We start from the raw sequence: 57,671 nt of genomic DNA, 5'->3' as shown, positions 1-57,671 counted from the left end.
TTTCGCCGCAGTATTATTACCCATGGTGTTTTTGCCAAAACGCTTGCAAATAAGCAGAGCCAAAGGCTTTGTTTTAGTGTTGGGTTACGGTGTGTTTATGTTTTTAGTGTTTACACTCAAGTAAATTTCAAGTTTGAAAGCCAGAAAGGTTTAGTTTTTTTGAATTTGTTGTTATTTTAGACAGAATTATAGAAACGCTTTAAACGGTACAGTAAATTATAGAGAATGTTTAAAAAAGACCCGCTTCAAATTATTGCGTTTCAAACTTATAGTAGTTTCAATCGTTTATATTTAAGGGGAAGAGCGTTAGAGGATGAAAACATAGACCTCGAAAAGAAAGGAGCGTTTAAATTGCTACTGAATGCGTGGAAAAGATTTGAAACCGATGAAATAAAGAACGCCAAAATTAGGGTAAAGCTCGGCGACGATAAATTTTTCTATACCAAAACAAACCACCGAGGCTATTTTCTTTTGGATGAACGCGTAGAAAACTTAAAAGATTATATAAATGCTGAAGGTTGGGTGAAGTTAGAGTTTTCGTTTGAAGCCCAAAAATTAAAACGAACCATACAGTCCGACAACCGTTTTCCGGGTGAAATGCTTATACCATCCCAAAATAGTTCCTTTGGAGTTATCAGTGATATTGACGATACCATTTTGCATACCGGATTAGTGTCCATTTTAAAATGGCGGGTACTAATCAATACGTTTTTAACATCGGCGGGAAGACGATTGGCTTTAGAGGGTACACCCGAATTTTATCATCTGTTGCACCGCGGAAAAACGGGACGGGAAGCCAACCCCATATTTTATGTAAGTCACAGCCCGTGGAATTTATACCGATATTTGGAATATTTTCTGAAGAAGAATAATTTTCCCAAAGGCCCCATTATTTTGAGAAGTTTTCCGAAGCCCTTTTCAAAAAAGGTAAAAGGGGAGAAGCCCCAAAAACAAAAGGAAATTCTAAATCTTTTAAAAACCTATCCGAAGCTAAAATTCATCTTGATTGGCGATAGCGGCGAGCACGACCCCGATATTTATATGGAAATTGCCAATGCATATACAGAAAATGTCATGGCTATTTATTTACGTACTGTAAACCACAAGTCTAAAATGCAGCGCGTAAAATCATTGTATAAAAACTATACTGTTTCTCCCGTCCTCTTGGTGGAAAATAGTGAGGAAGCCATAGCGCATGCTAAAAAGCATGGTTTTATTGCACCTTAAAAGAGGCCGTTAATTTCGGCATCAATGGTGTTGATTACATATCCTAAATCTTCAGGATTATCAACAAAATTCAAATTATCCACATCAATAATCAGCAGTTTGCCTTTGTCGTAACCATGAATCCATGCCTCGTAGCGTTCGTTTAAACGGCTTAAATAATCAATGCTAATGGAGTTTTCGTAATCACGGCCACGTTTATGGATTTGTGAAACCAAGTTAGGAATGGAGCTACGCAGATAAATCAATACATCTGGCCCCTGAACCAACGATTGCATCAAATCGAAGAGCGAAGAATAGTTTTCAAAATCGCGGTTGGTCATTAACCCCATGGCATGCAGGTTTGGTGCGAAAATATGGGCATCTTCATAAATGGTTCGGTCTTGAATAATGTCCTTGCCACTTTGTCTAATCTGCAATACTTGCCTAAATCGGCTGTTAAGGAAATACACCTGTAAATTAAAACTCCACCGTGCCATTTGGTTGTAAAAATCGTCCAAGTAAGGGTTGTCTACAACGTCTTCCAATTGGGCCTCCCAATTGTAGTGTTTGGCGAGTAGTTTGGTTAGAGTGGTTTTTCCAGCGCCAATGTTTCCGGCAACAGCAATATGCATGGCTTTAAAGGGTTTTTAATTGCAATTTGTAAAGTATTTCGCTGTCGTAAATATACAAGGTTTCGTTGGTTAGTGAAAACCCCTTTATCGATAAATGCGGAATTTTTATTTTCTGTGGGGTAGTACCGTTAGCTTTTAAAAAGAATAGTGTATTATTTTGTTTAAATAATAGATTTTCTCCCGAAATGTCTATGGAAGTGAAATCGGTATTTTCAATTTTTTTGACCAACGAACCAAAATAATTGTAAACGTAAAGGTAGTTTTGGGTAAGCAGCCAACAATAATTGTAATTACTTTTTAAATCTAAAACCTGACTTTGTACGGGTGCCGTTTGGGCTCGGGTGGTTTTGGTTTTATAATCAAAAAGTTCCAGTTTTTGCAGATCTTGATTGAAAATCCAAATGGAATTATCAAAACCCGTAGACACATGACTTATATTTTTATAAGGTGAAATGGAGTTAAAGTCTATTTTGAAAATTTCTGCCAATCGGTTATCCAAAATAATGACTGTGTTGAAGTCTTTATAAAATAGATTGATTTTTAAAGGGTTAAATGCATCGGCAGAGTAAAGTTGCCCCAATTGAAGATTATTGTAAGTTAGGTTTTGTTCAGGTGTTTTTTTGAGAAACACATCTTTTTTTGTGTAATAAATGGTGCCAAAATTATCGACGGTTATTAAACTATCTAATTTAATATCAGTAGATTCTATCAGATTGGCTTCCATGTTTTCCTGGGAAAAGCTGAAAAAAGGCAAAAGGAATATAAAATAAATAAAGTGTTTCATGAACCTCAAAATTACAAAAACCAAGCCGCTGAAGTGCTTACACTAAAATTTATAAAAATAGTATCTTTTTTGTTTGCAGAATAAATAAACAATAATATATTTGCGCTCGGTTTTGGGGAGATACTCAAGCGGCCAACGAGGACAGACTGTAAATCTGTTGTTTTTTAACTTCGCAGGTTCGAATCCTGCTCTCCCCACAAAAGCAAGTTCATTTTGAACTTGCTTTTTTTGTTTGTTCGTATTTTAAGTTTTTGAAAAACAGTGCTTTTGTGTGTTTTATGGCGTGCCAAATACCGTCATGAAATGTTGTTAACAACTCCTCTTTAAATAACTAAAAAACATTTCGGCATTAACTGTTTTAATTTTGTAAATTTGCCTGCGTTTATAAGCGCATCATGACAAGTACAGCAAAATACATCTTCGTAACCGGCGGGGTTACGTCATCACTAGGAAAAGGTATTATAGCCGCATCGTTGGCAAAACTATTACAGGCCCAAGGTTACCGAGTAACCATTCAAAAATTAGACCCTTATATTAATGTCGATCCGGGTACACTTAATCCTTATGAGCATGGCGAATGTTATGTAACGGAAGATGGTGCCGAAACCGATTTGGATTTAGGCCATTACGAGCGCTTTCTTAATCGCCCAACTAGCCAGGCCAATAACGTAACTACAGGGCGTATTTACCAAAGCGTTATCCAAAAAGAGCGTCGAGGCGAGTTCTTAGGAAAAACGGTGCAAGTTGTACCTCATATTACTGATGAAATTAAAGAACGTATCCAAATCCTCGGAAAGTCTGGTAAATACGATATCGTAATTACTGAAATAGGCGGAACCGTAGGTGATATTGAATCGTTACCGTACGTTGAGGCCGTGCGCCAATTGCGTTGGGATTTGGGTGATAATAACGGTGTAGTGATTCATCTTACTTTAGTGCCGTATCTTTCGGCTGCGGGTGAATTAAAAACCAAACCCACTCAACATAGTGTGAAAACCTTGATGGAAAGTGGAGTACAGGCCGATGTTTTGGTATGTAGAACTGAGCATGATTTACCTTCAGATTTAAGAAGAAAATTGGCATTGTTCTGTAACGTAAAGGAAGATGCCGTTATTCAGTCTATCGATGCCTCAACCATTTACGATGTACCTAACTTAATGTTGGAAGAAGGGCTTGATAAAGTGGTGTTAAGAAAGCTGAATTTAGACTGTTCAAAACCAGATATCGCTCAGTGGAACCAGTTTTTAAAGCGTCATAAAAACCCGAAAGACGAAATCACCATAGGGTTGATTGGGAAATATGTAGAGTTGCAGGATTCCTATAAATCGATTTTGGAAGCCTTTATTCACGCGGGTGCTGAAAATGAGGTGAAGGTTAATATTGAGTCGGTACATTCAGAATATATCAATCAAGACAACGCCGAATTAAAACTAGGACATTTAGATGCCGTTTTGGTTGCTCCCGGTTTTGGTGAGCGTGGTATTGAAGGTAAAATTGATGCGGTGAGATATGTACGCGAAAATAATGTGCCGTTTTTAGGTATTTGTTTGGGTATGCAAATGGCCGTTATCGAATTTGCCAGAAACGTATTGGGGATTGAAGGCGCCGATTCGGTTGAAATTAATGCAGAAACCGAAAACCCAGTAATTGCCCTCATGGAAGACCAAAAAACCGTAAAGGATAAAGGAGGCACCATGCGTTTGGGAGCTTGGGCTTGCGATTTAAAAATAGGCAGTAAAGTACGCGACATTTATAAAGCAGAAAGTATTGCCGAGCGCCACAGGCACCGTTACGAATTCAATGGCGATTACAAAGAGCAGTTTGAAGCCGCTGGTATGAAAGCCACTGGATTAAATCCAGATACTGGCTTGGTGGAAATTGTAGAACTGCAGGACCACCCTTGGTTTGTGGGGGTTCAATACCACCCAGAATATAAAAGTACCGTGGCCAACCCACATCCACTTTTTGTGGCTTTTGTAAAGGCTGCCCTTAGTAGCAAGAAAAAAAAGAATGCCACAGTGTCACAAAACAAATAAATGGTTAGTTTTTTGATTTAACACAACGATATTAAAAAAGGCCTGACTGGTTTTCTTAACTGGTCAGGTCTAAACATTAAACAATGGAAGAAAAAAAGTTAGATATCAATTCGATTGTTGGGTTTATCCTAATTTTTGGAATATTAGCCTATATGCTTTGGCAAAACCAACCTACTCCAGAAGAGTTGGAGGCCCAAGAAAAAGCCAAGCAAGAACAAGTTGAAGCGGAGAAAAAGGCCAAAGAACAGCAACAAAATGTAGCAAATACGAATACCGATTTCGTAGTAGGTTCTGGATTGGATTCACTTCAGCAAGTACAGTTACAGAATAAATTGGGCGCTTTTGCTTATTCTGCGATGCAGTCGTCAGAAGGTGAAACTCTGGTTGAAACCGATTTGTTAGCTCTAAAATTTAGTCATAAAGGTGGAGCACTTTCAGAAGTAAAGCTGAAGAAGTTTGTCGATTTCAATGCTGATCCTATTTATTTGGTAAAAGATAACAATGCGGCATTCAATATTAATTTCGGAACGACGGACAGCCGTGTGTTGAATACACAAGATTTACCTTTTGTGCCTTCGGTTACCAAAAATGGTGATTTGACCGTGGTTTCCATGAAATTGAAAGTTTCAGAAACTAAGTTTTTGGAGTACCGTTATGAGCTAAAAGATAACGATTATATGATGGGCTTTACGGTGCGTTCGCAGGGCCTTTCGGATGTTATTAACAGTTCGCAGCAAATTGATTTAGACTGGAAACTGAAAGGTTACCGTCATGCCAAAAGTATTTCGTATGAAAACCGATATACCGATATCCACTATGAATACGAAGATGGTAAGGATGATTATACCGGTGCCCGCGATGCCGATGAAACTATTGAAGAGGTATCATGGATTGGCTACAAACAGCACTTCTTTACTTCTGTTTTATTAACCGATTCGCCTTTTAAGCGTGCGCATTTAACCTCGCAAAATTTGGTGGAGGACGAAGCCATCGATACGGTATATACCAAATTGTTCACTTCAAAAATTCCATTGGAATTGCAGGGTGGTGAGATTAGCCAAAGTATGGATTGGTACTATGGCCCCAGTGATTTTAAAGTGCTGAATGCCTACGATAGAAATTTGGATGAAATTGTGCCATTTGGTTGGGGCATTTTCGGGTGGATAAACCGTTATGTGTTTATGCCATTATTTGCCTTTTTAGGTGGTTTTATGCCTTACGGAATCGCTATTGTGGTGATGACTATTTTGGTAAAAATTTGCCTGTCGTTCGTTCAGTACAAGCAGTTTTTATCCCAGGCCAAGATGAAAATTTTGAAGCCGGAATTGGATGAGATTCGCGAAAAGTACAAAAACAACAAAATGAAGGCGCAACAGGAAACCTTGGCCTTACAAACCAAAGCGGGAGCGAGCCCTATGGCGGGTTGTTTGCCAGCGCTTATTCAGTTGCCGGTGTTTTATGCGCTGTTTCAGTTTTTCCCTTCGGCCTTCGATTTGAGACAAAAAAGTTTCCTTTGGGCAGACGATTTATCATCTTATGATGTTATTGCCAACCTGCCGTTCAATATTCCGTTTTATGGAAACCACGTGAGTTTGTTCCCTATTTTGGCATCCATCGCTATTTTCTTTTATATGCGATTGACCACTGGACAGAATATGCAAACGCAACCACAACAGGAAGGTATGCCCGATATGGCAAAAATGATGAAATACATGATGTACTTCTCGCCAATAATGATGCTGTTCTTCTTTAACAACTATGCTTCAGGTTTGAGTTTGTACTATTTCATTTCAAACTTGATTAGTATCGGAATCATCTTGGTCATCAAGAACTTTATTTTGGATGAGGATAAGATCCATGCTCAAATCCAAGAGAAAAAGAAACAACCTAAAAAACAAAACCGTTTCCAGAAGAAAATGGCTGAAATGATGGAGCAGGCTGAGCAACAAAAGCAGATGCAAAATAAACGGAAATAGTTTTTTATTTAAATTTAAACTGAAAAGCTGTCATAACTTTATATTGGCAGCTTTTTTGTTATATGAAAGTTTCAAATTACACGTTAATAATCTAAAATAAAATCCAGATGAAAGTTATATATACTTTATTAATATCTATAGTTTTTACAGGTATTGCCGTAGCACAAAGTTTCAATCAGTTTGATGACAACGGAAAGCGGCACGGTAAATGGCAAAAAAAGTATGAAGGGACGGATGTACTAAGGTACGAGGGCGAGTTTTTCCACGGAAAGGAAATCGGTTTGTTCAAGTTTTATAAAAATTACAGGAATAAAGCGGTTTTATCGGCTACAAAACAGTTTAATCCAGAAAACGAATTAGCTGAAGTAAAGTTTTTTACTTCTAGTGGGAAATTGGTGAGTGAAGGAAAAATGGATGGGAAAACTTATGTCGGCACTTGGAAATATTATCAAAAAAATAATGAGAACCTTTTAACGTTGGAGCATTATAATGATAAAGGGCAACTGGATGGAGAACGTTTTGTGTATTATCCAAATGAACAAGTGGCCGAAAAACAAAATTATGTAGCGGGAAAACTTCATGGTGAGTCGGTGTGGTATTCTGAAAACAATGTTATTGTAAAATCGTATCACTACGAAAATGGAGAGTTGCACGGACCTGCAAAATTTTTCAATAAAAAGGGCGAGTTGATTTGTGAAGGCAACTACAAAAATTCTGAAAAACATGGGGTTTGGAAATATTACGAAAATGGTAATTTGGCCAAACAAGAAACGTTTTGAACTAAAAAAACTCCTTAAATAATTAAGGAGTTTTTCATTCATAGCACTTTTTTTAACTAACCAACCAAAAATTTTAAAGTGGAGGCAATATAACCTTGTCTATAACATGTACAACGCCATTTGAGGCTTGAATATCAACTAACGATGTAACGATGTTGCTTGTTCTTCCATTAGCATCGGTTAAAGTAAAGGCACTTGCGTCTGCTTGTATATCGCCTCCTAATGTTGTTACGGTTCCTGTGGCTAACTGTGATGATTGTACGTTAGCATTGACAATATGGTGTAGCAAAACTGAATTGACAGTAGAAGTAGGGATGTCTGTAAGAGCACTCACTTCAAGTTCTGTTAGTAAACTTGCAAAGGCATCGTTGGTTGGTGCAAATACGGTAAACGGTCCAGCTTCAGGATTTGACACCGTTTCAATATAAGGTACGGTTGGGGTGCCTGTGTCGGCATAAGCTAATGCATCTACAAGAATCGATAAAGCAGCATTACTAGTAGCAAACGTTGCAATGGTTGGTAAGTCGATAACTTTATCTACAATATGAACAACACCATTTGAAGTCGATACATCTGCCGTGGTTACCGTGGCGCTGCCGTTAAACATTACTCCAGCACTTCCGTCGAAATATATACTTAATTTAGAATTATTTGGTCCGCCGGCCATGGTGTTGGTGTATCCCATAGCTCCGGCTAAATCAGACGACATAATATTGGCATCTGGAATAACATGGTTTAATAAAATTTGAGTTAAAACATCATTTGGTACATCTGCCAAAGAATTAAATCCTTTTTCATTCAAAAAAGCAGTAAAGGCAGCGTTGGTTGGAGCTAATACGGTTCTGTTTCCTTCGGCAGAAAGTGCACCAACTAAATTAGCTTTAACAACGGCATCCACTAAAATGCTTAAATCGGCAACCGATTGGGCAGTTTCTACAATATTCGGCTCTTCGGCTTCTGGTAAAATAACTTTATCGATAACGTGAACGACACCGTTAGTTCCTTGTATATCTACTAAAGAGGTCACAATATTGCTCATTCTTCCATTAGCATCGGTTAAGGTGAATGCATTGGCATCGGCAGTGATGTCTCCGCCTAAGGTAGAAACGGTACCGGAAGTCAACATACTCGATTGAACGTTCGCATTTACAATATGATTTAGTAGTACAGCATCAACGGTTTCGGTGTCAATATCCGTAAGGGCAGAAACATTAAGCTCGGCCAATAAAGACGCGAAAGCATCGTTGGTGGGAGCGAATACAGTAAAAGGTCCCGCTTCTCCGTCAGAAACGGTGTTAATGTATGGCACTGTTGGGTTACCTGTGTCGGCGTAGGCTAAAGCATCAACTAAAATGGATAAGTTTGAATTTGTGGTGGCGAATGTGGCAATAGTAGGTAAATCTATAACTTTATCTACAACGTGTACCACTCCATTTGAGGTTTCAATATCGGCAATTTGTACAGATGACATACCGTTAAAGGTCACACCTGAAGAGCCATCAAAATACAAACTTAGATTGCTGTTATTAGGACCTTCGGCCATAGTATTGGTATAGCCAGAGGTATTGACCAACGAAGCTGAATAGATGTTAGTGTCGGCGATAACGTGATTTAATAAAATTTGAGTTAAAACGTCGTTAGGTACATCAGATAAAGAGTTAAAGCCTTTATCCTGTAAAAACGCTGTAAAAGCGGCATTGGTCGGAGCCAAAACGGTTTTGTTCCCTGAAGCAGAAAGGGCATCTACCAAACCTGCTTGCACTACAGCATCTACTAAAATGCTTAACTGGCTTGAGGTTTGTGCTGTTTGAACAATGTTCAAACTAGGTTGCATGTTGTTGTTGTCGTCGTCATCATTACACGATGTCATGAAGAACATAATCATCACGAAAGATGCGATTTTTGAGATTGTTTTTAAAGTGTTCATAGCTCTTAAATTTTTTTTGTTTAGCAAATATATAAAAAAATTAAACAAAAATATATATTCTGTTTATGTTTTTTTAAAATAAAATAAACATTTTTCCTTTTTAACCCTCCAATCGCCAGCTTTTAATACGTAATAAATAATAGATTTATATGTATCTTTGCAGCTTAAAATTTTGCATATGAAACGGGTAATTATAGGGCTTTCAGGTGGTGTAGATTCTAGTGTGGCGGCATATTTACTTAAAGAACAAGGTTACGAAGTCATTGGGCTGTTTATGAAGAATTGGCACGACGATTCGGTAACTATTTCGAATGAATGCCCTTGGTTAGACGATAGCAACGATGCGATGCTTGTAGCAGAGAAGTTAGGCATCCCCTTCCAAACGGTCGATTTAAGTGAACAATATAAAGAACGTATTGTTGATTATATGTTCCAAGAATATGAAAAGGGAAGAACGCCCAACCCAGATGTGCTTTGCAACCGTGAGATCAAATTCGACGTGTTTATGGATATTGCTCTGGAATTGGGGGCCGATTACGTGGCTACTGGCCACTATTGCAGAAAGGGAACTATTGAAAAAGATGGCCAGAAAACCTATCAGCTTTTAGCTGGGATTGATGGGAATAAAGATCAATCATACTTTTTGTGCCAACTTTCGCAGGAGCAATTAAGTAAATCGTTGTTCCCGATAGGCGAACTCACCAAAACGGAAGTGCGCGAAATCGCTTCGAAATTAGATTTGGTTACCGCTGAAAAGAAAGATTCTCAAGGTCTTTGTTTTATAGGAAAGGTGAAATTGCCCGATTTTCTTCAGCAGCAATTAAAGCCTAAAGAGGGTGTTATTGTTGAAATTCCGAAGGAGCAGGAATTGTATAATGATGTAGAAAGAACCTTTATTTCTGAAGAAGACAAACTGAATTACCTGTCGCGTAAACTGCAGTATAAAAGAGATTACGGAAAAGTGGTGGGTAAACACCAGGGCGCACATTATTTTACTAAAGGGCAACGAAAGGGATTGGCCGTTGGGGGTACGCCCGAGCCTTTGTTTGTGATTGATACCGATGTTGAGGAAAATATTATTTACACGGGGCAAGGTAAAAACCATCCGGGTTTGCTTAAAAAAGCATTGTTTGTAACTAACGAAGAACTGCACTGGGTTCGTGAAGACTTAGCACTTAAAGTTGGTGAAACCATGCAGGTAAAAGCGCGCATACGTTACCGGCAACCATTGGAAGAGGCGACGTTGCACAAGGTTGAAAGCGGACTGTATGTAGAATTTGAAAATTTTCAATCGGCGATTACCGAAGGCCAGTTTGTAGCATGGTATATTGAAGATGAATTAGTTGGGTCGGGAGTTATTTCGTAAATTGTCATCAAAAATACTATGACAAAGGGCCTGATTGTTTTTAGTCTTCTCTTGTTCCAGCTTGTGGCTATGGCTCAAGAGGATGCTTGGGTGTATTTAATCGATAAGGAAAATATAGCCCAAGCTTTAGCAAATCCAGCTTCCATTCTTTCAGAAAAGGCCATCGACCGTAAAAACAGGCACGGCATTGCTATTGATGAACGCGATGTGCCGGTTAATGAAAATTATATTTCCCAAATAAAAGCGGCGCCGGGTATTGCGGTTTTAGCCAAATCGAAATGGATGAATGCGCTGCACGTTCGGGGCAGCCAATCTGATATTGAAAATTTGCAGGATAATTTTTCCTTTGTTGAATCCATAGAGTTTGCCGATAGAAATAAAAATGCTTCCAAAGGTGAAGAGGTTAAGCAAAAGCGTAAAACAGAAACCGTTTTAACGGCGTTTAATTATGGTAAGGCACTCAATCAAATTGAAATGATTAATGGCGACCAGTTGCATCTTTCAGATTACACTGGTACGGGGGTAACCATTGCTGTTCTCGATGGCGGCTTTCCGAATGTAAATACCATGGCGGCTTTACAACGCTTAAGGGACGCAGGTAATCTTAAAGGAGCTTATGATTTTGTAAACAGAGATGATGATGTATATACCAACACAGCCGGTAATCATGGTACTTTGGTACTCAGCACGATGGCTGCATATCTCGAGGGGCAATATGTGGGAACGGCACCTGACGCATCTTATTATTTGTTTACAACCGAGGATGGTACAAGTGAAAATCCCGTTGAAGAAAGTTACTGGGTAGAAGCGGCTGAGCGTGCCGATAGTTTAGGGGTAGATGTGATAAACTCATCACTTGGTTACGGCAAAACCTATGACAATCCGAATTATGCCTACTCACCGTCAGATTTTAACGGAAACACCACTTTTGTTTCACGAGGTGCTAACATCGCTTTTGAAAAAGGTTTGCTGATAGTAAATTCTGCTGGAAATTCAGGAAATAATGGTGTTGGGGCTCCAGCAGATTCTCCTGGCGTATTATCCATTGGGGCGGTAGATGCCAATGGCAATTACGCTTCGTTCAGTTCGGTGGGCAATTCCTTTCAACCTTCTCAAAAACCAGATGTGGTGGCCCAGGGGCAAAACAGTGTTGTTATAAACGAAAACGATGCAATTGGTCCGGCTAACGGCACCTCGTTCAGTTCGCCCATATTGGCTGGTGGTATTGCCTGTTTATGGCAAGCCTTGCCCAACAAAACCAATGTTGAGCTTATGCAATTGATTCGTGAGTCGGCATCACAATTTGAAAATCCGGATAACTTTTTGGGCTACGGTATTCCCAATTTAGAGGTGGCTTTAAGTTCAGCTTTAGAAATAACAGGGCTTTCAAATGAAACGCCCATAAAAATGTTTCCCAACCCGGCTACTAATGAATTGTTTTTCAGCTTCAATAAAAATGCTACTTTTTACGTAGATGTTTTTGATGTGTACGGGAAGCATGTTTTAGCGTTTATATTAACCGATTCAAAATTTAAAGTGAATATTGCGTCATTAACAAATGGTGTTTATTTTGTAAACCTTCAATCATCAAACGAATCAAGAACCTTCAAACTTATAAAAAGGTAAATGCCGAATAAAATAACGGAACTTTTCAATATTAAATATCCCATTGTTCAAGCGGGGATGGTGTGGAACAGTGGTTGGCGGTTGGCTTCGGCGTCGAGCAACTCTGGTATTTTAGGATTAATTGGAGCTGGTTCGATGTATCCGGAAGTGCTGCGCGAACATATTCAAAAATGTAAAAAAGCTACCGATAAACCTTTCGGCGTAAACGTACCCATGCTATATCCAGACATTGAAAAAATTATGGATATCATTGTTGAAGAAGGCGTGAAGATTGTATTTACTTCGGCGGGAAATCCGAAAACTTGGACGGCTTGGCTGCAGGAACGCGGTGTTACAGTGGTGCATGTTGTGAGCAGTGTGAAGTTTGCTCTAAAAGCTCAGCAAGCTGGGGTAGATGCCATTGTAGCTGAAGGTTTTGAAGCTGGCGGGCACAATGGTCGGGACGAAACTACCACATTAACTTTAATTCCCATGGTAAGGGAGCAAGTGGATATTCCATTGATTGCAGCTGGAGGAATTGCGACCGGAAAGGCCATGTTGGCGACAATGGTTTTAGGGGCAGATGGGGTGCAAATAGGAAGTCGGTTTGCTGCTAGCGAAGAGAGTTCGGCGCATATCAACTTCAAACAAGCAGTGGTAAACGCCAAGGAAGGCGACACGCAGCTTACATTAAAAGAGTTGGCGCCTGTTCGGTTAATAAAGAATAAATTTTATAACGATGTTCAGGAGCTATATAAACTATCGCCAACAGTTGAGCAGTTAAAAGCATTGCTGGGGCGAGGGCGAGCCAAAAAGGGCATGTTTGAAGGCAATCTGGAAGAAGGCGAGTTGGAAATTGGCCAAATTTCAGGTCTTATTCACAATATAAAACCGGTGCATCAAATTGTTAAAGAGATTGTAAAGGAGTTTGAGGAGGCCAAGCAAAACGTTGCTCAATTATAATTTTTAATAGGGTGTTAAAGTATTCGTTTCTTCCATTAACTCTTAATAGATTTGTTGGGACTTAAATAGCCTCCATTGAGCGATCAAATTCTAACATACAATAAAATTACTTCGGTTAGCGATATAAAAATCGAACCTTTTGATGTTGCCAAACGTTATACCAAACCCCATAAACATAACAAGTATTTAGAGTTGGTATTTTTTACAAAAGGAAGTGGGTTTCATTATTTAGATGCCCAACCTTTTGAAATAAAACCACCAATTGCTTTTTTAATACATAATGACCAAGTGCATCATTGGAACATAGATTCGGTGCCAGAGGGTTTTGTAATTATTATTAAAGAATCGTTTTTAGAGCGTATAACCGATAATGCTGTTGGTTTTCAATTAAGTCTTCTGAAAGATTTAGAGCTCATTAATATTGATGAAAAAGACCAAGCCCTACCGTTGCTTTTTGAAGCCTTATGCTTTGAAATGAAACAGGATCAAGTAAATCAGGAATTTTTAGAAAGTGCACTAAAGGCGGTATTGTCGAAACTAATAAGTTACTCCAAACACAAAATATCCATAAATAAAACAAGCGTAGAGCATATGTTTTTAGAGTTATTGTCACAAAAACTAAAAAATAATGTGACCTTTTATGCCGAACAATTGCATACCACATCACAAAACTTAAATGCCACCTGCCAAAAATCATTTCAAAAGTCGGCATCCGATGTTATTGCAGAGTTTATTATCAAAGAAGTTAAACGTCAATTGCTCTATACCACAAAAAATATTAGTGATATAGCTTTCGATTTAGGGTTTAAAGACACCTCAAACTTTACCAAATTTTTCAAAAGACATACCGGAATGACACCGTTAAATTTTAAGAAAAACGAATAAACACTAATTACCATTTATTTTTCAAATACACCAAAATAGTTATAAAAGCTATGCTATCTTGCGCTGCAAATAAAAGAAGATAAAAGACAAAAACTATGATTAAAACCAAGTACATTTTATTATTAGCCCTACTATTACATGTCCTTTATTCCTACGGGCAAATAAAAGGTAAAATTGTTGATGAAACCGGTGCAGCTTTAGAGTATGCTACTGCCGCCATTTATAACCAAAAGAAGAGCGCGTTGGTAACTGGGGTGGTAACCGATTTAAACGGAAATTTTACCTTTGAAAACCTTAAAAAAGGCACCTATTACATTGAAGCCTCTTTTATTGGCTATGAGGCGCAAACGGTTAAGGATATTATCATTACAAATACAAACGAAACCATCGATTTGGGTACCTTGCAACTCACTTTAGGTAATGCCCTAAATGAAGTGGTTGTAAATGGAGAGCGTGCTACAGTAGTAAATAAAATTGACCGTCAGGTTTTTGATGCTGAAAAGTTTAAAAGTGCCCAAGGTGGATCGGGCATTGATGTCATTAAAAATTTACCTTCCGTAACCCTTGATGGCCAAGGCGAAATTAGTGTTCGGGGTAGCTCGGGTTTTGTGGTGCTACTCAATAATAAACCGGTGCAAGGTAATGCCAGTTCTTTAATAGCCCAATTGCCAGCTAATGTTATTGAACGGGTTGAGGTCATTACGGCGCCTTCTGCTAAATACGATCCCGAAGGAAAAGCAGGTATTTTAAACATTATAACTAAAAGAGGAGCCGTAAATGGGGCATTCGGACAAATAAATGTTAAAGGCGGTTTACCATCCATTGAAACTTATAACAACGATAAAGCCCATCAACGTTACGGTATCGACGCTACTTACAACATGCGAAATGATAAATGGAACATATCCTTAGGGGCTAGTTATCAGCGTAACGATCTTGGCGGTCGTAGGGAAGGAGATGTTTATACAATTATTGATGATATTAAAACACAATTTCCGTCAACGGGAGAGCGTAGTTTTGATGAAACTAATTATAGCGGACGTTTTACAGTAGATTTTACGCCCGATACCACCAATGTGTTTTCATTAGGGTTTTTCGCTGGAAAACGAAGCAAAGAACGACTGGCAGATATTGTGTATTATGATAACCATGCCGTAGATTTGAATAATGAAAACGACCGATTGTACACGTTTCAATATTTTAATCACAATTTAAGAGAACGAAAAAGTGACTTTGCATTGGGTAGTTTCGATTACGCACACACTTTTAAAAACTCCTCTAAATTATCAACTTCTTTGCTATACGAATACACACTTTTGGGAGGGCCAACCGTTAACCAAAATTTAGGCCATCCAGACAATAGTATTTTGTATCAAGATGAATATAATACCAACGATAATCCGTTGCACGGTGTTAGGCTTCAGGTCGATTACAGCTTTAAGCCATTTAAAGCTGGTGTGCTGGAAGCGGGCTATCAATACAGAAATTTAGATCACACCGGAGATTTTGTATATGAAAGGCGAACCGATTTTAATGACGATTTTACTTTAGTACCCGAGTTTTCAAGTGAAGTGAATTTACAACGTAGTATTCACTCGGTGTATGGTCAGTTTACAGGACATGCAGGAAAGTGGGATTATGCTGCAGGGGCTAGGGTTGAAGCTATGGACAGAACCTTGGAACTTAAAGACAAGGCGGGAGATATAGATGAAACTTATAATTACGACTTTGTAAAGTTATATCCTTCGGCATCTCTTCAATATGCCATAAACGATAAAACAGCTGTGAAAGCAGCCTTTAGTAAGCGTGTAGAGCGTACTACCACTTTTAAGATGAATCCATTTCCAGAGCGAGAGCATTCTGAAACCTTAGAGCAAGGTGATCCAAACCTGAGGCCAGAATTTATCGATTTGTTTGAACTTGGCGTTACTAAAAAGATAAAAGGAGGAAATTCCATTTTTGCGACGGGATATTTTAGAAACGTAAAAAACTTGGTAAACCGAGTAAATACAGTTTATAACGATACTATTTTAAACAGAATATACTCCAATGTTGGTTCGGCGAAAGCTATTGGTGCAGAGTTTGGAGCGCAAATAAAACCAACAAAAAACTGGAGCAACTTTATTGGTGCAAATATTTACAATTATGCTATTGATGGCGAGTTTGATAATCAACCAGTAGATTCAGATGCCACCATTTATTCCATAAATTTAAACTCTACTTACAATTTTTGGGAAAATGCTTCAATTCAATTTACGTTTAATTATTTGTCTGATAGGGTAACTGCTCAAGGTGAAGATTCCAGATATTACTCACCAAATCTAACTTTTCAAAAATCATTCTTAAACGATAGGCTTACCGCAACCCTGCAGTGGCAAAACATCGATATGGGGATGTTGAATACTAATGAACAGCGGATAACTACATTTAGGCCAAACGACTTTTATACGACAACCAATTACATTTACGAAGTAGACATAGTAATGCTTAACCTGTCGTACACCTTTAAAAACGGGAAAAACAAATCGAAATTTATTGATAGTGAATTTGGAAAAAGAGAGTTTTAAATAAAAATCTAGAAATTACAGGGAGGAATTTGTGTTCCTCCCTGTAGTTTCTGAAACCTTAAGCTTTACTTTAAATCCCTAAAAATTAAACTTAACTGTCTCGTATATTGCTATTTAATTAGCTAAAGGACAATGTGAATTTACAAAAAAAAGACGGCATAATAGGCATTCGTGGGCATAAAAATTAACATTTGTTAATTTTTATGCCCACGAATGTGTTAAGTAAAGGAGGTAAAACCGAAGCTTAACTGTTACATTTGCTGCATGAAAATATCAAAATACACCAAAGAATTCAAATACAACTGGCAATTGGCCGCCCCTGTTATGTTGGGGATGTTGGGCCATACGTTTGTTAGTTTTGTTGACAATATAATGGTTGGGCAGTTGGGGACCGCTGAGTTGGCTGCTGTGTCGTTGGGCAATAGTTTTATGTTCATAGCGATGTCTTTAGGTATTGGGTTCTCTACGGCTATTACTCCACTTATTGCGGAGGCCGATGCAGAACAGAATTTTTTAAACGGGAAATCATCTTTTAAGCACGGACTCTTTTTATGTACAGTTTTGGGGATTTTACTGTTTTTAATGGTGTTTTTTTCGAAACCCGTGATGTACTTGATGAAACAGCCTCTTGAGGTGGTCGAACTAGCTATTCCGTATTTGGATTTGGTTGCGGTGTCATTAATTCCGTTGATTATTTTTCAGGCGTTTAAGCAATTTAGCGACGGACTTTCAATGACAAAATACCCCATGTACGCTACTATTTTAGCCAATATCATCAATGTGATTTTGAATTATGTTTTCATCTTCGGAAAATTGGGCATGCCGGAAATGGGCATAGTGGGGGCGGCTTACGGCACTTTAATTTCCAGATTGGTTATGGTAGCACACATCTGGTATCTGTTGGCCAAAAATGATAAATCGAAAAACTATGTTACAAAAATCAAGTTTTTCATTTTAGATAAACTGATGCTGAAAAAAATAACCGATTTGGGCATGCCCAGTGCCATGCAAATGTTTTTTGAAGTGGCCATTTTTACGGCGGCCATTTGGTTGAGTGGGCTTTTGGGTAAAAACCCACAGGCAGCCAACCAAATAGCCTTAAATTTAAGTTCCATGACGTTTATGGTGGCTACTGGTTTAAGCGTTGCTGCCATGGTGCGAGTAGGAAATCAAAAAGGATTAAAAAATTATTTGGAACTCCGCCGCATTGCCCATTCTATTTTTTTGCTTGGTATTATTTTGGCCACGGTGTTTGCTATTTTGTTTTTAGTGTTTCATACCCAATTGCCCAAACTGTATTTAGATTATAACGATGTTGAAAACGCTATCGATAACCGGGAAGTAATGCAAATTGCATCAAAGTTATTGCTCGTTGCCGCCGTTTTTCAAATAAGCGATAGTATTCAAGTGTTGGTTTTAGGGGCGCTCCGCGGACTGCAAGATGTAAAAGTACCTATGGTGCTCGTGTTTGTTTCCTATTGGGTGGTGGGGTTTCCCATTTCGTGGTTTTTAGGAAAAGACAAGGCTTTTGCCAGCATTGGCATTTGGTTTGGACTTCTGGCGGGATTGACCGTGGCAGCAATTTTGTTGTATATTCGGTTTCATTTTCTAACTAAAAAGCTAATTTTGTCCAATAACTAATTTCAAATTATGTCGTTACCCAAGTTCATTTTAGGTGATAATTCCGATTATCCTTCAGCTATTTTTGTTATCCATACCGAATTTCCTAGATTTATCATCAATCTTGAAAATGATGAAGTGGAGTGGTTTGAGGATTTTGATGCCGAAGACCAGAAAGAATTGCAAACCGAAACTGAAAATGCCATTAAGTTGGCTACCGAGTTTTATGATGCTGAAATCGCAAAATACGAAGAGTAGTTTATGATAGAACAACTGATAGAACTTGATAAAGAACTATTCATTTATTTAAACGGACTGGGGGCTGAAAGGTGGGATGACTTTTGGATGTTCTACACCACTAAATTCAATTGGATTCCGTTTTATGTCGTTTTGGTGTATTTGATGTATAAACGATTAAATACTAAAATGTTCGTGCTGACTTTGGTGGTCGTGGCCTTGATGATTTTGTTTACCGATCAAGTTTCCAATCTTTTTAAAGGGTATTTTTTTCAACGCTTAAGGCCCTGCCATGACGAAACGGTGATGTACCTTATGCGATTGGTAAAACCTTATTGTGGTGGGCGTTTTGGGTATTTCTCGGGGCACGCTTCAAACTCTATGGCCGTGGCTGTTTTTACCAGTTTTATGCTAAAATCGAAATACAAATACCTTCCGTATTTAATGGTCGTTTGGGCTTTGGCCATGGGCTACAGCAGAATTTACATTGGCGTACACTTTCCATTGGATGTGATTTCCGGAGCTACTTTTGGTTTGTTTTCGGGTTACATATTTTACAGATTGGATAAGTATTTGCAAAGCAGATTTCAGTTGAAGGAAGAGTAAATGTTTATTCCAAACCGAGTAAATACTCGGCAGCAGCAAATGCCGTAGTTTTGTTTTCTGAAATCAGTTTTAATTGTTTGTCGAGTTCCGTTTTTATGTTCGGTCTTTGGAAAAAACGGGAGTTCAATTGGTTTTCAATCGTTTGTATGAGCCAATATTCGCTTTGCTTGTTTCGTTTTTCTTCGAAATAGCCATTTTTCGTGGTAACTTTTTCATACTCTAAAATCATTTGCCAAATCGCATCGATGCCTTCCCCGTTTATGGCACTGCAAAGTAAAACTTGCGGTTGCCACTGGGAGTCTTTTTCGGGGTAAAGGTTAAGGGCGCGTTTAAATTCGGTTTGGGCCAGTTTTGCAGGTTTTAGGTTGTCGCCATCGGCTTTGTTTATGGCAATGGCATCGGCCATTTCAATAATGCCGCGTTTTATACCCTGAAGTTCGTCACCAGCACCAGAGAGTTTCAATAGCAAAAAGAAATCGACCATACTATGTACGGCAATTTCACTTTGGCCCACGCCAACGGTTTCAATAAGAATAACATCAAAACCAGCGGCTTCGCATAAAATAATGGTTTCGCGGGTAGTTCTGGCCACACCGCCTAAAGATTCGCCAGAGGCTGATGGACGAATAAAGGCATTGTCATTTTTTGCCAATTGTTCCATTCGGGTTTTATCGCCCAAAATACTGCCTTTTGAAATGCTGCTGCTTGGGTCTATGGCCAAAACGGCCACCCGTTTACCGAGGTCGGTGAGGTGTTTTCCCAAGGCTTCAATAAAGGTGCTTTTCCCAACGCCCGGCACGCCCGTAATCCCGATTCGAATCGATTTATTCGCATGGGGCAAACACCCTTGTATAAGGGTTTTAGCTTGGTTGGCGTGTTTTTGGTTTTTGCTCTCAATTAAAGTAATGGCGCGGCCAAGAGCGGTAATATCTTTTTTTAAAATACCCTCAATTAATGTGTCTGAGGCAATTTCGGTTTTGCGATTTTCTTTGTATGATTTTATGGAATTGGCGTTGGTGGTTCCGGAAACTGAAACTCCTTTTTTTTCACTTAAAGCCGATTTGTTTTTTTTTGCCACGAATTATCGAATGTACTCCTAAATTACAAATTTATTTTGATTGAAAAAGTGCGGAGCATGAAGCATGAAGACCGAAAATCTCTTTCAGCGGCTTGGAATTTGGAATTTATGTTTGACCGCAAACTGCGACTGAATGCTGCAAACTTACTTCAACGGTACAGCAACCTTAACATCGTCCCACGCCATGGTTAACGATAAATTGTCGGTAGAATTATCGAAGGCAATGGTAAACTGTTCCACGGAATGATCTAATTCTTGAACGGGCACTTCAACATTCAGTACATCATAGTTGGGGTCCCACATGGGTTGCATTTGCGCGTTTACACCCCACGAATACTGTTTGGAATTGAACATGACCGACCAAGTAGAATCTTTTGGAACCGTCCATAACGTATATTTTCCAGCAGGCAGTTCCATCCCTTTTATCTCTAAAGCCTGGTTGGTCTCAAAGGTGGTCGCTTCGTTGGCTCCTGTTCGCCATACTTGGTTAAAAGGTACCAATCCGCCAAAAATTTCCCGTTCCTTTTTGTAGGGTCGGTTGTAAAACACCTTCATTTTTAAATCGTTCAGTTTAAACTCTACCGTGTCCTTCGGGCTCAATCTGCTATCAAAAATATTTTCAACAAAAGCGGAGTATAAAAATAAACCTAAAGCAATGATAGATAGTAGGATTAACAGGCGTTTTAAAAAGGTGTTCATATAGAGCAAATTAAAGAGGCACAAATATAATTTAAAAGGGATAACTACTAAAATGCAAACGTATATTTATTTAGCTTTGTTATGCACCCTCGAAAAAAATATGGGTTTTTTGCAACACCTTGTTTTTTTTATCGTCTTTAAAGTGAACTAACCGAAACCAGAAGCTCGACAAGCATGTTTCAAGTTGACATTATAGAACAATGTAAACAGAACAACCGTAAAGCACAATTGCAGTTATACAACCAGTACTGCAACGGGATGTATATTGTGGCCAAACGGTTTTTGAAAGATGCCGCCGACGCTGAAGATGCGGTACAGGAAGCCTTCATCAAAGCTTTTGAAAAACTGCACCAATTTGAGGCCGAAGTTACTTTTGGTGCTTGGTTGAAACGCATTGTGGTTAATAAATGTATCGACGTATTAAAATCGAAAAAACATCAACTTGTTGAGTTGAACGAGGTGCACCTTAAAGTAGTCGACACAGCAAAAAACGACAAATGGTTGGTTGAGGATACAGTAACCTTAAACGATGTAAAGGTGGCCATTGGCAAACTGCCCGATAAATACCAGTATGTAGTGATGCTGTATTTAATTGAAGGCTACGACCATCAGGAAATTTCAGAGGTTCTCGGGATTTCTGAAGTGGCGTCGCGAACGCAATTATCGAGAGGCAAAACCAAATTACAAACCCTATTAACACCCCAAAAAAATGGCACAAGATATTAGAGAATTATTCAAAAACGATGCGGTTTCGGGCGAAAGCATGCCAAAAAAGCACCAAGCACGGTTTTTGGAAAAGTTGGACAAAGCCATGCCCGTATCCAAAAAGAAACCCTTTAGCTGGTGGCAACTGGCGGCAAGTATTGTAGTGCTTTTAGGTTTGGGGTTCGGTGCGGTTAAGTTTTTTGAAACCCCTCCCATTCAAAGCGATAATAGTGTGGCAACAACACCAGTAACTGAAACCAAAACATTGGGCGATATTTCACCCGGATTAAAAAAGGTGGAAGATTATTACCTAGCCAGTATCAATTTGGAACTTTCTAAAATTGAATACTCGCCAGAAACGAAGGAACTTTTTGATGGCTATTTATCGCAATTAAATGAATTGGACAAAGAGTACAAACGCCTATCGGTGGAGCTGACCGAATCTGGCCCAAGCGAACTCACTGTTAATGCTCTAATCGATAACCTAAAACTCCGTTTAAATTTACTGTACCGTCTCCGTAATCAAATCAAATCATTAAAAAATTCAAACACCAACGACGTGGTACAATCCATCTAAAACAATCAAAAAAATGAACAGTAAAATCATAAAAATGAACCTTTTTGCCCTGTGCTTCCTTGCAATGGGAAACCTGTGGGCACAAAACAAATTGACCAAAGTGTCGCAGTCCATTAAAGTGGATAAAAATGTGGTCATCGATTTGAATTCGAGCCATTGCAATATTGTGTTCGATACTTGGAACAAAGATGTAGTGGAAATAGAAGCCTACTTAGAAGGCGAAAAACTGAGCGATGAAGCATTGCAAAAAGCCCTTAAATCGTGGAAGGTGGATGTTGATGCCACGCAAAACCAAGTATCAATAAATGCTGCCGGGGGCGGTTCGCCGCACTGGGTGATGCATGCTGATGACGATGTAAAAGTGATTTTAAAGGAACTGAAGTACGAGTTGGCCGAAATGCCCGAAATGGATTTCGACGTGCATGTTGTTGAAGTTCCTGAGATTCCAGAATTGCCCGAAGTACCAGAAATGCCTGAATTACCAGAGTTGCCCGAAGGCATCCACAGTTTTCATTTTGACTATGAAGCCTATAAAAAGGACGGTGAAAAGTATTTGAAAAAATACACCGAACAGTTTGAATCGAAATTCGGAAAGGATTTTGAAGAAAAGATGCAGGCTTGGGGCGAAAAGTTTGGAAAGGAATGGGGCGAGCGCTATGCAGAGCGTATGGAAAGACATGCCGAGCGCATGGAGGCCCAGGCCGAAAGGCACGCCGAACATGCCGAGCGTATAGCAGAAGCTCATCAAGCCAGAATGGAAGCCCATAAAGAACGTGCCAAGGAACACGCCAAAGAGCGGGATAAAAAAGTAATCAAAATTATTGAAGAGAAGTCGAGCATTGACGCCAAGAAAACCATTAAAATTAAAATGCCGAAAAAGGCCAAGTTGAAAGTGAACGTTAGGTACGGCGAAATAGAATTTGCCGCCAATGTTGATAATTTGAAGGCCAATGTATCGCATGCCAAGTTTAAAGCACAACGCATTGATGGGAGTTTAACTTCCATCAATGCTTCCTATTCGCCGGTTTTTGTGTCGCATTGGAATTTAGGTGAACTTAATTTAAATTATGTAAAGCGTGCCGATTTGGAGCATGTAAACCATTTGGTTTTAAATGCGGTGTCTTCAAACGCAGATGTAGGCAAACTTTCGGGCAGTGCGGTAATTGATGGTAATATTGGCGATTTATCTATTGCGGCAATTGATGATACTTTCTATAATTTAAACGTGATTTTACAAAATAGTAATGCGATAATTGCGCTTCCAAAAGTGGAGTGTAATGTGACCTACAAAGGCACACATTCGCAGTTTTCGCACCCTAAAAATAAAACCAAGGGCAGTACTTCTAATTTTTCATCCACGAGTTTAAACAGCGGAAAAAGTATTGTGGTGAATGCCAAGTACAGCGATGTGGTTATGAAATAACATATTGTTATCTGTCATGCCGAACTTGTTTCTGCATCGTTTCCATATTTTTTAATGTACCACTTATTATAATTTTCAACAGTATTCAAACTTCAATTGATATCCTCTCAAAAGTTTTTTTATCAGAACAATCATAACTTAACGGAGCACTTAATTTGATAACTCTTCTTCAGCGTAAATTCTTTCATTAATTGCATCAATAATATATTCAGAAGGAGTTAAATAATCAAACCACAACGTATCTTCATTTTTTCTAAACCACGTTAGTTGTCGTTTGGCAAAGCGTCTAGTATTTTTCTTGATTTCAGAAATGGCAAAATCCAAGCTCCATTGGCCTTCAAAATAATTGAACAGTTCTTTGTAGCCTACGGTGTTCATTGCGTTGAGGTGCCTCTGCGGAAAGAGTGATTTGGCTTCCTCCAATAAACCGTCGTCCATCATCATATCCACACGTTTTTCAATGCGGCTGTAAATGGTTGGCCTTTCGGCGGAAAGTCCAATAGTTATGGTTTTAAAGTTGCGCTTATCTTTTTCTTTGTTCAAAAATGAAGAATAGGGTTGGCCGGTACCGATACAAATCTCCAAAGCACGGATAACACGATGCGGATTGTCAATAGCAATGGTGTTATAAGAAATGGGATCCAAAACTTTTAGTTGTTCCTGTAAATGGGAGAGGCTTTTTTTGTCTAAATCGGTATTCAATGTGTCTCGGATACTCCCGTCAACATCCGGAAAATCATCCAGCCCGTTAACCACTGCATCAACATATAAGCCCGAACCGCCTACCATTACCACTAGGTTGTGTTTTTCGAATAACGCATCCAAACGGGTTATGGCGTCGCGCTCGAAAGCCCCAACGCTATACTGGTCGTGAATGGATTTATGATGGATAAAATGATGCTTGGCGGCACTGAGTTCTTCTGGGGTTGGAGCGGCGGTGCCGATTTGCATTTCCTTGAAAAACTGGCGCGAATCGGCCGATATGATTTCAGTATTAAAATGCTGAGCCAATTTAATACTCAATGCCGTTTTGCCTATGGCCGTAGGGCCAGTAATCGAAATTAAATAGTTACTCATCGTTTAATTTATGGCCACACTTTCTGCAGTATGAAGCGTCTTCCATTATAATATCAGATCCGCAGTTTGCACAAGAGCTGTTTTCCTTGTTGGGCGATTTTCCCCTTGTTGAAGCGTATTCGGCCGAAACGATTCCGGTGGGCACAGCAATTATGCCGTAACCAATAATCATAATAATGGTTGCCAATATTTGCCCAACGGCAGTTTGCGGGGTAATATCGCCAAAACCAACCGTAGTCAGGGTGACGATACACCAATAAATACTTTGTGGAATGCTTTTAAAGCCATTGTCAGGGCCTTCAATTAAATACATCACCGTACCCAGAATGATGGAAATTATAAATACAAAGAATATAAAAATGAAAATTTTAGACCGACTGTTTCTTAAGGCTCTAATAAGTTTATTCGATTCGCCAACATATCGAATTAATTTTAAAATCCTAAATATTCTTAGCAAACGCAAGGCTCTGAAAACAGCTAAAAACTGGGTGTCTAAAATAAAGAATGAAATATATTTTGGAAGGGTTGACAGTAAATCAACGATGCCGTAAAAACTTAAAATGTATTTTTTTGGTTTCTTTACACTTACAATTCTTAAAATGTACTCAATGGTGAACAAAATGGTGATGACCCATTCTGAAATGTTGAAAAAATTATGGTATTTATTATCGAAAGACTCAACACTTTCCAGCATCACGATAATGATACTGTAAATGATGGCCATGAGTAAAACAATGTCGAACAACTTTCCGGTACGGGTATGGGTGCCATATATCACTTCGTGGATTTTGGCTCTCCATTTGCTAAAGTTGCTCGATTTCTCCATAGTGCGCAAAAATACTAAAAGATTTAATTTTCGTTTAAGTGAATAACTTTTAAACGCTTATTTTTTCTGAGGTAACTTTGGATGATGTGCTGCACGTCCCTATTGTTCTGCATTGGGGTGATGATGGATTCCAAAACATCAATATTGTTGATTTGGTAATTCAGGTTGAAATAACCAACACCTTGAAAAACACCGTCTTTAATTAATATGGCGCTGCGTTCGTCCACATCCCGGCCACGGTCAATGATTACCATATTTTTGTTAGAATAGCTGTTTTTGTCAATAAGTTGTTTTACCCTTTGGTTATACGATTCTGGGGATTCTTTTTGTATGCAAGCCCCTTGGCATTCCTTAATATCGTAATTGAAACAACTGGATTTTGTTTTGTACAATCCGGTGAGTTTTTGGCATAGATTAAACTCCTCGACCGCTTTGGTAATAAAGCTTTTTCCGCTTTGTCTGGTGCTAAAGGTGGTGATGGGTTTTTTGCGTCCATCGGCAATATCGATTTTTAAGTTGATATAACCGTTTTCGTCAAGAAAACTATAGAGTGCATGGGTGAAAATGGAACGCCTTAACGCCCGATTGTAAATGGGTCTGTTCTTTTTTATTTCTTCGCTTTCCTTTAAAAGCGCTACCAGTTCGCTGCCTGTAGACTCATAAGTTACCGCCGATACTTTAGATTGAATTTTTTTTGATTTGGCATGTGTGCCCGTAAAATGTTGGTTGATGCGCTTTTTTATGTTGTTGCTCTTCCCGATATAGATGATTTCTCCATCAGCTTTATGAATGTAATACACCCCCGTAGTTGATGGTAAATTTTCAATAATATCGATATGTCGCGGTTCCAGCTGATGTTTTGGGTTCGATTTGATGGATTGCTTAACAATATCTTTTTCGGTGTCTTTGTTCAGAAGCACTTTAAAGAGTTTAACAGTGGCTAGTGCATCGCCCGAAGCTCTATGGCGGTCGGTCACCGGAATGCCCAAAGAGCGGACCAATTTACCCAAACTGTACGAGGGTTGCCCCGGGATTAAATTTTTGGACAACTCGACCGTGCACAACGATTTTCGTTCGTAGTCAAAGCCCAAGCGTTTAAATTCGGTTTTTAAAATCCTGTAATCGAAATTGGCATTGTGGGCCACCAAAATGCAATCGTCGGTAATCTCAACAATGCGCTTGGCTACTTCGTAAAACTTTGGCGCACTGCGTAGCATATTGCTATTTATCCCCGTTAGGTTAACCACAAAGGGCTGTATTTCGCGTTCGGGATTTACCAAACTTATAAATTGATCCACCACCTCATGGCCATCATATTTGTAAATGGCTATTTCGGTAATGCCTTCTTCATTGTACTTTCCGCCAGTGGTTTCTATGTCGAGTATTGCGTAAATAATCTGTGGTTTTAGTGTTAATTTCTTTCCCCAAAAATACTACTTCCAATTCTAACCATATTACTACCGCACTCAATGGCCAACGGGTAATCTCCGCTCATGCCCATACTGATGGTTTTGGGTTGAAAGTTTGGTGCTTCAATGGTTTTTAGTTTCTCAAAAGCTGATTTTAAAGCATTGAATTCCTTTCCGATTTGGGCATCATCATCGGTAAAAGTAGCCATGCCCATAACCCCGGTAATCCGAATGTTTTTTAATTCTGAAAAGTTTTCTGATTTTAAAATCCCTGAAGCATCATCTAAGGTCATGCCAAATTTTGAATCTTCTTCAGCAATTTTTATTTGAAGCAGGCAGTCAATAATGCGTTCGCTTTTTTGTGCCTGTTTATCAATTTCCTTCAGCAATTTATAATTGTCCACTCCATGAATCAGCGATACAAACGGTGCCATATATTTCACCTTGTTCCGTTGCACATGGCCAATCATGTGCCATTCAATGTCTTTTGGAAGAGCCTCGTATTTTTCGGCCATATCCTGAATTTTGTTCTCGCCAAAAACGCGTTGTCCAGCATGGTAGGCTTCCATAATATCGCCAAGCGGTTTGGTTTTTGAAACAGCCACCAATGTAACGTGGTCAGGTAACGAAGATTTTATTTTTTCAAGGTTGTCTTTAATGTTCATATTGGCTAAATATAACTTAAATTTTTAAGATTTTTCGTCTGTTTGATGCTTTTGTGCTGGTTTAGTTTTTAGTTGATTTTGGTGTTTTTCGTTACTGGTAACGGGTCTATTTAGAAACCTAAAATTCATAAACGGTTACCCCACTACTTAATTTGGGTTGAATGAAGGTGCTTTTAGGAGGCATGGTCAAACCTTGGTCGGCAATAGCTTTTATCTCGTTAATGGTCGCGGGTACGAGTCCGAAGCCAACAGCAAATTCTCCGCTATCCACTTTATTTTTAATTTCCGTAAGGCTGTTTTTGCCATGCAGATAATCGATGCGCGAATTGTTCCGTAAATCGGAAATGCCCAAAATAGGCTTTAATACCATTTGGAAAAGTATTTGTGCATCCAGAGCCTCCAACGCATTTTGAAAATTATATTGATTTTCAAGTAGTGAAATAGCATAAAATTCGCCATCAAGATACATGCTGAATTGGTGTTTTTCCGTAGGTTTACAAAGGTCCGTGCCTCGGTTTTCTATTCTGAAATTTAGTTGCAATTGCTCTAAAAATAGATCTTTTGAAAGTCCGTTTAAATCTCTCACCAATCGGTTGAATTCATAAATTTTGAGCTCCGATTCTGCAATAAAAAAGCCCATAAAAAAATTATAGGGTTCGTTTCCTGTGTGGTTTTTGTTTTCCTGCTTTAGACTTTCAGTTAATAAATTTGATGATGCCGATCTGTGGTGGCCATCGGCAATGTAAATGGAATCGATGTTTTTAAATTCTGTTGAAATTTGGCCAATCGTGGCATCACTTTCAATTTTCCAAAGTTTATGGAAATCTCCGTTATCGGTTGAAAACTCAAACTCGGGAGTTGTGTTTTGTGTTTCTGAAATGATACCGGTAATTGAGGTGTTGTCTGCATAGGTTAGCAAAACAGGCTCGGCATTGAATCCCACTGTTTTTAGGTAATCCTTAAACATATTTTCGCGATGCGCAATGGTATCTTCATGCTTTTTAATCACGTTGTTTTTGTAATCTTCGGTGCTGGCGGCCGCAATAATGCCCGAGAATGAAACCCCGTTGCTTTTTCTGATTTTATAAACGTAATAGCTAGCTCTATCGTCTTGTTTAAAAACACCTTGGGCTTTGAACGTCTTGTAATGGTTTTTCACCAAAGTATAGCGCTTTTTCCTTTTGACGGCGTTCTGGTGCTTGTAACTGGGGTTGACAATGTTTAAAAACGAATAGGGATTGGTGCTTAAAATATGCTCCATTTCGGTTGGAGAATAGCTTTGGTACGAACGCGAGGCTACCAATTCAACTTTTTCTGGAGTAGGTTTTACGGCTTTAAATGGGAGTACTTTGGCCATGCTTTTTAGTTGGCAGTAAGCAGTACTCAGTATTCAGTTAATGACTGCCAACTGAGTACTGCCAACTGAGACTATTTAAATTGTTTAGAAACTTTTTCTGCCTTTTTACTTTCGGAATAATCATAAAAACCTTCGCCCGATTTTACGCCCAATTTACCAGCGTTGACCATATTGACCAAAAGGGGACAGGGAGCATATTTCGGATTTTTAAACCCGTTGTACATCACATTCAAAATAGAAAGACAAACGTCCAACCCAATAAAATCGACCAGTTGCAACGGTCCCATAGGGTGTGCCATGCCCAGTTTCATTACGGTATCAATTTCCTCAACGCCAGCCACGCCATTGTACAGGGTTTCAATAGCTTCATTAAGCATGGGCATTAAAATTCGGTTGGCTACAAATCCTGGATAATCGTTTACTTCCACAGGGGTTTTACCCAATTTTTTTGAAAGTGCCATGATGGTTTGGGTCACTTCGTTTGAAGTGTTGTAACCACGGATAACTTCAACCAATTCCATAATCGGTACAGGATTCATAAAATGCATCCCGATAACGCGCTCTGGTTTTGTGGTGGCGGCGGCAATTTGCGTGATGGAAATAGACGAGGTGTTGGTGGCCAAAATAGTGTTTTCACCACAAGTTTCGTCCAGTTCCTTAAAAATACGGAGTTTTAAATTGAGGTTTTCGGTAGCCGCTTCAACCACTAAATCGGCTTTTTGTGTGCCGTTTAAAATTTTGGTAAACGTAGAAATGTTTGCCAAAGTGGCCGTTTTATCGGCTGCGGTAATTTTTTCTTTGGCTACCATTCTATCCAAATTTCTAGAAATGGTGTCCATGCCGCGTTTTAAAGAAGCTTCGCTAACATCAATAAGGTTGATTTTAAATCCATTTTGGGCAAACGTATGTGCAATGCCATTGCCCATGGTGCCTGCGCCAATAACTGCAATGTTTTTCATAGAAGTATTTTTAGTGGTTGGTAGTTATTAGTCAATAGTTGTTAGTTAAGAGTTGATAGTCAGTTGTCTGCATTAGGTTTTTTCCCACGCTTCTTTCTTTATGCTTCCAACTTTATGCTTCACGCTCTCAAAAGCTATCAATAATCTGGTTGGCAACTCTTAGCGCTTCGGTACCATCGTGCAGCGTAACTTCTGGAGCACGGTTGTGTTTTATGGCTTCGGCAAACGATTCCAACTCGTCTAAAATAGAATTGTTTTCGGGTACCGCTGGGTTGTCAAAATAAATTTGTTTTTTTACACCTTCGGCATTTTGGAGGATCATATCGAAATCGCCTGGATGTTCAGGGGCATCCTTCATTTTTACAACCTCACATTTTTTGGTAAGGAAATCCACTGAGATATAGGCATCCTTTTGGAAGAAACGCGCTTTCCGCATTTTTTTAAGTGAAATACGACTCGCCGTTAGATTGGCCACACAGCCGTTTTCAAATTCTAAACGGGCATTGGCAATATCGGGCGTATCGCTGATTACTGCAACCCCACTTGCCGAAATATGCTTGATTTTCGACTTAACGATACTCAAAATAATATCAATATCGTGGATCATTAAATCCAACACCACAGGAACATCGGTGCCCCTTGGGTTAAACTCCGCCAAACGGTGGGTTTCAATAAACATGGGCGATTTAATATCGTCTTTCACTGCTAAATAAGCGGGGTTAAAGCGCTCAACGTGGCCTACTTGTCCGCGTAGGTTATTTTGGGCCAAAAGGCGTCTAATTTCTTCGGCTTCTTCAACGGTATTAGTAATGGGTTTTTCAATAAAAATGTGCTTGCCCTTGGCTATGGCTTGCTTGGCGCAATCAAAATGCGAAAGGGTTGGCGTAACAATATCCACCATATCTACGGCGTCAATTAACGAATCTATTGAATTGAAGAATTTATAGCCAAACTCGGCTTCAATTTTTTTGCCGTGCGCTTCATCGGCATCATAAAAACCAACCAGTTCGTATTTTTCAGATTGTTTAAGGAGTCTTAAATGTATTTTTCCTAAGTGCCCAGCACCAAGTACACCAGCTTTTAGCATAATTTTTATGTTTTCAACAAAAATAAGATAATTAAAACGTCAAAATAAGGAATTCACTTTAATTTTTGACTTCTTAATTTTGAAAGTCAAATTCCGTAAAATTTGCTTTTAGGCTTTAAAATGTTTTGAGTAATTTTATCGATTCTAACACCACCAAAATTGAAAGATACATTTAAGCATAAGGGATTGCGCCAGCAATTGGTTAACGAGTTAAAGCACAAAGGCATAGTTGACAAATCGGTTTTAAATGCCATTAACAACATTCCGCGGCATTTGTTTATGGACTCGGGCTTTTTGCATTATGCTTACGTGGATAAAGCCTTCCCGATTGCGGCCGACCAAACCATTTCGCAGCCTTATACCGTGGCTTTTCAAACGGAATTGCTCCAAATAAAAAAGGGCGATAAAATTTTGGAAATCGGTACGGGCAGCGGCTACCAAACGGCCGTATTGTGCGAAATGGGCGCTAGGGTTTATAGTATTGAACGCCAAAACGAACTGTTTAAAAAAACCAGTAAGTTTTTGCCTAAATTGGGCTACCGGGCCAAAAAACTGATTTTTGGCGATGGTTATATCGGATTGAGAGAAGAAGCGCCTTTTGATGGTATTTTGGTTACTGCCGGTGCCCCTTATGTGCCGACACCGTTGTTGAGCCAACTGAAAATTGGTGGCCGATTGGTGATTCCGGTGGGCGACGACGTACAGGAAATGACCATGTTTACCCGCAAAGGCCCTAAGGAATTCGATAAAGAGGAATTTGGTTCTTTTAGGTTTGTGCCGCTTTTGGAGGATAAGAATTAGGTTTGTTAGCAGTTAGCAGTTAGAATTTAGTCCCGGTAGCTACCGGGATTGGAATTTGACACAATTAAATTTAACGAATCTTCGTTTCAAATCCATCAATACTTTTGGCGTTTTTTTCCTGTTGGTAGGCTTTTATTTTTTCTTTGCCTTGTTTGGTGCTCCAAGCGTTTAGCTGTTCGCGATCTTCTTTAAAATCCATAAATGGAATGGAATATCCGCAGGAGGTTTGCACTAAATCAATATCCATCACGATAATTTGCCTAGAGCCCGTGTTTTCTTCAAACAGGCCGATATGTTGTTGAAATTCGGCATCCCTTTCATGATAAATTTTGGCTTGTCCGTAAAGCCGTAAAATAAGTGGTTTGCCTTCAAATGCGCAGAACATAATGGTCATACGGTCATTCTTTAAAAGGTGTGCTGCCGTTTCGTTGCCGCTTCCTGTTAAATTGAGCCACACCAATTTATTTGGACCCAACACGCGCAACGAATCATAACCTTTGGGAGATACGTTTACTCGGCCATCGGTAGCTGCTGTACCCACAAAAAAGATGTGTTGCTTTTTAATAAATTCTTGGAGTTCGGGCGTAATTTCCGGAAGTTGTTTTCCCATGGTTTGTTGCTTAAGGCAAATATTTTTTTGGAATGGGATTTTCGTCGTTTTCCTGCGCCCACATAATGTTTACAATCCACCAACGCGTACCGTCGTAAAACAACTGAATGCTGTTAACGCCGCGCATAAAAGGTTCTTCGTCTGTTTTGGAATAAAACGCTTCGTAAGTGCTGAAAACGTGCACGATATTACCAAAATGTTCTACTTTTCGGTGGATTTCCTTTTCAATAAAGCCATGTTCCATCATCCATTTTTCAGATGTTTTTTTATAGTCTTTCGGACTTAAATAACGTGTGTCGTAAACAAAATCGTCATTTAAATGTGAAACTACCATTTTAGCTTCTGGCTTAAAAAGATAATGAAATTGTTTCCAATTTCTTTTTTCTTCCTTTTCACCTGAAATAGAACTGTACAGCGCTTTAATGGTTTTGTTTAGGGTGTAAACGGCGGTGGTGTCTAAAATTTTTTCTTCTTGTTCTTCGGTTTTTTCTTCTTTATAGGAATCGTCTTGAGCGTGGATTTGTAAGCCGAGAAAAATGGCGATAAGGAGAGCCAAGGGGTATTTCATGGTTTGTGTTTTATTTGATAGGTTAGTGTTGTCCATGTTCATCAAAAAACAAGCCATAAGTGTTAATTGTAGGCTTTTTTTATGCGATCTAAGTTGCGTTTGTTGTCGCGGTCTTTTATGGTTTCACGCTTGTCGTACAGTTTTTTACCTTTTGCTAGGGCAACAACCAACTTGGCCAATCCATTTTCGTTGATAAATAATCGCAACGGAATAATGGTCAGCCCCGTGTTTTGGACTTCTTTATTAAGCTTTTTCAGCTCCTTTTTATTGAGGAGCAATTTGCGTTCGGCTTTAGGCCTATGGTTATAGTGGGTGCCGTATTTGTATTCTTCAATGGTCATATTTACCACAAACAGCTCGCCACGATCATTAAACTCGCAAAAACTTTCGGCAATAGAAGCTTTACTGTTTCTAATTGATTTAATTTCGGTACCCGACAGAACAATCCCAGCGGTGTATTTGTCCAAAATTTCATATTGAAACTTGGCTTTTTTGTTCTGTATGTTGATGTTTTTTTGCATGACGCACAAAACTACATAATTTCAGTTGAGAAATATATAGTGTGCATTATTAATTTTTCATGGTAAAGCCCAATTTTACCGTAACCTGCCACATATCCACCTTGCCTTCTTTGATATTGCCGCGTGTATCGATAACCTCAAACCACCGTAGGTTTTGTACCGATTTTGAAGCTTTTTTAATGGCGTTTTCAATAGCGTCGTCGCTCGATTTGGCCGAAGTGCCTACAATTTCGATTTTTTTATAAACATGCTCATCCATAATATTTTGGTTTTGATTAATGTGAATCATTAATATACGAAAAAATAGTTTGGGCAGAAAAAATGGGTGCAGATTTTAAATCGAAGCAAAAAAATAGCAGAATGGTTAATCGTTTGAGCAATTTGTTTAAATGGTGGAAAAAAATATGTTAAAATTTCAGTTTATATTTACGATTTAGAGAAAATTATTAAAGTATTTATTGAAAATCAATATTTCAATTTATAAACCTCCCTTTTTTATTGTGCTACCGTAAAACATTCGTATTTTTGATTTTGGTTAAAAAATAAAGAATTTCAAAATAAAAATATGAACTCATATGATGTAGCCGTAATAGGCTCCGGTCCTGGTGGATATGTAGCAGCCATTCGTTGCGCACAATTGGGCATGAAAACTGCCATTATAGAAAAATACTCAACTTTAGGAGGTACTTGTTTAAACGTAGGGTGTATTCCCAGTAAAGCACTGTTGGATTCTTCGCACCATTACGAAGATGCCATAAAACATTTTGAAGAGCACGGTATTGAAATTCCAGGCGATGTTAAGGTTAATTTGGAAAAAATGATTGCCCGTAAGCAAGCGGTGGTGGATCAAACTACCGGCGGTATTGATTTTTTAATGAAGAAAAACAATATTGACGTTTACCAAGGTTTAGGAAGTTTTAAGGACGCTACACATATTACTATTGCAGGAGAGGAAACAACCGAAATTGAAGCAAAAAACACCATTATTGCTACCGGAAGTAAGCCGTCAACTTTGCCATTTATCGAAATTGACAAAGAACGCATCATTACTTCTACCGAAGCTTTAAAACTAAAGGAAATACCAAAACATTTAATCATTATTGGTGGTGGTGTAATCGGTTTGGAGCTTGGCCAAGTATACAAACGTTTGGGTGCCGAGGTTTCTGTGGTTGAGTTTATGGATCGCATTATCCCGACTATGGACGGCGGACTTTCAAAAGAATTGAACAAAGTGTTGAAGAAACAAAAATTCGGCATGAATGTTTCCCATAAAGTAAAATCGGTTGAAAGAAAAGGCGATGAGGTTATTGTAAAAGCCGATAACAAAAAAGGTGAAGAAGTAGAATTTAAAGGCGATTATTGTTTGGTGTCTGTAGGGCGTCGCCCATACACCGATGGGTTGAATGCCGAAGCCGCTGGTGTGAAAGTAAACGACAGAGGGCAAATTGAAGTAAACGATCATTTACAAACATCGGCATCGAATATTTATGCGATTGGCGATGTGGTAAAAGGGGCTATGTTGGCACACAAAGCTGAAGAAGAAGGCGTGTTTGTAGCCGAAACATTAGCGGGACAAAAACCACATATCGATTATAATTTAATTCCGGGTGTCGTTTACACTTGGCCTGAAGTAGCAGCTGTAGGTAAAACCGAAGAGCAGTTAAAAGAGGCTGGCGTGGAATACAAATCAGGGCAATTCCCAATGCGTGCTTTAGGTCGTGCTAGAGCGAGTATGGATATCGACGGATTTGTAAAAGTATTGGCCGATAAAAATACAGATGAAATTTTGGGCGTACACATGGTTGGTGCCCGTGCTGCCGATATGATTGCAGAAGCTGTTGTAGCCATGGAATACAGAGCATCGGCAGAAGATATTTCACGTATGAGCCATGCACATCCAACCTTTACAGAAGCTATTAAAGAAGCGGCGCTTGCTGCAACTGGCGATAGAGCTTTACATATTTAAATCGCTATTCCATATAATTTGGGATTACTATACAGAAGCGGACTTAAAATAAAACAAGTCCGCTTTTTTATTGGCATAAATTTCCATTGGCTATGTGTCTGTCGCCCAATTTCAATGCCTTGTTTTAATAAAAAGGTTTTGCTATCTTACATAACCAAAATCTACTTCACTTAAATACTTAGTTGTTTTTCTCCCCTAGAGCTCGATAATATGCTATATGCATGGTAGCCATCTTTTGTCTTTTTGTAACTATTAAAATTAAAACCTGTGAAAAAGTTAGCATTGTTATTCGTTGTTTTTTGTTTTTTCTTGAAGCCCCATGCACAGGAGGTTTCTCCCATTTTGTTTATTTATGATGCCAGTGGTTCCATGTGGGGCAAGTTGGAAGATAGAACCAAAAAGGAAATCGCAGCCGATGTTTTGGCGGAAACGGTTGGCAATCTTCCCGAAAATCAAAACGTGGGTTTGTTGGCTTACGGGCATCGAAAAAAAGGGGATTGCGACGATATTGAATATCTTGTTGATTTAAAGAACCATTCAAAAGTCAAAATAATAAATGGGGTTAAAGAAATAACCCCTTTAGGAAAAACACCTTTGGCTCGGTCGGCGACAATCGCAATAAATTCACTCAAGGAAAATAAAACCAAGGCGACTATCATTTTAATAACCGACGGTATTGAATCCTGCGATGGCGATATTTGCGATGTGGTTTCAAAAGCTAAATTAGAAGGCATCGAATTTAAGTTGCACATTGTTGGGTTTGGCTTAAAGGAAGGTGAAAAGGAACAGCTAAAATGTGCTGCAAATGCCGGTGATGGGAGCTACCACGATGCGGCCAATGCCAGTGGTTTGCAAGAAGTGTTAACAGAAGCCACTTCCCAAACGGTTGATGACCCAAAAGGGAATTTTTCAATTTATGCCACCAAAAACGAACAACCAGTTGATGCTTGGGTAAGGGCCTATAAAAAAGGAACAAAAGAAGAAGTTGATGCGGGCAGAACGTACAGAGACACTTCGTTTCTCTATTTGCCTCCCGGTAAATACGACCTTCAAATCCAGCCTTTGGAAAACACCAGAATAAAAGGTACTTCGCTTACCGTAGAAAGTATTGAAGGTAGAGTGGGGCATGAAACCGTAAGTTTTGATGGTGGAAAAATAAATATTATCACCCTAAATAACGGCGAAGGTTGGGATTGTACCAGTAAAATTATGACAAAAAGTGGTGAAGTTGTGGGCGGTAGCCGTACGTATGGTCGCCCAAAAATTGTAGAAGTGAATGCTGGTGTTTACGATATCGAGTTGGTGGCACTTAGAATTAAAGGACTTCATACAACTTTTAAAATAGAAGATGTTGAAGTGCAATCGGGAAAAACGGTAGAAGCCAAGCACCAATTTAAAAGTGGTATTGCCTTAATTGGTGCTTCGGGTGGAGGTGCTTTGGTCGATGCTACGGTAAATATCAAGGATAAAAACGCCAACAAAGGGGTGACGGGTGGCCGAACTTACACATCGTCAAATAACAACCCGAAAGAATTTATTTTAAATCCGGGGGTGTACGAGGTTACCCTAAAAGCGCTCACGGAGGGATTTAGAGGGAAAAGTGAAACCTTTACCATGGAGATTAAGCAAGGGGAAACCTTTACTAAAACCATAAACTTTTAACTATGGGGCATAAAATGTTAAAGGGATATAGCTTTCTGTTTTACTTTTTAATGCTCGTTTTTAGCTTCTTTGTAGGTTTGAGTTATGCCGGGCTAGTTAGTGCAGGAAAAAATCAAGGTTTGGCCGGTGGCACCATCGTTTTGGGCTATGGCGTAGTTGCTATGTTCCTTGGACTTTTGCTGGCACTTTTTATCGCCTACAAATTCAAAAGGAAGCTTGTTTTTCGCCTCAATATAGCATTGGCTGTATCAATTGTAGGCTTCTGGGGCTATTTTCACCTTAAGTATTTAGAAAAGCAAAAAGCAAGGGTGTTGGAAAAGCAAAAGATAGAGCAACCCATAATTCCGAAAAAAGAGGTGCCGACAAAACCTGTTTCTTCGGAAGCCGAACCTATGGCAAAACTTTATAAAACCAATTTTCAATCCAACGAAAATGAGTCGGGTTTAGGAATGTTTACTCCAAATTTTTCAGAAAACAACGTGCTTTATTTTTACGGAAATCTCAATTTTGAAAAATCATTGATGGAACACAGTCCCACAGACAGCATCACATTCAAAAAGGCTGAATATGGAGGCTACGAAATAGCTACGGCACCGCCTTGGTTAGTGCCTAACCATTTAAAACTCGATTACGGTTTGCTATATTTTAAAGTGCAATCCGTTACCCAAGAATTTGTCGAGGTTGTGGTAAACACAATAAGTCATAAAACGGCTTATGTCAACAAACATAAAGGCCAAACGTTATATTGGCCTGAGTTTTTGTTGGGTGTGCATAGTGTTGAGTTTTTTAATCCAAATACGTCTTCCGTTTTTGTAAAACCATTTGCCCATGCAAACAGAATAAACATCCTGTACAGTTTTATGAAGCCTTTGCGCATTTTAGATGAATGGATGTTTGTTGCGCTTATTGACGACCATTTTGAGACCGTTGGGAAAGGTTGGATAAAATGGGTTAAAGGAGGAAAGCTCTTGGTGCGTTATTCATTGTTGAGTTAAATATTCAAAGTCAACTGTTTCTCGTTTTTACGTAAATTTTATTTTTTTAATAACTTAAACGATTTTTAAAGGTAATTGGTATTTTGGGTTTTTGTATATTGTTGATTGCCAATTGGTAATATTCGTGTTGTGTGCTGTTTGAATAACATTAGGTTGCCCAAAGCACTCAAAACATAATAAAATTAGGCTTTTATGTCACTTTTTTGTGTGACCATTTAAAAGCAAAGGTGTCTTAATATTTATAAACAACTAATGGCGATTAGCTAAATTTGAAAACCCTCAACGACATTAATAATTTATCAGATGAAGATTTGGTAAAGGCAATTGTTAAAACCAATAACACATTGCTATTTGAAATTTTGTACGATAGATACGCCGGGTTGGTGTTTAACAAGTGTTATGGGTTTTCAAAAGACGAGGATGAAGCCAAAGATTTAGCGCAGGATGTATTTTTAAAGCTCTTTGTTAAGTTGGCGAGTTTCAAAGGAAAATCGAAATTTTCAACTTGGCTGTATGCTTTTACGTATAACCATTGCGTAAATTATGTAACTAGAAATACGGCCAAAAAGTTTGAAAAACAGTCTGTCGATTACAAAGATATTGAAAACCTTTCTGAAGACGATGATGACGATGATGGGTTTGTAAATATGCGTGTCGATAGGTTGAAGGAGGCTTTAGAGCTCATTGCTCCAGAAGAAAAAATGATATTGTTGCTAAAATACCAAGATGGGCTTTCCATTAGGGAAATAGAAAGTGTTTTAGACATAGGAGAAAGTGCGGTGAAAATGCGCATTAAACGAGCAAAAGATAAGTTGTTGAAAGTATATAACGAGAAGTTTAACTAATGGAAAATCCGTTTAAACATATAAATCAGCCGCTTAAGGAAGTTCCAGAAGAACTTAAAGCAAAGGTTATGAGTGATATTGCCATGGCAAAATTGCTTATGGATCTAGCTAAACTATTCTCTTTAGACCCAGCAAAAATTATAGAACAAACCATAAAAAAAAGGAAAGAATAACCAATAACAAAATAACTAAATATGGATAAAATTACAGCTTGGAATGATAGCGTTAAGGCATCGTTGTCGGCTATGACGGCCGAGGTGGCAAAAGTTATTCCCAATATTTTGGGCGCCATAGCTATTATAATAATTGGTTGGTTTTTAACCAAACTTTTGGTTGGTATAGTAAGAAAAGCATTAAAATTTGCCAAAGCCGATAAACTGGACGATAAAATAAACGATATTGAAATTTTTGATGGTAAAAAACTCAATTTCGATGTTATAAAAATTACCACCAAGTTTGTAAAATGGATCATGTATATCATGATACTTATTGTGGTAACCGATATTTTGAACCTTACCATGGTCTCTGCCGAGATACAAAATTTCTTGGGCTATTTGCCCAAGTTATTTTCGGCATTAATCATTTTCACCATCGGTTTGCTATTGGCCAATTTTGTTAAAAAAGCCATCAAGTCTTTCTTTGATTCGATGGATTTATCGGGGGCGAAGTTTATCAGTCAAATTGTGTTTTTTCTACTATTGCTATTTGTGTCGATAACGGCATTAAACCAGGCAGGGGTAGATACCGAAATCATTACTAGCAATGTAACTTTAATTCTTGCCGCTTTTTTACTGGCCTTTGCGTTGGCATTTGGTTTTGGAGCCCAAAGAATTGTGGCCGATCTGTTAAAAACCTTTTATGCCAGAAAGACTTATGAAATAGGACAAGAAATTGAATTTGGAGAAATAAAAGGCGAAGTGGAATCTATTAATAATGTTTCAATAACCTTAAAAACAAAAGAAGGGAAATTAATAGTGCCTATAAATGACATTGTAGAGAGCCAAGTAAGTGTGCGAGATTAACTTTAAGTTAGGGTTAAAATTTGGTTGGTTATTTTTTGTATGCCCAAAAGCTCTCTACTGTTACAGTCCCTTTCCGTTTATTCGGAAAGGGATTTTTTTGTTTAATATTAAAACCTAAATTAGCAAGTCTTAACTATTAAACAAACCAACAAAATCAAACACATGAAACGACTGATTTTTGCTTTTGCAACCGCTATTTTATTAACCGCTTGTTTTAAAAAGGAGGCTTCCGTTAAGGAAGAATCGCATGCTTCAACCAAATTTTTAAACGAAGGCATTTCTAATGAAAGGTTAAGCAGAATAGATTCCATGCTTTCCCAATCAATTGAAGAAAATAAAGTGCCCGGTGCAGTAGCTTTAATTTTCCGAAATGGAAAAATAGTGTACCATAAAGCCTTTGGTTTGGCCGATAATGCTTCGGGAAAAACTTTGGAAAAAGATGCTATTTTTAGGATAGCTTCACAAACAAAAGCCATAACATCAACCGCGGTAATGATGCTTTGGGAAGAGGGTAAGTTTGGATTGGACGAGCCAATTTCAAAATACATTCCTGAGTTTAAAAACGCCACACTTTTAAAGTCGTTTAAGGAAGCCGATTCGTCTTTTACGACAATGCCTGCCGAAAACCACATTACCATTAGGCATTTGTTAACGCACACTTCGGGACTTGGCTACGGTCAAATTGATAGCGATTCACGTTTCAAAAAAATATATGCCAAAGCAGGTGTAACCGATTTGTTCACTACCAAAAACATCAGCATAGAAGAAAGCGTAAAAATACTAGCCAAACTGCCATTACACCATAATCCGGGCGAGCGGTTTACTTATAGCGAAAGCATTGATGTATTAGGGTATTTTATTGAAATTATTTCAGGAATGCCATTAGATGAATTTTTTAAAACCCGGATTTTTCAGCCTCTGGGAATGGAAGATACCCAGTTTTATTTGCCCGAATCTAAATACGATAGATTGGTAACTGTGCAAACTTTTGAAAATGGACAATGGATGAAATATCCAGTAACGTTTTACGATACCGATTATCCTAAAAAGGGTGCAAAACGCTTCTTTTCTGGAGGCGCGGGGCTTACCAGTACCGCATCCGATTATGCCAAGTTTTTAAATATGTATTTAAACGGGGGAGAGTTGAATGGCAAGCGATTGTTAAGTCGCACCACGGTTGAAACGATTTTAACCAATCAAATTCCACATATCTCAGAGGATATTACTGCCGTTCATGGTTTGGCCTTTGGTTTGGTCGATAAGAAAAAGCATGACTTGGGGGGCAGTGGCAGCGAAGGTACTTTTGAATGGGGCGGTTATTTCAATACACAATATTTTGCCGATCCAAAAGAAAACTTAATCGGTATTTTAATGAAACAAACCCAGCGAACAAAAAACGACGACACTTCGACAAAGTTCAGGATTTTGGTAAATGCCGCCTTAGCGGATTGATTTCTATGAACATTATGGTGAGCTACAACATTTTAAAATAGAGGAACTACTGTTTTATCAAATTAGCCCCGTGTTTTTTAGTGTGTTATCAAAATAAATCCAAGAAAAAATCAATTAAATAATACTTTTTCGGCAGCATGATTTATTGCTCGAAATAGCGTATTTTTAATTGAAAGGCCGGAGAATAGTTCTTCGTTGTTTCGCACGTTCATTATAGCAATAATACAACTTCATAATTCACTAACTCACATATCAACATGGTTCAAAAAGGTATCGAAGCAGAGCGTTTAAAAGAAGCAAATACATATAAAACTTGGAAAAAATGGGGGCCATATTTGGCCGATAGGCAATGGGGAACGGTACGTGAGGATTACAGCGAACATGGTACTTCTTGGGAGTTTATAGATCACGACAAGGCGAGAAGCAATGCTTTCAGGTGGGGCGAAGAGGGCATTGCAGGGTTTTGTGATGCCCGTGAGATTTTATGTTTGGCGCCTGCTTTTTGGAATGGCAAGGATAAAATTTTGAAAGAACGTCTCTTTGGTTTGACTAATAACCAAGGGAACCATGGCGAAGATGTCAAGGAATTATATTTCCATCAGGTGAGTTCGCCAACGCATTCCTACTGTAAATTTCTTTACAAATATCCGCAAAACGAATTTCCGTATTCAGATTTGGTGCACAGGAACCAACGAAGTCGCGATGAGTTTGAATATGAACTTTTGGATACTAAAAGTTTCAAAAACAATGCCTATTTCGATTGTTTTGTTGAGTATGCCAAAGCCGATACCAGCGATATTCTGATGAAAATAACCGTGGTGAACAGAGGTGCAAAAAAAGCTAAGGTACACGTGCTTCCGCATCTTTGGTTTCGCAATTTTTGGAAGCATAATACACGGCATACAAGGCCAACGATAAAATCGACTTCCAAACGAAGTGTGATGTCGAGAAGCACCCGAAACGGCCGCTATTATTTATATCACGAAAAAGGGAAGCAACTCTTTTGCGAAAACGAAACCAATAATAAACGCATTTATAATGTTCCTAATGAAGTAAAATACGTTAAGGACGGAATAAATGAGCGCGTAGTAAATAAAAAACGGACAGTCAACCCCGAAAAAAATGGGTCTAAATTTGCAGTTTGGCACAAATTGAAGCTCAAGCCGGGTCAAGAAAAAACGATTAGAATTCGTTTAACCAAAACAAAAATGGACGATCCTTGGGCTGATTTTGATACCATGTTCGAACAACGCATGAAAGAGTGCGAAGCCTTTTACAATGAAACCATCAACAACGATATTCCTGAAACACACCGAGACATTGCCAAAAACGCTTTTGCAGGACTGCTTTGGACCAAACAATTTTATTATAACGATGTGTTCAAGTGGCTTTTTGGAGGCCCCGGAGAAGCAAAACCGCAGCGTTCCAACTTAAGAAATTATAATTGGCAGCACCTTACCAATAGACATATTATTTCGATGCCAGATAAATGGGAATATCCGTGGTATGCCGCGTGGGATTTGGCTTTTCATATGGCGTCTTTTGTTGAGGTAGATCCGTTTTTCGCCAAGGAGCAGCTTCTTTTGGTGCTCAAGGAAAACTACATGCATCCTAACGGACAAATTCCGGCTTACGAGTGGAATTTCAGCGATGTGAATCCTCCCGTGCACTCTTGGGCGGTGTGGCATGTTTACGATAAAGACAAAGCGTACAACGGAAGCGGTGATACGGAGTTTTTGGAAACGGCATTCCAAAAGCTGTTGCTCAATTTTACGTGGTGGGTAAACCAAAAGGACAAAAGTGGTACCGACCTATTTGAAGGTGGGTTTTTGGGCTTGGACAATATTGGGGTTTTCGACCGAAACCACATGCCGCCCGGTATTACCCGAATGCAACAATCTGACGCCACGAGCTGGATGGCCATGTTCGCTTTAAATATGTTGCGCATGTCGCTAGAGCTCTCTAAAACCAATAAAATATATGAAGAGGCTGCCGCTAAGTTTTTCAGGCACTTTTTAAATATCGCTTGGGCGATGCACCATATCGGGAAGAAGGATATTTCGCTTTGGGATGATGAAGACAATTTTTATTATGATGTAGTTGAAATGGCAAGTGGGGCCACCGACCGATTGAAAGTTAGGTCGTTGGTTGGGGTAATCCCCATGTTTGCCGTTGAAATTATGCATAAAGATCTTTTTGAAGAACTGAAGGAGTTTAGGATTAGGGCCAACGAAATAATAAGAACGCGCCCCGATTTGGCGTCATTGATTTCAAATTTAGATGACCCCAACGGCGAAGGCTACTATTTATTCTCCATCATGCGTGCCTTCAGGTTGGAGCACCTTCTTAAACGACTGCTGGACGAAGACGAATTTCTTTCGGATTATGGCATACGTTCGCTTTCAAAATATCATGAAAAACACCCATTCGTTTTTCAGCATCATGGGTACCACCAAATTCAATACGAACCGGGGGAGAGCCGTTCCAATATGTTTGGCGGAAACTCCAATTGGCGTGGCCCCATTTGGATGCCTATAAATTATATGATCATTCAATCGCTACGTAAATATTACAAGTTTTATGGGCCAACGTATCAATATGAATTTCCCACGGGGTCGGGTAACAAACTTAACCTCAATCAGATTGCAAACCAGCTCACCAAAAGGTTGATTAAGCTTTTTGAAGCCAATTCAGACGGGAAGTTTCAATACCATGCTGATGACCCGGATAGTAAGTTTGCCACCGACGAGCATTTTAAAAACTTACATCTATTCTATGAATTTTTTGATGGCGATACCGGCAAAGGTCTCGGTGCCTCGCACCAAACGGGGTGGACCGCTTTAATTGCCAATTTAATTATGGAAATGGATGGGGATTGAAAAGGTAGAATCAGAAAAAGAGGGTTCGTTTACAATATTTTGATTTTTAGTTGTTTGTAGGTTTTTACGTTATCATAATATTAAGTTAACATAAGTATTGGTGTCATGGTACGATTTCTGGTTTGTATCAGGCTAATATTAAAAAAACTTATTTTATGAAAACAAACTTAATTATTGCCTTGCTTTTAGCATGTTCAACCGTTTTTGCTCAAAACACAGACGAAAAGTTTAAAATACCGAAAAACAAATGGGTTTTAGGTGGTTCATTGAATTTTAATTATTCTGATTCAGAACAAAAACCTTTAAGAAATCAAATTGCTGATTCAGAACATAAGAGTACTTCATTGGGTATAAATCCAGATATAGGGTATTCCTTAAATAATAATTTAGTATTAGGATTAAAATCGGGGTTTAGTTTTGGTAATCAAGAATCTTTCAATTCGCTAGGGGATACCCACGAAAATAATTTTGAGAAACTTAGCGTCGCACCATATATTCGACAATATATCCCCTTGGGTTCAAAGCTAGCTTTTAATCTTGAAGGTGGCGCCAGTTTTACTAAACGATGGGAGGACAGCACTAACAATTCCAGTAACGATATTTCAAAAGGAGATTCATCTAGTTTGTTTGTTGGAATAACTCCAGGTTTTAGTTTTACATTGTCTGAGAAGGTTCTTTTATATAGTAATTTGGGTAGTATAGGTTATAACTATAGTGCACGGGAAAGCAGTGACGTTGTAAAATCAGAGAGTAATTTGTTTTCCTTTAATTTATTCACCACAAACCTAAACTTTGGGGTTTTGGTAGTTTTATAAAATAAAATAGCGAAACACCAAAAAAAGGGAATTGACCATTTAATGATCAATTCCCTTTTTATTTTTTTGTTTTGGAACTAGATAGAGAAACTGTTAAAAGCTGAAACTGTCAACTATTTCTTCTTATTTCGTTTATTATAATTCTTATCGCCTCGTGTTTTAGGCTTTTTGTATTTCTTGGAAATTTCCCTGCGGTACGAACCGCCTAAATTAACCTTTTGGTTTTTAGCCTTTTTTTCGTGGAAAGCGGGTCCAGGGGCGTCCTCTTCACTGCGTTTGGTGGGGTTGTTGCGCTCTTTTATTTCTGGGCGTTCCTCTGGGATAAGCTCGGTTGAAATTTCCACTGCTTCGGGCATGTCCAAAACAGGAATTTGCATATCCATCAGCGCCTCAATATTTTCAATGTGCTCCTGTTCTTTATCGGTTGAAAAGGTTACCGATGTGCCTTTGCGCTCGGCACGTCCCGTTCTACCAATGCGGTGCATGTAATTTTCGGGGTATTCGGGTGTGTCAAAATTAATAACATGGCTTACATTGTCAATGTCCAATCCGCGAGCCATCACATCGGTGGCTACCAAAATGCGGTTAACACCTTCCTTGAATTGTTCGATACTGCGCAGACGATAATTCTGTGTTTTGTTGGAATGGATCACGCAAAGCTCTTCCTTAAAATGCTCGTCAAGTTTTTCAAACAAGCGGTCGGCCATACGTTTGTACGCCACAAAAACAATCACTCGGTTGAAGGTTTCGGTGTCATTGAGCAAATGCACCAACAGATTTACTTTCGTATAAAAATTGGGTACTTTATAACGTTGTTGCTCAATATTTTCTAACGGAGTTCCCGATACGGCAATGGAAATGCGCTCCGGACCTCTAAAAAAATCGTTGATCAACAAATCCACATCTTGGGTCATGGTGGCGGAAAACATAATATTTTGGCGTCTTTCCGGAAGGATGTCAAAAATATTGATAAGTTGGTGGCGGAATCCCAAATCGAGCATCACATCCACTTCGTCAATCACCAGTTTCTGAATGGATTTGAGTTGTAATGCGCGGCTAACGGCCAAATCGTATAGCCGTCCTGGAGTGGCCACGATAATATCCAACCCTTGGGCAACAGCTTGTTTTTGTGTGTTGATGTTGGTGCCTCCGTAAACGCCCAACACCCTATTGTTAATGTATTTCGACAATTTTTCAATTTCCTCAACCACTTGAACCACCAATTCGCGCGTGGGCACCAAAACCAAAACCCTTGGGTTGTCCTGTCTTGAAAACTTTAAGTTTCTTAAAATGGGCAACATGTAGGCCAGTGTTTTTCCTGTACCGGTTTGTGCTATTCCTACCACATCTTTACCCGAAGCGACAACATTGAATGCTTCGGCCTGAATGGGCGTTGGCGTGTTGAAACCCAAATCGTCGAGGGCGTTGTAAAGTGGTGTGTTTAAATTGAGGTCGTTAAAAGTCACGCTATTGTAATTTGTTGGCAAAGTTACACTTAAAAACGGGTTTACACTAAATGGCTGTTGTGTATTTTAATGGTGTAGCTTGCCGAAAAGTGGTCTTTGGGCTTTAAATTCAGAATGCCTTCTTTGGTTGTGAACTCCTGATCGGTGTTTTCATTGTCAGCTATGCCCAACCAAGGTTCAATACAAACGTAATCTCCGGTAGGTTTGGCCCAAATGCCTAAGTACGGAAAATCGTGATAGGAAAACGACAAAATATCACCGTGGGTTTTGCTTTTTAAAGTGACGTTTTTCGACTTCAAATCTTTAAAAATAAGTGCGTCTTCGTTAAATAAATCGTGGGTGAGTGGGAGTGTGTTGCTATTATTTAATACAGGTTGTGTATCACCATTTACCAGTCCGTTGTCCAAATTAATAAGATGTCTTGAAGCGGTTTCATGCTGTTCAAATTCCAAAACATAATCGTTGTAATTTTCATCGCTATAAACAGGGCATTTAAAGGCTGGGTGCCCACCAAGAGAAAAACACATGGTTTTGTCGTCGAGATTTTTTACGGTGTGGTTCACTTCAATGGCCGAACCATTTAATGTGTACGATATATAAAATTCAAACTTAAACGGGTAAACTTTAAGAGATTCGTCATTATAAGTGAGCTTAAAAGTAAGATTATCTTCGGTAAGTTTGTGGATTACTATGTTACTGTTATTGCGCACCAACCCGTGTTTGGGCAATTGGTAAGTTTGGCCTTCAAAAGAATAGGTGTTGTCTTTTAAAGCACCAATAATAGGGAATAAATTAGGAGCGAAACTGCCCCAAACATCGGGGTTGGCATCCCACATAAATTCGGTGCCATGTTTTACCGAGGTAACTTTACAAAGTTCGGCACCGGTTTTTTTTACCGATATGCTAAGTAAGTCGTTTTTTATTGAAAACATAATGTTGCGTTTGTATCTTAAAAATACAAAACTTGCAATTTTTTCGGTATTCTTGCTAACTTTACACCATAAATTCTGCTATTGAGAAAAAAACATTTCCATAATCCCGAAAATGTAGAGCGTTTTAAAGAAAAGGCTTTGATTTGGAGCCAACAATTTGACGATGTGGTTTGGTTGGATTCCAATCATTATCAGCAAAACTATTCTAGCTACGACGCTGTTTTGGCAGTCGATGCCTTTACAAGCATAAAAACCGATTACCATAACGCTTTCGATAAACTGAAGGAGTTTCAGGGCTATGTAAACGATTGGATTTTTGGTTATTTATCTTACGATTTAAAAAACGATATCGAGCATTTAAAATCTGAAAACTTCGATGGTTTGGGCTTTCCAGACCTCTTTTTCTTTCAGCCGAAAAAGCTTTTTTTATTTAAGGGTGATAGAGTAGAAATGCAATATTTAGGTTTTGTTGATGATGAATTTCGAGATGATTTATTGGCTATAGCGCAAAGTGAACAGGCTCGAGGAAAAGTGGCTAATCCCATTAAAATTAAACTTCGGATTCATAAGGATGACTATTTTGAAAAAGTTAATACTATTTTAGAGCATATTTATCGTGGTGACATTTATGAAACCAATTTCTGCCAAGAATTTTATGCGGAGAATACGCAAATCAATCCGTTTGAAACTTATCAAAAACTGAACGATATTTCAAAACCACCGTTTGCCGCTTTTTTAAAATTGAATGATAAATACGTGCTGTGCGCCTCACCAGAGCGTTACTTAAAAAAGGAAGGGAGTCAGGTGATTTCGCAACCCATAAAAGGCACAGCGAAGCGTTCGGATAATAAAAATGAAGACCAGAATTTAAAAGAAAATCTGGCCAAAGATAAAAAAGAACGCAGCGAAAATATCATGATTGTTGATTTGGTGCGCAACGACCTGTCTAAAACCGCAAAAAAGGGTAGTGTTAAAGTCGAAGAACTGTGCCAAGTTTATACTTTTGAGCAGGTGCACCAAATGATATCGACGGTGGTTTCGGAAGTTGAAGAAAATACAAACCCAGTTGATATTGTTAAAAGTACGTTCCCGATGGGCAGTATGACGGGCGCACCGAAAATTTCGGCCATGAACATTGCCGAAACTCAAGAAGCAACTAAGCGCGGCGTATATTCCGGGGCTGTCGGCTATTTTTCTCCCGATGGCGATTTCGATTTTAATGTGGTTATCCGCAGTATTTTGTACAACCAAACCGAAAAATACGTGTCCTATTCTGTGGGAGGTGCTATTACGGCCAAAAGCGACCCACTAAAAGAATACGAAGAATGCTTGGTAAAAGCGAAAGCGATGCGCACTGTTTTGGAAAATTAATCCAAATAATTCTTAAACGATTTTACCGAAATTGCTAAAACACGTTCCACCCGTTTGGTTTCAATATTTTTGATTTTGGCAATGTCCTCGTTCGTTAGTCTTCCAAAGACGGAAAGGTCTACAATACTCGACACCCCAAGAGGCAACCAAGTGTAAAATTTGCCTAAAAGCTTTTGGTTGTGGTTCGATTTGAGGTCCTTTATTTCGAAGGCATCAATTACCGATGCGTTATCGTCGTCATATAAAAACAGGTGTTTTAGCTTGTTTTCCTGTTTATACGATATGTCGTTGAGTTCGTCGTTCATTATAAAATCGAAATCCTCATCAACGGTGTATTTTTCTTCCAAAGCGTTCAGTTCATCCGTCAAGATATCGTGGGTGCTCATGGTATTTTTATGGAAGGCTTCCTTGGCAAAAAGTTCGTCCAATTCGCTATCCACAATTTTAAAAAGTTTCAGTTTAATCTCGTTGGTTTCGGCATCAACGTTATAGCCGTTTTCGTAATATTTAGCAATGGCTTCGTCAATAAAATCGTTGGAAGCGTACATGTTTTTCGGAATAATTCCGGTCGATTCAGCGATGTAAAGCCTGTGTTTTACGTAGGCTTTCAAGTGTTGGGTTATTGAAACTACTTTCTTGTTGAAAGCCGTTTGTGTGGCTTTGTCGTTTAGTTCTTTCATTGAGCTCATAACCTGATTTTTAAAAGTTGATTGCTCTTAAAGTTACGAAATTTATGGATCAAAAAAATGACTTTTGTTTGTTGAATGCGATTTAGAGGTGTCTTTTGAAGACTCAAAGTTGTATCTTTGAAAACATGTTAAAACAGCTGAAAACCCATATTGAATCCCATTTGCCTTTTTTGCAAAAATCGAGGCTGCTTATTGCCATTTCTGGCGGAATTGATAGCGTGGTACTGACGCATTTGTGTCATAAATTGAAGCTTAACATTGCACTGGCGCATTGCAATTTTAGCTTACGCGGAAAAGAAAGCGATGCCGATGAAGATTTTGTGGTGTACTTGGCAGATGGTTTGGATTTGGAGGTTTTTGTACAGCGTTTTGATACCGAAGGGTATGCGGAAACCAATAAGCGCTCCATACAAATGGCAGCCCGCGAATTGCGTTACCAATGGTTTGAAGAATTGGCAGAGCAATTAAAGTTCGATTATATATTAACCGCCCACCACGCCGACGATAATCTGGAAACCTTTTTAATCAATTTTACACGCGGTACAGGTTTGGAAGGTTTGACGGGAATACCACAGGTAAACGGAAAGTTTGTGCGTCCGTTATTACCCTTCTCAAGCAACGCTATTGAAAATTTCGCCCAAGAAAACCGCATAAAATGGCGGGACGACAGCAGTAACAAATCGGTAAAGTACCTTCGGAATAAATTGCGCCACGAAGTGGTTCCTATTTTAAAGGAAATCAACCCCAGTTTGTTGCAGAGTTTTCAAACCACTTTAAGCAACTTGCAAGACACTGCGGTGATTGTGGGAGATACAATGGACGCTTTCCTGGAAAAGGCTGCAGAAAAAACGGGTGATAACGAAACCCGTTTCAAAATTTCTGAATTCAAAAAATTAAAGCAGCCCAAAGCCTACCTTTTTGAAACCTTTAAAACCTGCGGTTTTACCGAGTGGAACGATATTGAGCGCCTTTTGGATTCCCAACCGGGAAAACAAGTACTGTCAAATAATTTTAGGTTGATAAAAGACCGGGATTATTTGCTTTTGAGTAAAATTGAAGTCGTTGATGAAAATGAAATTTCCATTTCCGAAGGTGAAAAAAAGGTAAAAACACCAGCCGGTACTCTGTTTTTTGATGAGGCCGATGCGCTTTTCGGAAAGTCTGCAAAAACCATTTTTGTCGATAAGAATAAATTGAAATACCCTTTAAAAATCAGAAAAAAACAAGAAGGCGATGTGTTTTTTCCGTTGGGAATGCAGGGTAAAAAGAAAAAATTGAGCAAATATTTTAAGGATGAAAAGTTTTCATTGCTCGATAAGGAAAACACGTGGCTGCTGTGTTCAGAAAATGAAATTATTTGGGTTATCGGGCAGCGTGCCGACCATAGATTTCGGGTGGACGAGCACAGCAAACAGATTTTAAAAATTGAATTAAATATTACACCGAGCTCCGGCGAAGTGAAAAAATAAAATTATCTCTATTTGAAACTACAAGGCAACATAGTCGATATTCCAAACCGAAACATTTTTAAAGGTGAAATCACTGTTGAAAATGGTAAAATAGTATCTATAATTGAAAAAGAACATTATGTAGAACACTATATTTTGCCGGGTTTCATTGATGCCCATATTCACATTGAAAGCAGTATGCTCGTGCCGAGCGAATTTGCTCGAATAGCGGTGAAGCATGGTACGGTGGCCACGGTTTCCGATCCACACGAAATCGCCAATGTACTTGGCGTACAAGGCGTGGAGTTTATGATTGAAAACGGAAAACAAGTACCATTTAAATTCAACTTTGGTGCGCCATCTTGTGTACCGGCAACCACATTTGAGTCGGCTGGAGCAACTATCGATGCCAATGCGATTAAAACCTTGTTGCAAAATCCCGATATTAAATACTTGGCAGAAATGATGAACTACCCTGGCGTATTGTTCGAGGATGCCGAAGTGATGCAAAAAATAGCTTGGGCAAAGCATTGCAATAAACCTATTGATGGTCATGCCCCAGGAATAGTTGGCAACGATATTTCAAAATACATTGCTGCAGGCATATCGACCGATCACGAGTGCTTCACCAAAGCGGAAGCTTTGGAAAAACTGCAAAAGGGCATGAAAATTTTAATTCGGGAGGGTAGCGCCGCGAAGAATTTTGAAGCGCTCATCGATTTAGTGCCCGAGCATTTCGAGCATATGATGTTTTGTAGCGACGACAAACATCCAGACGATTTAATTTTGGGACACATCAACCAACTTTGTGCCCGTGCGGTCGCCAAAGGCATTGATGTTTTTAAGGTACTTCAAATGGCGTGTGTAAATCCGGTGAACCATTACCATCTCGATGTGGGGCAAATGCAAGTTGGTGATGCTGCCGATTGTATTGTGGTTGAAGATTTAAAAGGTTTCAAAACCCTGCAAACTTTTGTTAACGGCGAATTGGTATTTGATAATGGTGTTTCCAAAATAAAACAGGTTGAGTTTAAAAACCTGAACAACTTTAATTGTAAAAAAAAGCAGGTTTCAGATTTTAAGGTGGATGCTTCCGCTGAAAAAATTAGGGTTATCGAGGCTTTGGAGGGTCAACTTATTACCAATGAAATTGTTGAAAAAGCCACCATCGAAAACGGAAATATCATTTCAAATATAGAAAACGATGTCTTAAAAATGGCAGTAGTCAACCGCTACCGAAACCAGTCCCCAGCCATGGCATTTATCAAGAATTTCGGATTGAAAGCAGGTGCTATAGCCTCTTCAGTGGGGCACGATTCGCACAATATTATTGCGGTAGGCGTTTCAGATGAAGCCATTTGCAAAGCTGTCAATTTAATTATTGAAAACCAGGGTGGTATTTGTGCTGTTTCCGAAAGTACCGAGAAAATGCTTCCGCTCCCCGTGGCAGGAATTATGAGCGCTAACGATGGCGAAACGGTGGCCAAAGCTTACACCGAAATTGATAAGATGGCGAAACAATTGGGCAGTACTTTACATGCCCCGTATATGACCCTTTCGTTTATGGCGTTATTGGTTATTCCGTCGTTAAAGTTAAGCGATAAGGGTTTGTTCAACGGAAAATTATTTCAATTCACTTCTCTGCAAACCGATTGATTATGCCAGTAATTGAAAGTACTTATAAACCATGGTTTCCTTTTAAAAACGGATTTTTTTCTACCGTTTATTCCGGTTTGGTTCGCAGAGCTCCGCTTAAACAAGAACGCGAACGTATTACACTCGGCGATGGTGATTTTTTGGATTTGGATTGGAGCTTTTCCGAAGAAAAAACCTCGAAACTCATTATTTTGCTCCACGGTTTGGAAGGCAACGGCCAACGACCGTACATGACGGGAACAGCCAAACTTTTCAATAAAAACGGGGTAGATGCCGTTTGTGTTAATTTTCGAGGTTGCAGCGGCGAGGATAATTTAATGTTCAGCAGTTACCATTCGGGAGCCACGGCCGATTTGGATGCTGTCATGCACCATGCCATCCAGTCTAAAAACTACTCTGAAATTTACTTGAAAGGCATCAGTTTGGGGGCTAATATTATTTTAAAGTATTTGGGCGAACGCCAAGCTGTTCCAAAGGAAGTCAAGGCTTCGGTAGCGGTTTCCGTACCTTGCTATTTGGCGGGTTCTGCTAAAGCGTTGCATGCTTTTAAAAATAAACTGTACCACGACAGATTCCTAAAACATTTGGTTGAAAAATTAAAGTTAAAACGGGAACGTTTTTCAGAATTATTATCGGAAGAAGATTTGAAGTCTATCAAAACGTTAAGCGATTTCGATTCTGTTTACACCGCCAAAGCCCACGGTTTTAAAAGTGCCCAGCATTATTACGAAACGAGCAGCAGCTTGCAATTCCTTCCACATATTAAAACACCGACTTTAATTATCAATGCGCTGAATGATTCGTTTTTGTCACCCGAATGTTATCCCGTAAAAGAGGCTAAAAACAACTCCAATATATTTTTAGAAATGCCCAAATTTGGCGGACATGCTGGCTTTGTGGGCAGGAAAAATGTATATTATAATGAACAGCGGGCATTGGAGTTTATAAAATCAATTCATTAAATTTTTTCTGGTATAGGGTAAAAATGCACGCCCAAGGTTAAAATGGATTTAGTTAACGCTATGTTAACTTTATAAATTTGACGAAGTGGTGATTAATTTTTTCGTAATTTAAAATCAAAATTTTTATTATGCCGGTATTCAACTTAAACATTAACGACCAATCCTATGCTGTGGATGTGGACGGAGATACCCCAATGCTTTGGGTTTTGCGTGACCATTTAGAACTTTTGGGCACCAAATTTGGATGTGGAATAGGTATGTGCGGTGCCTGTACGGTTCATTTTGACGGGAGTGCGGTGAGAAGCTGCCTGTTAAGGGTTTCTGCCGTGGGCGATTCGAAAATCACAACTATAGAAGGGCTTTCCGAAGAAGGAGACCATCCTGTGCAACAGGCTTGGTTGGAGCATGATGTGCCACAATGCGGGTATTGTCAAGCGGGACAGATTATGAGTGCGGCTTCGTTACTGAAGGAAAACCCAAATCCATCTGACGAGGATATTGATTTGGCCATGAACGGAAATATTTGTCGTTGCGGCACCTACGTGCGGATTAAGCAGGCCATAAAAACGGCATCAAAACTTTAAACTTCAGAAATCATGACAAAAATAAAAACACAATATAATCGTCGTTCGTTTTTGAAGATATCGGCTGCTGCCGGAGGTGGTATGCTCATTGGTTTCAGTTGGCTTACCGGATGTACTTCCGATAAAAAAATAAAAGAACAAATAGCCATTCCCAACGAATGGTTCGAGATAAACGGTTTTATAAAAATTGGAGATACGGGCTTGGTGACTATTTATTCACCCAATCCGGAAATTGGGCAAAATGTACGGACTTCCATGCCCATGATTGTGGCCGAAGAATTGGATGTGGATTGGGCGCATGTAGTGGTGGAGCAAGCGCCTTTAAATGCGGCCATTTATCAAAATCAGTATGCGGGAGGTAGCCAGTCTATCCGTCGCGGATGGGATGCCTTAAGAATGGCGGGAGCTACTGGAAGACGTATGTTGTTGGAAGCTGCAGCCAAAGAATGGCAAGTCTCTGTTTCCGATTTAACGGTTTCAAAAGGCGTAATAAAAGAGAAGAATAGTGGCCGAACAATTGGTTATGGAGAGGTAGCTTCAAAAGCCGTAGGATTAGAGATTCCGGAAGAAGTGGAATTGAAAGCGGTTAAAGATTTTAATATCATATCCAGTAGTAAAAAGAATGTTGACGGAAAGAAAATTGTAACCGGGCAACCGTTGTTCGGATTGGATTTTCAAAGGGAAGGCATGCAATTGGCCATGATTCAGCACCCTCCGGCATTCGGTATGAAATTGAAGGATTTCAATGAGGCCGAAATAAAAAGTATGCCAGGCGTGAAGGATGCGTTTGCTATCGATATTGCAGTTCCCGAACCCGGTTGGTTTGATGAAAAAGGTTTTTTACAATTGATTGCTATTGTGGGCGAATCCACTTGGCAACTCATGAAAGCCAAAAAAGCCCTAAAGGCCAATTGGGAAACGGTTGGCACATTAGAAAGTACGGAAAGCCATAAACAGCAACTTGAAAAAAACTTGAGTTCAGGAAAAGCTAGGGAAAGAAGAAAAGATGGCAACCCCGAATGGGCTTTTGAAAATGCGGCCAAGGTGATTGAACGCACTTATAGTTGTCCGTTTATTGCGCACAATACCATGGAACCCATGAATTTCTTTGCTCATGTTACGGAAAATGAAGTCGAACTGATTGGCCCAACGCAAACGCCGCAAGCCCTAGAAACATCGGTGTCAAAGCTGTTGGATGTGCCCATTGAAAATATTACGGTAAATATGACTCGAATGGGCGGAGGCTTTGGAAGACGACTTTATGTGAATTTTGGTGTTGAGGCTGCAGCTATTTCCAAAAAAGCGGGTACACCAATTAAACTCATTTACACTCGGGAAGATGATATGACGCAAGGAACTTATCGTCCGTCATACAGTTCGAGATATAAAGCAGCACTGGATGAAAACAACAATTTGGTGGCGTTTTCGGTAAAAGGCACGGGGCTACCCGAAAGTCCGTTGTTTCCAGATCGTTTTCCAGCGGGAGCGGTTGATAATTATTTAGCGGAAGATGTCCAGGGAACTACAAATGTAACCACAGGAGCTTGGCGCGCACCGCGATCGAATTTTACGGCTGCGGCCGAACAATCCTTTTTGGACGAAGTGGCTGAATTGGCCGGAAAAGACCCGATTGAATTTCGATTGGAATTGTTCGAACGTGCCATAAAAAATCCCGTTGGTGAAAAAAACGATTACGAAGCCGAACGCTATGCTGGGGTTTTAAAATTGGTGAAGGAAAAATCGAAATGGGGCGAAAGTCAACCCGGAGTATTTCGGGGCGTGGCAGCTTATTTTTGCCACAATACTTATGTCGCCGAAGTGTTCGATATGGTTATGGAAAACAACGAGCCCAAAATTAAAAAGGTGTGGTGTGCGGTAGATTGCGGTATTGTGATAAACCGCGATGCAGCAGAAAATATGATGCAAGGAGCTGTTATTGATGGCGTGGGGCATGCCATGTACAGCCAACTCACGTTTAACGATGGGGCTACCGATCAAATGAATTTTGATACTTACCAACTTATGCGGCATGCGCAGGCGCCAGAAGCAATTGAGGTGTTTTTTGTTGAAAACGAAATAGCACCCACTGGATTGGGCGAACCCGGATTGCCTCCGGCTATTGCTGCTTTGGCCAATGCGCTTTACAAGGCCACGGGAACACGTTATTATAATCAGCCTTTTATGGTGCCTAAACCTGTTGTTGGGTAATACTTTGTTGTAAATATGACCCACGAATTTAAAGACATCGTTATTCGAGCATTTCAAGCTCAAGAAAATCAGTTGAAATCAGTATTGGTCACCGTTGTGGCTTTAGAGGGTTCGTCCTACCGAAGACCGGGCGTGCGCATGTTGGTTTTGGAAAATGGCGATATGGTAGGCGCTGTGAGCGGTGGCTGCGTGGAAAAAGAAATCCTGTTGCAGTCGGAATCTGTTTTTAAAACTGGAAAAGCCAAAATGATGACTTACGATGGTAAGTACAGATTGGGCTGCGAAGGGGTATTGTATATTTTATTGGAGTTGTTTCAGCCTGATTACCGTTTTGAAACAACTTTCAATTCCTGCATTGAACAACGGAAACCCTTTAAAATACAATCGTTTTTCTCCAAAGATTTGGAGTGTGATTTACAAATGGGGTCGGAAGTTATCATAAACAACGATGCTTTTCCCGTTCAGGGAAAACCTTTAGTGAATACTGAAAAGGTATCTATTTTCAGCCAGAATATGCCGCCGTGTTTTAAATTGGTGGTTTTGGGTGCCGAACACGATGCCGTTCAGTTGTGCAAATATGCTTCGTTAACAGGATGGGAGGTGACTGTGGTTTCAGGTTCAAACGAAGCAAAAAGTATTGGTAATTTCCCAGGAGCGCATCAATTTTTTTCTATGTCGCCAGAGGATGTTTCAGCTTTAAATATAGACGGGGAAACCGCCATTGTGCTCATGAGCCATAATTTCGCTAAAGATTTACGGTACTTAGTGGCATTGCAAGCATTTTGTCCAGCGTATATTGGTGTTTTGGGGCCAACCAAACGGCGTGAAGATTTATTATCTCAATTCATTGAATATTGTCCGGAAATAAATTATGACTTTTTAGAGAGCATTCATGGCCCTGCAGGAATCGATATCGGTTCCGAAACACCACAGGAAATCGCTATATCCATCATTTCTGAAATTTTGGCGGTTACCCGAAAACGCGCGGTGATTTCACTCAGTAAAAAATCGGGAAAAATCCATAAAGACCATTATGAATAGCAAGCCTGTTCCCTTAGGGAATATCGTTTTGGTTATCTTGGCTGCGGGGGAATCAAAGCGTATGGGAGAACCGAAACAGTTGCTTCCATGGCAAGGTAAAACGCTAATTGAGCGTACTATTGAAAAG

General features: G+C 39.2%; 53 protein-coding genes and 1 tRNA gene (2 of these 54 only partly in view). 35 read left to right on the top strand and 19 right to left on the bottom strand.

All coding sequences use genetic code 11. The features are described from left to right. Window positions 1–124 carry the final stretch of a calcium/sodium antiporter gene (locus ABI125_11855; GenBank protein XCF05417.1) on the top strand. The gene continues 821 nt to the left of window position 1, outside the view, so only the last 124 of its 945 coding nucleotides appear in the window; the start codon falls outside the window, past its left edge; it ends in the stop codon at window positions 122–124. A gap of 101 nt (window positions 125–225) precedes the next feature. Further along, window positions 226–1,227 (top strand): phosphatase domain-containing protein, encoded by a 1,002-nt coding sequence (locus tag ABI125_11850; protein ID XCF05416.1) that lies wholly within the window; start codon window positions 226–228, stop codon window positions 1,225–1,227. Here ABI125_11850 and ABI125_11845 read toward each other — a convergent pair. Continuing rightward, window positions 1,224–1,838 carry a deoxynucleoside kinase gene (locus tag ABI125_11845; protein XCF05415.1) on the bottom strand — a complete coding sequence of 205 codons (615 nt, stop codon included), beginning with the start codon at window positions 1,836–1,838 and terminating at the stop codon, window positions 1,224–1,226. The two genes, ABI125_11850 and ABI125_11845, sit on opposite strands and share 4 nt — an antisense overlap. Window positions 1,839–1,842: 4 nt before the next feature. Then, window positions 1,843–2,622, bottom strand: coding sequence for a hypothetical protein (locus tag ABI125_11840; GenBank protein XCF05414.1), 780 nt, complete (start codon window positions 2,620–2,622; stop codon window positions 1,843–1,845). A 114-nt stretch (window positions 2,623–2,736) separates the two neighbouring features. Here ABI125_11840 and ABI125_11835 point away from each other — a divergent pair. The 4 genes from ABI125_11835 to ABI125_11820 all read left to right on the top strand — a co-directional run bounded on the left by ABI125_11835 (window position 2,737) and on the right by ABI125_11820 (window position 7,413). Next, window positions 2,737–2,819: transfer RNA gene (locus tag ABI125_11835), tRNA-Tyr, on the top strand. A 198-nt stretch (window positions 2,820–3,017) separates the two neighbouring features. Continuing rightward, the gene (locus ABI125_11830; protein XCF05413.1) at window positions 3,018–4,658 is read left to right on the top strand and encodes a CTP synthase; all 1,641 of its coding nucleotides are present in this window, start codon (window positions 3,018–3,020) and stop codon (window positions 4,656–4,658) included. 83 nt (window positions 4,659–4,741) lie between these two features. After that, the gene (gene yidC, locus ABI125_11825) at window positions 4,742–6,634 is read left to right on the top strand and encodes a membrane protein insertase YidC (GenBank protein ID XCF05412.1); all 1,893 of its coding nucleotides are present in this window, start codon (window positions 4,742–4,744) and stop codon (window positions 6,632–6,634) included. 107 nt (window positions 6,635–6,741) lie between these two features. Next, entirely contained in the window at window positions 6,742–7,413 is a 672-nt protein-coding gene (locus ABI125_11820) for a toxin-antitoxin system YwqK family antitoxin (protein XCF05411.1), read from the top strand. Window positions 7,414–7,486: 73 nt separating this feature from the next. Here ABI125_11820 and ABI125_11815 read toward each other — a convergent pair whose 3' ends face one another. Next, window positions 7,487–9,340, bottom strand: coding sequence for a fasciclin domain-containing protein (locus ABI125_11815; GenBank protein XCF05410.1), 1,854 nt, complete (start codon window positions 9,338–9,340; stop codon window positions 7,487–7,489). A gap of 178 nt (window positions 9,341–9,518) precedes the next feature. Between ABI125_11815 and mnmA the strand changes: the two genes are divergently transcribed. From mnmA to ABI125_11775, 8 genes are all read left to right on the top strand, one after another. Then, the gene (gene mnmA / locus ABI125_11810; GenBank protein XCF05409.1) at window positions 9,519–10,706 is read left to right on the top strand and encodes a tRNA 2-thiouridine(34) synthase MnmA; all 1,188 of its coding nucleotides are present in this window, start codon (window positions 9,519–9,521) and stop codon (window positions 10,704–10,706) included. 18 nt (window positions 10,707–10,724) lie between these two features. Then, window positions 10,725–12,332, top strand: a complete 1,608-nt coding sequence (locus ABI125_11805) for a S8 family serine peptidase (GenBank protein ID XCF05408.1) — start codon at window positions 10,725–10,727, stop codon at window positions 12,330–12,332. Further along, complete coding sequence (locus ABI125_11800) at window positions 12,333–13,274, top strand: nitronate monooxygenase (GenBank protein ID XCF05407.1); 942 nt, start codon at window positions 12,333–12,335, stop codon at window positions 13,272–13,274. A 75-nt stretch (window positions 13,275–13,349) separates the two neighbouring features. Beyond that, window positions 13,350–14,159, top strand: coding sequence for a helix-turn-helix transcriptional regulator (locus ABI125_11795; protein ID XCF05406.1), 810 nt, complete (start codon window positions 13,350–13,352; stop codon window positions 14,157–14,159). 95 nt (window positions 14,160–14,254) lie between these two features. After that, window positions 14,255–16,726: a TonB-dependent receptor gene (locus tag ABI125_11790; GenBank protein XCF05405.1), complete on the top strand. Its 2,472-nt coding sequence runs from the start codon at window positions 14,255–14,257 to the stop codon at window positions 16,724–16,726. A gap of 264 nt (window positions 16,727–16,990) precedes the next feature. Further along, window positions 16,991–18,367: an MATE family efflux transporter gene (locus ABI125_11785; GenBank protein XCF05404.1), complete on the top strand. Its 1,377-nt coding sequence runs from the start codon at window positions 16,991–16,993 to the stop codon at window positions 18,365–18,367. A 9-nt stretch (window positions 18,368–18,376) separates the two neighbouring features. Continuing rightward, the gene (locus tag ABI125_11780; GenBank protein XCF05403.1) at window positions 18,377–18,604 is read left to right on the top strand and encodes a hypothetical protein; all 228 of its coding nucleotides are present in this window, start codon (window positions 18,377–18,379) and stop codon (window positions 18,602–18,604) included. Window positions 18,605–18,607: 3 nt separating this feature from the next. Continuing rightward, a complete protein-coding gene (locus ABI125_11775) occupies window positions 18,608–19,189 on the top strand; it encodes a phosphatase PAP2 family protein (protein ID XCF05402.1) in 582 nt (193 codons plus the stop codon). Between the two features lie 4 nt (window positions 19,190–19,193). On the opposite strand, the gene meaB is transcribed toward ABI125_11775, so the two are convergent. Both meaB and ABI125_11765 read right to left on the bottom strand, forming a co-directional pair. Continuing rightward, a complete protein-coding gene (gene meaB / locus ABI125_11770; protein ID XCF05401.1) occupies window positions 19,194–20,267 on the bottom strand; it encodes a methylmalonyl Co-A mutase-associated GTPase MeaB in 1,074 nt (357 codons plus the stop codon). A 144-nt stretch (window positions 20,268–20,411) separates the two neighbouring features. Further along, window positions 20,412–20,966: a DUF2911 domain-containing protein gene (locus ABI125_11765; GenBank protein XCF05400.1), complete on the bottom strand. Its 555-nt coding sequence runs from the start codon at window positions 20,964–20,966 to the stop codon at window positions 20,412–20,414. 174 nt (window positions 20,967–21,140) lie between these two features. Here ABI125_11765 and ABI125_11760 point away from each other — a divergent pair, with 174 nt between their 5' ends. The 3 genes from ABI125_11760 to ABI125_11750 are packed head-to-tail and all read left to right on the top strand — an operon-like array spanning window position 21,141 to window position 23,671. Further along, window positions 21,141–21,692, top strand: a complete 552-nt coding sequence (locus ABI125_11760) for an RNA polymerase sigma factor (protein XCF05399.1) — start codon at window positions 21,141–21,143, stop codon at window positions 21,690–21,692. Further along, window positions 21,676–22,248, top strand: a complete 573-nt coding sequence (locus ABI125_11755; GenBank protein XCF05398.1) for a hypothetical protein — start codon at window positions 21,676–21,678, stop codon at window positions 22,246–22,248. Before ABI125_11760 ends, ABI125_11755 begins: the two co-directional genes overlap by 17 nt. Before the next feature lie 13 nt (window positions 22,249–22,261). Beyond that, complete coding sequence (locus tag ABI125_11750) at window positions 22,262–23,671, top strand: hypothetical protein (GenBank protein XCF05397.1); 1,410 nt, start codon at window positions 22,262–22,264, stop codon at window positions 23,669–23,671. Window positions 23,672–23,821: 150 nt separating this feature from the next. On the opposite strand, the gene miaA is transcribed toward ABI125_11750, so the two are convergent. From miaA to ABI125_11715, 7 genes are all read right to left on the bottom strand, one after another. Next, window positions 23,822–24,748 carry a tRNA (adenosine(37)-N6)-dimethylallyltransferase MiaA gene (miaA, locus tag ABI125_11745; GenBank protein XCF05396.1) on the bottom strand — a complete coding sequence of 309 codons (927 nt, stop codon included), beginning with the start codon at window positions 24,746–24,748 and terminating at the stop codon, window positions 23,822–23,824. Then, complete coding sequence (locus ABI125_11740) at window positions 24,741–25,574, bottom strand: ion transporter (protein XCF05395.1); 834 nt, start codon at window positions 25,572–25,574, stop codon at window positions 24,741–24,743. Before ABI125_11740 ends, miaA begins: the two co-directional genes overlap by 8 nt. 23 nt (window positions 25,575–25,597) lie before the next feature. Next, on the bottom strand, window positions 25,598–26,968 hold the full coding sequence (locus tag ABI125_11735; protein ID XCF07902.1) for an exonuclease domain-containing protein: 1,371 nt from the start codon (window positions 26,966–26,968) through the stop codon (window positions 25,598–25,600). Window positions 26,969–26,985: 17 nt separating this feature from the next. Further along, window positions 26,986–27,648 carry a YggS family pyridoxal phosphate-dependent enzyme gene (locus ABI125_11730; protein XCF05394.1) on the bottom strand — a complete coding sequence of 221 codons (663 nt, stop codon included), beginning with the start codon at window positions 27,646–27,648 and terminating at the stop codon, window positions 26,986–26,988. Between the two features lie 118 nt (window positions 27,649–27,766). Continuing rightward, on the bottom strand, window positions 27,767–29,005 hold the full coding sequence (locus ABI125_11725; protein XCF05393.1) for a DUF1015 domain-containing protein: 1,239 nt from the start codon (window positions 29,003–29,005) through the stop codon (window positions 27,767–27,769). A 71-nt stretch (window positions 29,006–29,076) separates the two neighbouring features. Beyond that, entirely contained in the window at window positions 29,077–29,964 is an 888-nt protein-coding gene (locus tag ABI125_11720; GenBank protein XCF05392.1) for a 3-hydroxybutyryl-CoA dehydrogenase, read from the bottom strand. 127 nt (window positions 29,965–30,091) lie between these two features. Then, window positions 30,092–31,051 carry a Gfo/Idh/MocA family oxidoreductase gene (locus ABI125_11715; protein XCF05391.1) on the bottom strand — a complete coding sequence of 320 codons (960 nt, stop codon included), beginning with the start codon at window positions 31,049–31,051 and terminating at the stop codon, window positions 30,092–30,094. Window positions 31,052–31,210: 159 nt separating this feature from the next. Between ABI125_11715 and ABI125_11710 the strand changes: the two genes are divergently transcribed. Then, window positions 31,211–31,852: a protein-L-isoaspartate(D-aspartate) O-methyltransferase gene (locus ABI125_11710; GenBank protein XCF05390.1), complete on the top strand. Its 642-nt coding sequence runs from the start codon at window positions 31,211–31,213 to the stop codon at window positions 31,850–31,852. A gap of 70 nt (window positions 31,853–31,922) precedes the next feature. Here the strand turns inward: ABI125_11710 and ABI125_11705 are convergent, their stop codons facing one another. The 4 genes from ABI125_11705 to ABI125_11690 are packed head-to-tail and all read right to left on the bottom strand — an operon-like array spanning window position 31,923 to window position 33,840. Continuing rightward, on the bottom strand, window positions 31,923–32,462 hold the full coding sequence (locus ABI125_11705; protein XCF05389.1) for a pyridoxamine 5'-phosphate oxidase family protein: 540 nt from the start codon (window positions 32,460–32,462) through the stop codon (window positions 31,923–31,925). A 10-nt stretch (window positions 32,463–32,472) separates the two neighbouring features. Continuing rightward, complete coding sequence (locus ABI125_11700; GenBank protein XCF05388.1) at window positions 32,473–33,066, bottom strand: hypothetical protein; 594 nt, start codon at window positions 33,064–33,066, stop codon at window positions 32,473–32,475. Window positions 33,067–33,092: 26 nt separating this feature from the next. Beyond that, a complete protein-coding gene (smpB, locus tag ABI125_11695; GenBank protein ID XCF05387.1) occupies window positions 33,093–33,551 on the bottom strand; it encodes an SsrA-binding protein SmpB in 459 nt (152 codons plus the stop codon). A 49-nt stretch (window positions 33,552–33,600) separates the two neighbouring features. Further along, window positions 33,601–33,840, bottom strand: a complete 240-nt coding sequence (locus ABI125_11690) for a dodecin (GenBank protein ID XCF05386.1) — start codon at window positions 33,838–33,840, stop codon at window positions 33,601–33,603. A 276-nt stretch (window positions 33,841–34,116) separates the two neighbouring features. Here ABI125_11690 and lpdA point away from each other — a divergent pair, with 276 nt between their 5' ends. From lpdA to ABI125_11645, 9 genes are all read left to right on the top strand, one after another. Next, window positions 34,117–35,517, top strand: a complete 1,401-nt coding sequence (gene lpdA, locus ABI125_11685; protein XCF05385.1) for a dihydrolipoyl dehydrogenase — start codon at window positions 34,117–34,119, stop codon at window positions 35,515–35,517. Window positions 35,518–35,784: 267 nt separating this feature from the next. Continuing rightward, window positions 35,785–37,179: a VWA domain-containing protein gene (locus ABI125_11680; protein XCF05384.1), complete on the top strand. Its 1,395-nt coding sequence runs from the start codon at window positions 35,785–35,787 to the stop codon at window positions 37,177–37,179. A gap of 2 nt (window positions 37,180–37,181) precedes the next feature. Then, the gene (locus ABI125_11675) at window positions 37,182–38,174 is read left to right on the top strand and encodes a hypothetical protein (GenBank protein XCF05383.1); all 993 of its coding nucleotides are present in this window, start codon (window positions 37,182–37,184) and stop codon (window positions 38,172–38,174) included. A 269-nt stretch (window positions 38,175–38,443) separates the two neighbouring features. After that, the gene (locus ABI125_11670; protein ID XCF05382.1) at window positions 38,444–39,019 is read left to right on the top strand and encodes an RNA polymerase sigma factor; all 576 of its coding nucleotides are present in this window, start codon (window positions 38,444–38,446) and stop codon (window positions 39,017–39,019) included. After that, window positions 39,019–39,192: a hypothetical protein gene (locus tag ABI125_11665; protein XCF05381.1), complete on the top strand. Its 174-nt coding sequence runs from the start codon at window positions 39,019–39,021 to the stop codon at window positions 39,190–39,192. The genes ABI125_11670 and ABI125_11665 overlap by 1 nt, the downstream gene beginning before the upstream one ends. 21 nt (window positions 39,193–39,213) lie before the next feature. Next, on the top strand, window positions 39,214–40,041 hold the full coding sequence (locus tag ABI125_11660) for a mechanosensitive ion channel domain-containing protein (GenBank protein ID XCF05380.1): 828 nt from the start codon (window positions 39,214–39,216) through the stop codon (window positions 40,039–40,041). A gap of 162 nt (window positions 40,042–40,203) precedes the next feature. Next, window positions 40,204–41,493, top strand: coding sequence for a serine hydrolase domain-containing protein (locus ABI125_11655; GenBank protein XCF05379.1), 1,290 nt, complete (start codon window positions 40,204–40,206; stop codon window positions 41,491–41,493). 257 nt (window positions 41,494–41,750) lie between these two features. Continuing rightward, entirely contained in the window at window positions 41,751–44,372 is a 2,622-nt protein-coding gene (locus ABI125_11650) for a glucosidase (GenBank protein XCF05378.1), read from the top strand. A gap of 155 nt (window positions 44,373–44,527) precedes the next feature. Further along, window positions 44,528–45,187, top strand: a complete 660-nt coding sequence (locus tag ABI125_11645) for an outer membrane beta-barrel protein (GenBank protein ID XCF05377.1) — start codon at window positions 44,528–44,530, stop codon at window positions 45,185–45,187. Window positions 45,188–45,300: 113 nt separating this feature from the next. Here ABI125_11645 and ABI125_11640 read toward each other — a convergent pair whose 3' ends face one another. Together ABI125_11640 and ABI125_11635 are read right to left on the bottom strand one after the other, a co-directional pair. Further along, on the bottom strand, window positions 45,301–46,653 hold the full coding sequence (locus ABI125_11640; GenBank protein ID XCF07901.1) for a DEAD/DEAH box helicase: 1,353 nt from the start codon (window positions 46,651–46,653) through the stop codon (window positions 45,301–45,303). 41 nt (window positions 46,654–46,694) lie between these two features. Beyond that, entirely contained in the window at window positions 46,695–47,585 is an 891-nt protein-coding gene (locus ABI125_11635) for an aldose 1-epimerase family protein (protein ID XCF05376.1), read from the bottom strand. An 81-nt stretch (window positions 47,586–47,666) separates the two neighbouring features. Here ABI125_11635 and pabB point away from each other — a divergent pair, with 81 nt between their 5' ends. Beyond that, window positions 47,667–48,956, top strand: a complete 1,290-nt coding sequence (gene pabB, locus ABI125_11630) for an aminodeoxychorismate synthase component I (protein XCF05375.1) — start codon at window positions 47,667–47,669, stop codon at window positions 48,954–48,956. Here the strand turns inward: pabB and ABI125_11625 are convergent. Continuing rightward, window positions 48,953–49,645 carry a hypothetical protein gene (locus tag ABI125_11625; GenBank protein XCF05374.1) on the bottom strand — a complete coding sequence of 231 codons (693 nt, stop codon included), beginning with the start codon at window positions 49,643–49,645 and terminating at the stop codon, window positions 48,953–48,955. The genes pabB and ABI125_11625 overlap by 4 nt on opposite strands. A gap of 125 nt (window positions 49,646–49,770) precedes the next feature. Here ABI125_11625 and tilS point away from each other — a divergent pair, with 125 nt between their 5' ends. The 7 genes from tilS to ABI125_11590 form a co-directional block, all read left to right on the top strand. After that, the gene (gene tilS / locus ABI125_11620; GenBank protein ID XCF05373.1) at window positions 49,771–51,114 is read left to right on the top strand and encodes a tRNA lysidine(34) synthetase TilS; all 1,344 of its coding nucleotides are present in this window, start codon (window positions 49,771–49,773) and stop codon (window positions 51,112–51,114) included. A 12-nt stretch (window positions 51,115–51,126) separates the two neighbouring features. Beyond that, window positions 51,127–52,749 (top strand): adenine deaminase, encoded by a 1,623-nt coding sequence (gene ade / locus ABI125_11615; protein ID XCF05372.1) that lies wholly within the window; start codon window positions 51,127–51,129, stop codon window positions 52,747–52,749. Window positions 52,750–52,751: 2 nt separating this feature from the next. Then, the gene (locus ABI125_11610) at window positions 52,752–53,711 is read left to right on the top strand and encodes an alpha/beta fold hydrolase (GenBank protein XCF05371.1); all 960 of its coding nucleotides are present in this window, start codon (window positions 52,752–52,754) and stop codon (window positions 53,709–53,711) included. A gap of 128 nt (window positions 53,712–53,839) precedes the next feature. After that, window positions 53,840–54,295, top strand: coding sequence for a (2Fe-2S)-binding protein (locus tag ABI125_11605; GenBank protein ID XCF05370.1), 456 nt, complete (start codon window positions 53,840–53,842; stop codon window positions 54,293–54,295). A 12-nt stretch (window positions 54,296–54,307) separates the two neighbouring features. Continuing rightward, window positions 54,308–56,503 carry a molybdopterin cofactor-binding domain-containing protein gene (locus ABI125_11600; GenBank protein XCF05369.1) on the top strand — a complete coding sequence of 732 codons (2,196 nt, stop codon included), beginning with the start codon at window positions 54,308–54,310 and terminating at the stop codon, window positions 56,501–56,503. Window positions 56,504–56,518: 15 nt separating this feature from the next. Then, the gene (locus ABI125_11595; GenBank protein XCF05368.1) at window positions 56,519–57,544 is read left to right on the top strand and encodes an XdhC family protein; all 1,026 of its coding nucleotides are present in this window, start codon (window positions 56,519–56,521) and stop codon (window positions 57,542–57,544) included. Continuing rightward, window positions 57,537–57,671, top strand: the start of a protein-coding gene (locus tag ABI125_11590) for a nucleotidyltransferase family protein (protein ID XCF05367.1). 492 nt of this gene lie beyond the right edge of the window; 135 of the gene's 627 nt are visible here — the first part of the coding sequence; its start codon is at window positions 57,537–57,539; its stop codon lies off the right edge, out of view. The genes ABI125_11595 and ABI125_11590 overlap by 8 nt, the downstream gene beginning before the upstream one ends.

Origin of the sequence: Tamlana crocina (genome assembly GCA_040429635.1) — a bacterium.
GTDB lineage: Bacteria > Bacteroidota > Bacteroidia > Flavobacteriales > Flavobacteriaceae > Flavisericum > Flavisericum crocinum.
This window is presented reverse-complemented; position numbering and strand designations above follow the sequence as displayed.

Excerpts from the sequence above, each read along its gene's own strand:
- ABI125_11830 (XCF05413.1), top strand. The coding sequence starts at position 3,018 with ATGACAAGTACAGCAAAATACATCTTCGTAACCGGCGGGGTTACGTCA.
- ABI125_11610 (XCF05371.1), top strand. The coding sequence starts at position 52,752 with ATGCCAGTAATTGAAAGTACTTATAAACCATGGTTTCCTTTTAAAAAC.
- ABI125_11845 (XCF05415.1), bottom strand. The coding sequence starts at position 1,838 with ATGCATATTGCTGTTGCCGGAAACATTGGCGCTGGAAAAACCACTCTA.
- ABI125_11790 (XCF05405.1), top strand. The coding sequence starts at position 14,255 with ATGATTAAAACCAAGTACATTTTATTATTAGCCCTACTATTACATGTC.
- ABI125_11800 (XCF05407.1), top strand. The coding sequence starts at position 12,333 with ATGCCGAATAAAATAACGGAACTTTTCAATATTAAATATCCCATTGTT.
- tilS (XCF05373.1), top strand. The coding sequence starts at position 49,771 with ATGTTAAAACAGCTGAAAACCCATATTGAATCCCATTTGCCTTTTTTG.
- ABI125_11725 (XCF05393.1), bottom strand. The coding sequence starts at position 29,005 with ATGGCCAAAGTACTCCCATTTAAAGCCGTAAAACCTACTCCAGAAAAA.
- lpdA (XCF05385.1), top strand. The coding sequence starts at position 34,117 with ATGAACTCATATGATGTAGCCGTAATAGGCTCCGGTCCTGGTGGATAT.
- ABI125_11645 (XCF05377.1), top strand. The coding sequence starts at position 44,528 with ATGAAAACAAACTTAATTATTGCCTTGCTTTTAGCATGTTCAACCGTT.
- miaA (XCF05396.1), bottom strand. The coding sequence starts at position 24,748 with ATGAGTAACTATTTAATTTCGATTACTGGCCCTACGGCCATAGGCAAA.
- ABI125_11750 (XCF05397.1), top strand. The coding sequence starts at position 22,262 with ATGAACAGTAAAATCATAAAAATGAACCTTTTTGCCCTGTGCTTCCTT.
- ABI125_11665 (XCF05381.1), top strand. The coding sequence starts at position 39,019 with ATGGAAAATCCGTTTAAACATATAAATCAGCCGCTTAAGGAAGTTCCA.
- ABI125_11690 (XCF05386.1), bottom strand. The coding sequence starts at position 33,840 with ATGATTCACATTAATCAAAACCAAAATATTATGGATGAGCATGTTTAT.
- ABI125_11785 (XCF05404.1), top strand. The coding sequence starts at position 16,991 with ATGAAAATATCAAAATACACCAAAGAATTCAAATACAACTGGCAATTG.
- ABI125_11605 (XCF05370.1), top strand. The coding sequence starts at position 53,840 with ATGCCGGTATTCAACTTAAACATTAACGACCAATCCTATGCTGTGGAT.
- ABI125_11755 (XCF05398.1), top strand. The coding sequence starts at position 21,676 with ATGGCACAAGATATTAGAGAATTATTCAAAAACGATGCGGTTTCGGGC.
- ABI125_11780 (XCF05403.1), top strand. The coding sequence starts at position 18,377 with ATGTCGTTACCCAAGTTCATTTTAGGTGATAATTCCGATTATCCTTCA.
- ABI125_11635 (XCF05376.1), bottom strand. The coding sequence starts at position 47,585 with ATGTTTTCAATAAAAAACGACTTACTTAGCATATCGGTAAAAAAAACC.
- ABI125_11775 (XCF05402.1), top strand. The coding sequence starts at position 18,608 with ATGATAGAACAACTGATAGAACTTGATAAAGAACTATTCATTTATTTA.
- ABI125_11760 (XCF05399.1), top strand. The coding sequence starts at position 21,141 with ATGTTTCAAGTTGACATTATAGAACAATGTAAACAGAACAACCGTAAA.
- ABI125_11650 (XCF05378.1), top strand. The coding sequence starts at position 41,751 with ATGGTTCAAAAAGGTATCGAAGCAGAGCGTTTAAAAGAAGCAAATACA.
- ABI125_11840 (XCF05414.1), bottom strand. The coding sequence starts at position 2,622 with ATGAAACACTTTATTTATTTTATATTCCTTTTGCCTTTTTTCAGCTTT.
- ABI125_11700 (XCF05388.1), bottom strand. The coding sequence starts at position 33,066 with ATGGACAACACTAACCTATCAAATAAAACACAAACCATGAAATACCCC.
- ABI125_11815 (XCF05410.1), bottom strand. The coding sequence starts at position 9,340 with ATGAACACTTTAAAAACAATCTCAAAAATCGCATCTTTCGTGATGATT.
- ABI125_11765 (XCF05400.1), bottom strand. The coding sequence starts at position 20,966 with ATGAACACCTTTTTAAAACGCCTGTTAATCCTACTATCTATCATTGCT.
- ABI125_11655 (XCF05379.1), top strand. The coding sequence starts at position 40,204 with ATGAAACGACTGATTTTTGCTTTTGCAACCGCTATTTTATTAACCGCT.
- ABI125_11660 (XCF05380.1), top strand. The coding sequence starts at position 39,214 with ATGGATAAAATTACAGCTTGGAATGATAGCGTTAAGGCATCGTTGTCG.
- ABI125_11850 (XCF05416.1), top strand. The coding sequence starts at position 226 with ATGTTTAAAAAAGACCCGCTTCAAATTATTGCGTTTCAAACTTATAGT.
- ABI125_11720 (XCF05392.1), bottom strand. The coding sequence starts at position 29,964 with ATGAAAAACATTGCAGTTATTGGCGCAGGCACCATGGGCAATGGCATT.
- ABI125_11600 (XCF05369.1), top strand. The coding sequence starts at position 54,308 with ATGACAAAAATAAAAACACAATATAATCGTCGTTCGTTTTTGAAGATA.
- ABI125_11715 (XCF05391.1), bottom strand. The coding sequence starts at position 31,051 with ATGCTAAAAGCTGGTGTACTTGGTGCTGGGCACTTAGGAAAAATACAT.
- ABI125_11740 (XCF05395.1), bottom strand. The coding sequence starts at position 25,574 with ATGGAGAAATCGAGCAACTTTAGCAAATGGAGAGCCAAAATCCACGAA.
- ABI125_11805 (XCF05408.1), top strand. The coding sequence starts at position 10,725 with ATGACAAAGGGCCTGATTGTTTTTAGTCTTCTCTTGTTCCAGCTTGTG.
- ABI125_11625 (XCF05374.1), bottom strand. The coding sequence starts at position 49,645 with ATGAGCTCAATGAAAGAACTAAACGACAAAGCCACACAAACGGCTTTC.
- ABI125_11730 (XCF05394.1), bottom strand. The coding sequence starts at position 27,648 with ATGAACATTAAAGACAACCTTGAAAAAATAAAATCTTCGTTACCTGAC.
- ABI125_11705 (XCF05389.1), bottom strand. The coding sequence starts at position 32,462 with ATGGGAAAACAACTTCCGGAAATTACGCCCGAACTCCAAGAATTTATT.
- ABI125_11820 (XCF05411.1), top strand. The coding sequence starts at position 6,742 with ATGAAAGTTATATATACTTTATTAATATCTATAGTTTTTACAGGTATT.
- ABI125_11675 (XCF05383.1), top strand. The coding sequence starts at position 37,182 with ATGGGGCATAAAATGTTAAAGGGATATAGCTTTCTGTTTTACTTTTTA.
- smpB (XCF05387.1), bottom strand. The coding sequence starts at position 33,551 with ATGCAAAAAAACATCAACATACAGAACAAAAAAGCCAAGTTTCAATAT.
- yidC (XCF05412.1), top strand. The coding sequence starts at position 4,742 with ATGGAAGAAAAAAAGTTAGATATCAATTCGATTGTTGGGTTTATCCTA.
- mnmA (XCF05409.1), top strand. The coding sequence starts at position 9,519 with ATGAAACGGGTAATTATAGGGCTTTCAGGTGGTGTAGATTCTAGTGTG.
- ABI125_11595 (XCF05368.1), top strand. The coding sequence starts at position 56,519 with ATGACCCACGAATTTAAAGACATCGTTATTCGAGCATTTCAAGCTCAA.